Consider the following 57,671-nt stretch of genomic DNA (forward strand, 5'->3'; position numbering starts at 1 on the left):
CACCATTAATTTCTATAGATCTAAAAAGATTAGGTTCTACAAATGCGACCCAAGATACACACGTTTGCACGTTGTCAATTAGTTGCAATGTTTCACAAACGTATGCCATTACTTAAATTCCTATTTCATAAAGTCAAAAATCAAAGCCAAAATAAGAAAACCAAGACATAACACCAAAAGAAAGAGAGGGAAAATAGTTATGATAAAACGAGTTATATTCATGTATTAAAACGCCTAATCATTAATTAAATTACTAATTTTTAGCTTGTACCTGTGGTTTTAAATCAACAATGACTAAAGTAGAGGTACGACCATTTGTGACTTGTTCTAATGTGACATCGGCAACAAATGGAAATTTAATTCCTGTCACTTTTAAATGATCAAAATTAGATGAATTCCCCCATTTAATTTCTTCACTGGCTGCACCAAGATAATCTTCACCTTGTTTCATACTAACTTCTTGGTACAAAACAGTATTGTCATAAGGCTTACCGTTAAAATCTCCCTTGGATTTTTTTGCACCTAATACTTTAATGGTTGCGTTCATTAACATTTGGATATACTCCGTTCATAAATGGATTGATTAATAGCAGTGACGTGCTGAAATAAAGGCAAGTCATCAATTTTTTGAGTTGCAAGAGATATATTTTGCTTTGCAAGCATAATTGCACTTGTCATTGCAAATTTAAGGCGAGAAGGTACTTCATCTTTTTCAGATGAAAGCATTTCAACAATTTGTTCATCTGAAAAAATTTTTCGATAAAAACGTATATATTTACCAAATTGATGTTTAGTTATTTCAATTGATTTTTCTAAATTTATTTCGCCTTGTTTTTTTATAATTTCTGTTTTTTCAGCATTAATAAATTGACCTTTTAATGTTTTGGCCAGCCATTGAAAACAAGGATATGCACCTACAAAATAAGGAGAAGGGCAAAGTAATATGTCTAGCGGAATATATCGATCTGTTGCTTTAAATTCAACTTCAGCACGTGTCCAAAGACTAAGAGCATCGCCTTCTTTTTTACCTTTTTCGTATATTCTGCAATATTTTCCAGATTCACGATGACCAATATTTAATGTTCGTCCGCGACCATTTATACGTTTCCATGAACCTTTATGTTCAATGTTAGGCATTTTTCCACCGCAGTAGAAACCACCATTAGAATCCCATTCATCGGCTAGATCGACACTTAGATAGTCACCCTGTAAATCATCATGTGCTAAATCAATTCGTCGTAATTCTGCACGTTGGAAATCATTAAGTATGTATTGATATAAAGTTTTTTCCCAACCACGAACTGCTAAGGCACAGCCAGTGCCATTAATTTGTACTGTAATTTTCTTTGAGTTGTGGCCGTACAAAACCATACCAAGACTTGAGCCATCATGTTCTTGTAATTCATAGGCAAATTTATGATGTATCATGCCGTTTTTGCGGCGTTTACCCAGCCCAAAGCCAAAAATTTCATATAACCAAGGTTCAAGTAAGTGTTCTATAGCCCAAGTTAAACCGTCTTCTTCATATTCTGAAGAGATATGGAGATATTGCGTACCTAATGTTTCTACGCCAAAGCTAAAAGTTACCCAATCAATAGATGCAATTTTTAATTCGTCACATGGCACTGAATGCAATATTGGGAAAGTACCTTTTTCAGTTTTAATTAATTGTACGTTGTCCAGATTTCTTGGAAACTTGTACATATCAGATGTCTGATACTCATCCGTTACCCCCATCTTATAAAAAGGGGGATTTTCGCAATCCCATGGTTTTTTCAATGTTTTGCTCATTTTTTAATCCAACCCAATTTGTGCCAATTCAGTGTTGCTTTGATCAAAGTTTTGGACGTGAATATCAATTTTTGAAAAATCGTAGCTATATTCATTTGCAACGACAGAAAGTTGCTCAAGACAAATTTGTGTTTTATGAGCAGGGCAAAAACATTGCAGAATTTGTGAACCATGTTGAGCTACAATATCCGCTACTTGATTAAAGGCAGCTTGTATAAAGTCTTGTCTTGTTTTGAATTTGATTTCTTTTTCTGATGAAGACATAAGATCATCTCAACACTATTTGAATAGTGCCAAGATACAAGCACTTTGGGCTAGCAAATTGTTATGGGATGATCTGTTATGGTGATTTAACTCAGCATGTATTTAGAATATTGTCAAAAAAGCGTAGAATAACCGACTTTCATTTTGTAAATAGGAAGATCGTTTGAGTAGTCGTGGCAGCATGCAAAATAATGAAATGGTCATGGCAAAAGACCGTTATCGTTTATCTCGTCTAAAGCATGGTAAGCATCAGGATTTACACCAATATGAACAGTTGCTGGCGCATTCGCAGCGACAAGTTGCTGCACGTAAACAACGTCTTCCCGAAATTCATCTCAATCAGGATTTACCAGTTAGTCAATATGCCGATAAACTGATACAGGCAATTCAAAAACATCAAGTCATTATTGTAGCAGGCGAAACTGGTTCTGGTAAAACAACCCAGTTGCCCCAGATTGCCATGCTGGCTGGGCGAGGATTGACCGGATTAATTGGCCATACCCAGCCTCGCCGTCTTGCTGCCCGAAGCGTTTCGCAACGTATTGCCGAAGAACTTGGGCAACCATTGGGACATACGGTATCCTTTAAAGTGCGCTTTAATGAACAAGGTAATCAGGATTCCTTGATTCGTTTAATGACGGATGGGATTTTACTGGCAGAATTGGGACATGACCGCTTTCTGAGCAAATATGACACCATTATTATTGATGAAGCGCATGAACGCTCACTGAATATTGATTTTATTTTAGGATATATCAAGAATATTTTACCTAAACGTCCTGATTTAAAAGTCATTGTCACCTCTGCCACACTAGATGTAAATCGCTTTAGTCAATATTTTCACAATGCGCCAATTTTCGAAGTGGAAGGTCGTAGCTTTCCTGTAGAAGTCCGCTATCGTCCCATTTCTGAGCTTACCATTGCTGGCAGTGATGATGACGATTTTGATGATTTTGAGGAAAATTTACCTCTTGCAGTTGTGCAGGCTGTAGAGGAATGTTTTGCTGATGCCGATGAAAAAGGCCATCCAGAACATGCAGATATTTTGATTTTTTCCAGTACTGAGCAGGAAATTCGGGAGCTACAGGAAACCTTACAAAAACATGGACCCAGACATACCGAAATTTTGCCATTATTTGCAAGATTAGGTTTGTCTGAGCAACAAAAAATTTTTAGTCCAACAGGAAAAGGGCGAAGAATTATTATTGCAACCAATGTAGCAGAAACAGCATTAACCGTACCAAATATTCGCTATGTCATTGATAGTGGATTTGCCAGAATTTCACGTTATAGCTATCGTTCACGGGTACAACGCTTGCCGATTGAAGCTATTTCTCAGGCAGCAGCTAATCAGCGTAAAGGACGTTGTGGTCGTATTGCGCCAGGGGTATGTATTCGTTTATATAGCGAAGATGATTTTCTGGGCCGCCCAGAATTTACCGAACCTGAAATTAAACGTACTAATCTGGCATCTGTGATTTTACAAATGCAAAGTCTGGGTTTAGGTCAGTTAGAAGATTTTGATTTTATTGAGCCGCCTGATCATCGTCTGGTTAATGATGGTCGAAAATTATTGATTGAACTGGGTGCATATCAGGAACATTCGGTGCAGTCTTTTGCTTCTGCTAAAGCGAAGAATAAAGGTGGTTTAACTAAAGTCGGTCAAATAATGGCAAAAATGCCAATTGATCCAAGATTGGCTCGAATGTTAGTTGGCGGCGCTCACTTTGGTGTATTGGCAGAAACCTTGATTATTGTATCTGCACTGGCAGTACAAGATCCTAGGGAAAGACCTGCTGATAAACAAATGCAGGCAGATCAAAAACATGCTTTGTTTCGGGAAGGCGAATCTGATTTTTTGTTTTATTTAAAACTCTGGCAAACCCTGATGTCATTAAAAACAGAACATCAATTGTCAGAGAATAAAAGACGTCAATTTGCCCGACAGCATTTTTTAAGCTGGTTACGTTTACGAGAATGGCGACAAACTTATCAACAGCTTAAAGACATGACCCTGCAATTGGGCATGACACTAAATGAAAAACAAGCCAGTTATGAAAATCTACATCGCGCATTACTCACAGGCTTATTGTCTTTTATTGCGCAGAAAACAGATGAGCGCAATATTTATCAGGCTGTGCGGCAGCAAAAAGCCAAAGTTTTTCCGGCAAGTACTCTACATAAATCCAATACGCCTTGGGTAATGGCTTTTGAAATGGTAGAAACCTCACAGGTATATTTGCGAACATTAGCAAAAATTGAACCCGAATGGATTTTACTGGCTGCACGTGATTTATTGAAATATCATTATTTTGAACCACATTGGTCAAAAAAATCAGGTATTGTCAATGCTTATGCGCAAATCTCGTTATTTGGTCTGATTATTCAACCCAAACAATTGGTTAATTTTGAAAAAGTTGATCAGGATGCAGCACATGAGATTTTTGTGCGAGATGCACTGGTTAGCGGAAATTTGGGGATTAATCCGGCATTTCTACAACATAATTTATTAAAATTACAGGAAATTGAGCGGGTTGAGGATAAATTGCGTCGTCGTGATCTGGTCGTAGATGAAGAAACCTTATATCAATTTTATGTGGAAAAAATTCCTAAAGAAATTGCATCACGCCGTAGCTTTGAGGATTGGTGCGCTACTGTAGAATCACAAAATCCTCGATTTCTATATTTTAATGAAGAGGATTTATGGTTAACCGATCGTCCAACCACAGCACAATTTCCTGATCAGTTAAAAAATGGTCAGTTAAAATTAGCAGTAAGTTATCATTTTGATCCAAGCCATGATGAAGATGGTGCAACAGTAACCATTCCTTTGCAGGCTTTGTCACAGGTTGACCCTGCACAATGGTCATGGGGGATTGCTGGTTGGCGGCAGGACTTAATTGAAGCCTTGCTAAAAAGTTTGTCAAAAGATAAACGCCGTTTATTTGTTCCTATTCCTGATACAGCTTGTCGTTTAATGCAGCAAATTCAGCCGTCAGACTTGCAAAAACATATTCGTGACGTGTTGGCTTTTTTGTTGCGTGGGGAAGGCATTCAAGCTCAAGATTTTAATTTTGATCATTTACCTACATATTTATTGCCATTCATTAAAGTCATTGATGAGCGTAAACGTATCATCGAAAAAGGACGAAATCTTGAGGAATTACAGGCACGTTGTCGCGTACAAACCATTCAACCTGTAAAGCAGCTTAAAGGGGAATTTTTTGAATTTCCTGTGGATTTTCATTTTGAATCAGAGCAAAAAGTATCGGGTGTTGTGGTGCAGAATTTTCAGGCATTGGTGCCAGTTAAAGCATTTGCAGATTTGGATAACAACGCTAAAACCGGTGTGGTGATCCAGCAATTCCATGATTTGCTTCAGGCACAAAAACAGCATCGTGAAGGGATTTTGCAGTTGGTATATTTGCAGTTAGGTGATGCGGTTCGTCAACTTAAAAAGCAGATTTCTAAACCTTTGGCAATGGCATTTTCCCCGTTGGGAGAAAAAGCAAAGCTGGAAAAATTACTGATTTATGCCACTTTGCAAATGACTATTACCGATAATGCTACAACTCAGGTCGAATTTAACCGATTGCTGGAAAAGAGCAAACAAACTTTTTTACAACAGGGACAAAAAGTTTTATCAATTCTGACCGATATCTTTACCTTATGGCAGAAAATTCGTCAGTCACTTTTAACTGTTGATTTTCAAGTGTTTGAGCGTAGTATCAATGATATTGAAGATCAATTGGATTTAATGCGACTAGGAGAATTTGTTTATCAGATCGCACCAGAAATCTGGCTGGAATATCCACGTTATCTAAAAGCTCTAGATATTCGTCTGGAACGTTTACCCAATAATTTGGCACGCGATGAAGATGCAATTGTTATTGTTGATCCATGGATGGATAAATTATTTAATGTTTCTGCTGCAAAGGATACGCAAATATATGTCATGGTTGAGGAGTTACGCATTTCGTTATTCGCTCAACCCATGAAAACCAAAATTCCCATATCTGAGTCACGCCTGCAAAAAGCATGGGTAAAACTTGATCTGGCTAAAAAGTAACATATTAAAGGAGTCTGCATGAGCATTCGTATTACAGGCACAGGCGTATACACACCACCACAAAGCATTAGTAATGAAGAGCTGGTACAAAGTTTAAATGCTTATGTTGCACGTTATAACCATCAACATGCCGAAGAAATTGCCCGTGGTGAAATTGAAGCATTAAGGGATTCAACAGCAGATTTTATCGAAAAAGCATCAGGGATTAAATCTCGTTATGTTGTAGAAAAAACCGGTATTTTAGACATTGACCGTATGCGTCCATATTTGCGTGAAAGAAGTAATGATGAACTTTCTTTGCAAGCAGAAATGGGCCTTGCCGCGGCAAAAATTGCCATGCAAAATGCCGCAGTCAGTGCTGAAGATATTGATGTTGTGATTTTATCCTGTTCCAACATGCAGCGTGCTTATCCGGCTGTCGCAATTGAAATTCAAAGTGCATTGGGTATTCAAGGCTATGCCTATGACATGAATGTAGCATGTTCGGCAGCAACTTTTGGCTTAAAACAGGCACATGATGCAATTAAATGTGGTGCCAAACGTGTTCTATTGATTAATTCAGAAATTACTTCCGGTCACAATGACTATACTTCAAGGGATAGTCACTTTATTTTTGGTGATGTTGCAACAGCCTCAATCATTGAAAATACCACAGCCAAAGCAGGATTTGAGATTGTAGACTGTGTGTTGCATACACAATTTTCCAATAGCATTCGTAATAATTTTGGCTTTTTGAATGCCAGTGAGCAGGCCACACATGGCTTATTATTTAGACAAGATGGACGTAAGGTTTTTAAGGAAGTTTCTCCTTTGGTGGCTAAAACCATTAAAGATCAGTTACAACGTTTGAATATTGATATACAGCAAACCAAACGATTCTGGTTACATCAAGCCAATGCCAATATGAATGCCTTAATCCTAAAATTAATTGCAGGAAAAGATATCGAATCGGAGCGTATGCCGATCGTTTTGGATGAGTTTGCCAACACGTCATCCGCTGGGGTCATTATCGTACTTAATCGTACTGCTGATGAGGTAAACGAAGGAGAATATGGCGTACTATGTTCTTTTGGTGCGGGTTATTCCATCGGTTCTATCGTATTAAAAAAAGTAGCAGCGACAGTATAATTTTTTAGAAATCCTGAAAAACTGTCTCAAAATTTGGGGCAGTTATTTATTAAATTTAAAAAATAGATTGATTTGCGTGAAATTTGAGCGTTTGTGGTGTTTTAATACATAAGTTATTACATCATCACTACGCTTGGTACTTGCAAGATGCTTGTGAACCCACTAAAACTAAAGAGAGTTAATAACAAGGAAACACAATGAAACTGTATTATTCACCAGGTGCCTGCTCATTGGCAGCACATATTATTTTAAATGAAATTAATGTAGATTTTGATCTGGAGCGTGTTGATTTAAGTTCTCATACTACCGAAAAAGGCAGAGATTATTACGAAATTAACTCGAAAGGTTATGTGCCAGCCCTTGAAATTAATCCAGGTTTAATTTTAACCGAAAATGTGGCTGTACTTCCATTTTTAGCACAGCATGATCCAAAACAAGATCTTATTCCACCTTCAGGTTTGGGACGGGCTAAAGTTCTGGAATGGCTGGGTTATCTGAACTCTGAAGTACATGATGCCTATGCTGTATTTTTTAGTCAAAAACTTGAGGGCGAAGCAAAACAACGTGCCTATGCTGAAATTGATCGTTTGTTACAGTATGTTGAAGATTATCTGGCAGAAGTAGATACAGATTATCTTGTGGATGATAATTTCGGTCCAGCAGATGCATATTTGTTTGTGTTAACCAATTGGTCTGCTGGAATAGGTCATGATCTTAGTAAATTTAAAGAAATTAATGAATTAAGAGAGGTTGTGGCAAAACGGCAATCCGTACAATTGGCAATGAAAGATGAAGGATTGGTGGATTAATTTAATTTTGAATATATTTGGAATTTGTATACTATCTAGATATACAAATTCCAGAATTAAATATAAATATCGTCTATCTTATACATCAATGATGGCAAATTTGATTTGATACGTATTAAAAATTTATCCGCCACCCACAGCATGAATAATTTCAATACGATCATCAGATTGAATAGCGGTATTGCTCAAACGACTTTTGGGAATAATCATTTCATTTACTTCAACAGCAAAGCGTTTTCCTTCCAGTCCTAATTCCTGAATTAATGCAAATAACGTAGTGTGTGTTGTCTGCTGTTGTTCGCCATTCAAAAAAATGGTTGTCATGTTATAAACTCCTTAAATTTGTTTAAATGCTTTCCATGCGAGTGTAAGCCAGCCTAAAATCATGAATAACCCTCCTAAAGGTGTGATTGCACCTAAACCCCGAGGCAAGCCAAGTGCCATGATATAAAGTGAACCACAAAACAATAAAATCCCGATTTGAATCAGCCAGAAAGGTACTTTAATCGAAATTTGTGTATAAACTTTTGCAATGATTGCTAGGGCAAGTAACCCTAATGCATGGTAAAAGAAATAATCTGTAGCAGTATGCCACCATGCTAATTGTTGTTCTGAAGCAATTTTTTTTAAGCCATGTGCACCAAACGCACCAAGCATTACAGCAAATGCCAGATTAATGGCAGCAATTCCCATCCACATTATTTTTCACCTTTTCATATTGAAAATGCAATAAAAGCATCAAAAATGATGCTTTTATTGTACGCAAAATAATTTGTGAATAAATACTTTTATATTATTTTAGAGGTATTACAAGCACAAAAACAGGTTTTCATGATGCAAATAACAGTAAAAATCTGTGAATTTTAACCTGCTGACATAGCCACTTTAATTTTTTCCATAGCGTTTTTTTCAAGCTGACGAATACGTTCAGCCGATACGTTGTACTCTGCGGCTAATTCGTGCAAGGTCGATTTATTATCATCTAACCAGCGGCGTTGTAAGATATTACGGGAGCGATCGTCTAGTTTTTCCATTGCTTGATGTAATGCATTGGCATTTTGATCTTCCCAGTCTTCCTCTTCAATTAGACGGGCTGGATCATAACGGTTATCTTCTAGATACAAAGCCGGTGCTGTGTAATGGCTATCCTCATCATCATCGCCTTGTGCTTCAAATGCTGCATCATAGGCAGTCAGACGACCTTCCATTTCCAGAACTTGTTCTGGAGTAACATTTAAGTCATTGGCAATCGCCTGAGCTTCTTCAAGTGTTAATTTTTTGCTAGACTTCTTGAGGCTGCGTAAATTAAAAAATAACTTACGTTGGGCTTTGGTTGTTGCAACCTTTACGATTCGCCAATTGCGAATCACATATTCGTGAATTTCTGCTTTAATCCAGTGAACGGCAAACGAAACCAGACGTACACCCATATTAGGGTCAAAACGTTTAACTGCTTTCATTAAACCCAGATTACCTTCCTGAATTAAATCCCCTTGTGGCAAACCATAGCCTGCGTAACTACGTGCGATATGCACAACAAATCGCAAGTGCGACATGACCAGCATTTTTGCTGCATCAAGATCCTGATCATAATAATATCGTTCAGCGAGTTCTTTTTCTTGCTCTGCGGTAAGAATTGGAATTTGATTAACTGTGCTGATATAGGCGCCAAGATTGACGCCAGGCGCAGACAATGACAGGGGCATTAATTGGTTGCTACTGTCAGTAGTCATGTAAACTCCTTGATAGGGATGGGATTCCCAAAGCTTTATCTTAAAGAGAAGCCCATGGATATGTAAGTAAGATTGCGTTTCAATATGTAAATAAATATACCAAAGGTATTCAATTCTAATGAAAAATTAAGATTTTTCAATATAGTAATGAAACTCATTGGTTTGTTGAGTCATCTGTAAAATATTTAAATTCTGAATTTTACAAAAATGAATTAAATCCTGCTGGCTATTGGGATCAGTTGCCTTTACCAACAGGATTTGCCCTTGTAATGCGATTTTTAAGGTACGTTTCAGCATAAGAATCGGCATTGGACAAGGTTGTTGACGAGCATCAATTTCGTGATCTACGGAAAAATTCGATTCTGACATGATCAGGTGCGGATATAAAGTCAAATGATAATCTTGGCAAGTTACATGCAAAAACACAATATGAATTGTTGTTAAAAACGCCAATCAAAAAAATTAATTTGGCCATTATTCTCAAGTAAAACAATTTTTGCACAACCTGTATCTTCTCGCCAATCTCCTAGAACAATTCTTTGTTGTGCCTCGTTGAGATGATGAATTGCAGGCCGGTGCGTATGTCCATGAATCAGGATATTGATCTGCTGCATTTGCCGATCGACTTCTTGAAAATTAACATCAATTGGCTGGTAATGGGTTTGTGTCTGACGCTGCTGACTTTTCCTTCTAAAATAATCAGCAAGTTTACGTTTGAGGTAAAAGGGTAAAATTTTCAGAAAATTTAAAATGATCGGATTGCGAATCACGCTTTTAAATTTTTGATAGGCAATATCATCGGTACACAAAGCATCGCCATGTTCAATGCGAATATGTTGTTGTTGCCAATCCAAAAAATAAGGCTCTTGAAGTAAAATGCCATCAAAGCGATTTAAAAATCCTTGTCCAAGAACAAAATCCCGATTGCCACACAGAAAATAAATACGATTACCGGATGCAGTAAACTCACGAAGTTGTTTAACAATAGGTAAAAGCCATGCACTTGGATCACCATCAGCAAGCCAGACATTAAACCAGTCACCTAAAATGTATAATTCAGTTGGTTGATGTTGATAGTGCTTCAATAATGACAAAAATCCCTGAATCAGACGGGGATGATCTTCTGATAAATGCAGGTCGGAAATAAATAATTTTTGCATTGTCATTGAGTACAATAAAGAGGAATGAAGTATTATCTAATTTGTTTGTTGATCCTCTACATTGTAGAAGATTTTCTAAAAAGCAATATGGCTGTCAAACCCTATTTTTAAACCTTCCTAAGCAAATCAAACATTTTAACATTTCAAGATGTGATCTGAACTTGTGCTTAATCTTTTGGGAAATAGTTAAATTTGACAGCCTTGCTTGATAAAAGCAATTTGAAGTAATGATATTATTCGGCAATAATTTTTGCAGATTCAATTACCACATTTTCAACTGGCACATCTTGATGATAGCCACGAGAACCTGTGCGTACTCCTTTAATTGCATTGACAATGTCCATACCCTCAACAACTTTACCAAACACAGCATAGCCCCAACCCTGAGTGGTTTTACCTGTATGATTAAGGAAAGTATTGTTGGCAACGTTGATAAAAAATTGTGCAGATGCAGAATGTGGTGCTTGAGTACGTGCCATGGCAACACTACCAATTTCATTGACTAAACCATTGTCAGCCTCATTTTCAATTGAATCACGAGTAGTTTTTTCACGGAAATTTTCATCCATACCACCGCCTTGAATCATGAAATTATCAATAACACGGTGGAAGATTACACCATCATAGAAACCATCACGAACATACTGTAAAAAATTTTCAGCAGTTTTCGGTGCTTTTTCGGTGTTTAATTCAAGGACAATACGACCCTTATTGGTGTTTAATTCAACTTGAGGAAAACTCATTTATGCATCTCCTGAGCATGGACTTCAAAAAGCCATGTGTTTTTAGTTGAGAGAAGGATAAGCAAACTGTAAACTTCATAGCAAGTAAAAAATAAATTTTCCTGTTTCAAAATTGCTATTTTTGAGCATTTTAGCGAAAATTTACGATTAGCTTTTAACTTTAACCTTTTTTTAATAGTGATGTAAGACGATGAACTCAAATGAAGTTGTAAACAAGGTGCCGAATATTCCTCCAGCAAATACCGATGTTGCCGGCGAACAGCAAGCACAACAACCGGGTTTGGACTTCATTCGTCAGGTTATTAGCGAGGATTTGGCTACAGGTAAAACCAACGAGGTGGTTACACGTTTTCCACCGGAACCAAACGGTTATCTGCATATCGGGCATGTTAAGGCAATTTGTCTAAATTTTGGTGTTGCCAAAGAATATGGTGGTTATTGTAATTTACGTTTTGATGATACCAATCCGGATGCAGAGGAACAGGAATATGTTGATGGTATTGCCAATGATGTAAAATGGCTAGGTTTTGATTGGAAAGGCGAGCCTTGCTACGCTTCAAGTTATTTTGACCAGCTATACACCTGGGCAGTACAATTAATCCAACAGGGCGATGCCTATGTTGATTTGCAAAGCCCTGAACAAATCCGTCTAAACCGCGGTAATTTTAATGAAGCTGGAAAAAATTCACCATATCGTGACGCCAGTGTAGAAGAAAATTTGGCTCGTTTTGAACACATGCGAGATGGTACTTTTAAAGAAGGCGAAGCAGTTTTACGTGCCAAAATTGATATGGCCAGTGCTAATGTGCATATGCGTGACCCGATTCTTTATCGTGTGTTACATAGTGAACATCATCAAACTGGTGATAAATGGAAAATTTATCCAATGTATGATTATGCTCATCCACTTTCTGATGCCATTGAAGGTGTTACACATTCATTGTGTACGTTAGAATTTCAGGATCACCGCGCATTCTATGACTGGGTAATTGAAAAAGTCCATTCTGAAAGTATTCCTCGACAATACGAATCTTCCCGATTAAATATTGATTACACCATTACCTCTAAACGTAAATTACGCCGTTTGGTTGAAGGTGAGTTTGTGCATGGCTGGGATGATCCACGTATGCCAACAGTGGTAGGAATGCGCCGCCGTGGTTTTACAGCAGAAGGTCTGCGTGATTTTTGTAAACGTGTAGGCGTGTCTAAAACAGATGGTGTGGTTGATGTGGCTATGCTGGAGTTCTGTATTCGTCAATCGTTGGAAAATAGTGCTGCACGTGGGATGGCGGTACTTAATCCATTAAAAGTTACCTTAACAAATTTACCTGAAGATATGGATCTTACCCATGCACGTCATCCAAATGTAGATATGGGTGATCGTGTTATTCCTTTAACCAAAGAAATTTATATTGATCGTAAGGACTTTGAAGAGGTTCCACCAAAAGGCTTTAAACGATTAGTTCCTAATGGGGAAGTCCGTTTACGTCATGCCTATGTGATTAAATGTGATGAAATTATTAAAGATGCACAGGGCGAAGTGATTGAACTTAAATGTTCAATAGATCCGGAAACTTTAGGAAAAAATCCGGAAGGACGTAAAGTTAAAGGTGTAATTCATTGGGTTTCTGCAAATAAAGGCGTTACTGCGGAAGTGCGGGTTTATGATAGGTTATTCAGTGTATCAAATCCGGAAGAAGGCGATGATTTTCTTGCTAATTTAAACCCGGATTCGTTAAAGGTCATTCAAGCAGTAATTGAACCGGCCTTGGCACAGGCACAGCCAGAAGATCGTTTCCAGTTTGAAAGAGAAGGTTATTTTGTTGCAGATCGTTATGATCATTCCGCACAAAAGCCTGTATTTAACCGTATTCTGGATTTAAGGGATAGCTTTAAACCTGAGAAAAAATAATACCTGTGTAATCCCTTCATTGATCAGTTCAGTGAGGGGATATATTACTTTAAGACCAAGTATTTACTTCTTCTTGAGATAATAAAAGAATCTCCCGAATGGTTTTGATGAGTACAAACGTATTGACTTGTTCAGGATCAATACCGTCACTGATATGGTCTGTCAGATTTAATGCCAATAATATCGTAGGATCTGTTTTTGACAGAATTTTCTCCTGCAAACATGCATGAATGTAATATTCATAATAATTAATTCTGTGTTTTATGGCTGCTATTGTGATGTGATAACTATATTTTTCACATAATTGAATTAAGATTTGGTTGAGATCATAATACGATACCGAACGCTTTAAATATAGAACAGCGAATAAAGAAAAACAAAAGAAATCAAATTCATCCATGTGTTTAATCTGAATACCAATACTCTCCAGTTTCCTTCTAATTTTATTATTTAACTGATTGAATTTAATAGTAATGCTAATTATATCATCTTGATTTTCAGACATAAAATTACTCTCTTTTTTTAAATAATGAATTAATGCCGTAAAAAAACAACAAAGTTTTGTCTAACAAAACATAAGTATTGCATAAAAATACATATATAGCAAAATATGTTGTAACACTGTACTTAACTAGTGTGATTTAAATTTTGAGTCAATGAATATAGGTAATGCAGTACGTTTTTTGAGAAAGAAAAAAGGTTGGACTCAGCAACAATTGGCAGATTTTTCTCATACATCAAAAGGCAATATTTCCAATCTGGAGAATGGGAATCAAGGTTATAGCCCTGCAATATTGGAATATCTGGCTCAATCTCTGGATTGTTCAGTTGCTCAGATTTTTTTATTGGCGGAACATCTCAATGAAAAAGGAGAAACTCCCATTGAGTGGGAATATATGCCGATAGATGCTTTATTTATACAATTACCTAAAGAGGTACAAGATAGTTTGAGAAATCATATTTGTACTTTGCTAAAACAAAATACATCGTAAAACGTTTAATTTTTTGTGGTGTAAATAGAGCAATAGAAAAGTGAGTAAGTATTGCCATACTTTAAAAAGGTATGGCAATCATGAAGTCATTGTTAATCCAGTTGTTCAAGGACGTCATCACTAAATTCAACATTGGTGTATACGTTCTGAACATCATCCAGATCTTCAAGCATATCAATCATTTTCACGATTTGTTTGGCTTGTTCGATGTCAGTGATCTCTGCTTTGGTTGATGGGCTCATAGTGACTTCCGCATTATCAGATTTTAATCCAGCAGCGGTAAGTGCATCCTGAACTGTACCAAAATTTTCTGGTGAAGTAATAACAATGATTTCGTCTTCATCAACTTCAATGTCTTCCGCACCAGCTTCGAGTGCGATATCCATGATTTTGTCTTCTAGACTAGTATCTTCAAAGGTAATCTCACCACGTTTGGTGAATAAATAAGAAACTGAACCATTGGTACCCAGATTACCATTGGTTTTCGTAAAGCAATGGCGTACATCAGGTACAGTACGATTTAAGTTATCTGTCATGGTTTCTACCAAAACGGCAACACCACCGACACCATAACCTTCATAAGTTACTTCATTCAAATCGTCATTATCTTCACCACCTGCACCACGCTGAATTGCACGGTTAATTGCATCACGAGTCATATTAACAGCTAATGCTTTTTCAACAACTGCACGCAAACGGGGGTTGCTAGTTGCATCACTACCACCAAGTTTTGCGGCAGTAACAATTTCCCGAATATATTTGGTAAAAACTTTGGCACGGCTGGCATCTTGTTTTGCTTTACGATGCTTTGTGTTCGCCCATTTAGAATGACCTGCCATTTAAAAAATGCTCCAATAATCTAAAACTGAATCAGTAAAATGTGCCGTGCATCTTATCACAAGCCACATTTTCAGAAAATATTTGCTTTCAAAGAAATCCTGAACTTTCATTCATATAAATTATGAAAAGATTTATAAAAATAGGGCAGTGATCGAATTAAAAATAGATATATTTATTCAGGAATTTTCACATCAATGCCTAACTCAGCATATTTGGCTTTGATGATTTTTAAATCTTCCTCCAGATTATCTGGATAGATTTTTGCAAATACACCACCCCGTTTGGTTGGTGCATGTGCATACATGAGTACGATTGGTACACCAGCTGCTTTGGCAATATGCCAAAAGCCTGTACGGATCGGTCTGCGTTCATCACCATTTTTAGCTCTGGTTCCTTCAGGTGCGATCACCAGTGAAAACTTTTCATGTTGGTTGAATAATTGCACCATTTGTCCAACAATATCCTGTTTATTATGTCGATCAACGGGAATACCACCGATAGCTTGCATAAAAGGTTTAAGTGGGCCTTTGAATAATTCTTTTTTTATCAATGTGTGTATTTTAATATCTAATGTAGCAAATAAGGCTAGAGATAATACAGCATCCATATTGGAAGTGTGCTCAAAACCAATCAATACTTGTTTGTTTTCCAATAGTGTTGGATCAACATCGTATTGCCAGCCTGCAATTTTAAAAATCGATTGACCGATAAACTTCTTCATAATGTTCTGGTTGCAATGAAAAGCGTTAAAGCATGCCTGAAAAAACTGAAAAAGCAATGTCATGATTGCCTAATTTTTTATGAAACTAATCGTATTTGTTATTAAAGAAATTTAAAATATGATTTGCTAAAAATCTCCGGAAAAGTTAAGCGCAAAATTTGTTTTGGCGTTGATTCTTGTTTAGCCACTGTCATAATAGCCCGATAAAGGCATATCCACATCACAACTAAAAAGTGTGAATATAATCATGAGGGAGTAAATAGATGTTTAGAGGCATCGGTTTGTCGGTATTGGCATCTGTTACATTTGGTTTTTTATATCTTTATTCTAAATTATTAGCACCTTTAGACAGTGGGCAAACTTTTGGTTGGCGTTTAATCGCAACAATTCCTTTTTTAACTTTGATTATGTGGTGTTTTGGAGATATTAAGTTAATTGGAGAAATTTTTAAACGTATTATTGAAAAGCCAATATTTTTATTATTTCTTTTGTTGTCTTCTTTTTTGGCTTCTGTACAGTTATGGCTGTTTTTATGGGCACCCATGAATGATCGGGGCTTGGAAGTTTCTCTTGGCTATTTTTTATTGCCCTTGGTTTTAGTGTTTAGTGGTAGTTTGCTATATAAAGAAAAACTGTCTTTTTTACAAAAAATTGCGGTATTTTTCGCTTTAATTGGTGTTGGGCATGAATTTTGGCAGCATGGTATGATTGCATGGGAAACCGCTGTCGTTGCTTTTGGTTATACCGCATATTTTTTATTGCGTAAAAAAATACAAACCGATCATTTGGGTGGTTTTTGGTGGGACATTGCATTAAGTTTACCTGTCGCATTTTTCTTTGTTTTGTCTAGAGATGGGCTAGCAGTTTTTTCTCAATATCCAATCTTATGGTTAATTATTATCGGCCTTGGTGTTCTAAGTACTTTAGGGTTGGGAAGTTATATTTTATCTAGCCGTTATTTGCCTTTGGTATTATTTGGCCTGCTAAGTTATCTCGAACCTGTTTTGTTGGCAATAGCTTCTCTTTTCTTGGGAGAGAGTATTCAAACAGATGAATTGTTAACTTATATTCCAATTTGGTTGGCGGTTTTTGTATTAGTGATTGAGGGAGCTTTACATTTGATCAAACAACATAGACAAAAACTCGCTTTACGCAAAAAAACAAAGTATTTAAATAAAATGTAAGTTTCGTATCTTATCATTAGATTGCTGAAATTTTAATGATATTTATTTGTTTCACAAAAATAAAGCAAAGTAAATGTTATTGATATTTATTTTGTTTATAGTGACTATAAATTCTATTACTGAATTTATAGATTTTAATAACCATTATTTTCTATTAAAATGTTTGGTAATTTAAAACAGATTTTCCGCTTAATAATTATCTAGAGGATATGTTCCGTGAGTAAAGACACTATTATCGCCCTACATCAAGAACATCAAGGACGTTGGAAAAATCGTGAAGAAATTGCTGAGCGCATGATTGCGCTAATTGGTCAACTGTATCGCGAAAAAAATATTGTGACCACAATTTACGGACGTTCTTTGGTTAATCGTTCTGTAATTCAGATTTTAAAAGCGCATCGTTTAACTCGTATGATGGACGTAGAATTGTCTGTTGTGCATACTGTTCCATTACTTGAAGCTTTGGTTAATATTGATAATATTGGTTCAGCGGAAATTGATCTGGGTAAATTAGCGACTGAATATAAAGAACAAGGTGGAGATATTGATGCTTTTGTTAAAAAAGCAGTCCAGCCAATTCAAGGGCATGCAGCCACTTGTGAAACCAAAGATGTAGTGTTATACGGTTTTGGTCGTATTGGTCGTATTCTTGCTCGTTTAATTATTGGTCAATCTGGTTTAGGTCGTGGTTTAAGCTTAAAAGCCATTGTTGTACGAAAAACAGCGGATGGTGATTTGGCAAAACGTGCATCCTTGTTACGTCGTGACTCAATTCATGGTTCATTCTCAGGTACAATTTCCATTGATGAAGAAAATGAAGCAATCATTGCAAATGGTAACTTTATCAAAGTAATTTATGCATCTAGCCCAAGTGAAATTGATTATACTGATTATGGCATTGAAAATGCTTTACTAATTGATAATACTGGTAAATGGCGTGATAGCGAAGGTTTGGCACAACATTTACAATGTAAGGGTATTTCTCGTGTGGTTTTAACTGCACCAGGTAAAGGTGACATGAAAAATGTCGTTTATGGTGTGAATCAAAACGATATTCTGGATGAAGATACAATCATTTCTGCTGCAAGTTGTACAACCAATGCAATTACACCGGTATTAAAAGTTTTACATGACAAATATGGCGTATTAAATGGTCATGTTGAAACAGTGCATTCATTTACCAATGATCAAAATTTAATTGATAATTATCACAAAGCTGATCGCCGTGGTCGTGCTGCGACTTTAAACATGGTTATTACCGAAACTGGGGCAGCTAAGGCTGTGGCAAAAGCTTTACCAGCATTGAAAGGAAAACTGACAGGGAATTCGGTACGTGTACCAACACCAAATGTTTCTTTAGCGATTCTAAATTTGACTCTTGAAAAAGAAGCAGATCGTGAAGAGGTCAATGAATACATTCGTCAAATTTCTATTTATTCTAATTTACAGGGACAAATTGGCTATACCAACTCTCCAGAAGTGGTATCCAGTGACTTTATTGGTTCTCGTACAGCGGGTGTGTTTGATGCACAAGCAACGATTGCTTCAGGTACACATTTAACAGCTTATGTTTGGTACGATAATGAAGTTGGTTATAGCTGCCAAGTATTACGTATTGCCGAGCAAATGTGTGGTGTGAGCTATCCAAAAATTCCAGCAGAAAGTACAACATAATTAGAGTTCGTTGACGTTTCATCTGTGTTTGAAAAATGAGCATGTAGGATGCAAGATTTTTTGGCGATATATGGTTATGAAATGTCAACAAGCGTTTAAAAGAGCATAAAAATGGGCTATGCGCCCATTTTTAGTGCCTGAAATTCGAATAAATACAAAAATTGAATGTATAAAAAAACCATGCACATGGCATGGTTTTTAAACAAAATTTAGCTTAGTTAGATGCTGCATTTTTCACATCATTTGCTGTTTTCTCAACAGCACCTGCAACAGCAGCAGTGGCTTCTTTTGCAGATTCCTTCGCAGAATCAGCCGCTGCTTTAGCGGAAGCAGTTGCATCGTGTGCTGCATCATGTGCAGCATTGGACGTAGATGTAATAGCATCAGAGGCTGCTGCACCAGCATCATGTGCAGCCGCATTTGCAGAAGCAGCGGCTTGTTCAGCAGAGGTAGCAGCTTGCTCAGCAGAAGCTGCTGCTTGTTCGGCAGAAGCTGCATGCGCATTTGGCTCTTCTTTTTTGGCACAGCCAACAATAGCAAGTGTTGAAGCCAAACCTAAGCTAAGTAAAAGTTTGTTCATTATTAATTCCTCTTATGGCATCCATGGATGTAATAAATGTCAATTAAAAACACGATCATTTAAAACATCCATTTGTTTCAGTGTTTAATCGTATCATCACGAGTTTTATGGCAGACAATAGTATTATTGGATTTTTCACTGTTGTCTGTATTGAACTGTATCACACTTTATTTAAACATTGAAACGGAAGTGCATGACGTCACCATCCTGTACGACATAAGTTTTACCTTCCAGTCGCCATTTTCCTGCTTCTTTAGCGCCATTTTCACCCTGATATTGAATGAAGTCATTGTATGCAATCACTTCTGCGCGAATAAAGCCTTTTTCAAAATCAGTATGGATTACTCCAGCGGCTTGAGGGGCTGTTGCACCGACTTTGACAGTCCATGCACGAACTTCCTGCACACCAGCAGTAAAATAGGTTTGTAAACCAAGTAGAGCATAGCCTGCACGAATAACCAGATTCAAGCCGGGTTCTGCCATTCCCATGGCTTCCAGAAATTCTGCACGTTCATCATCTTCAAGTAAGGAAATTTCGGCTTCAATCTGATTACATAATGGAACAACAACAGCATTTTCTGTTGCTGCAAGTTCTTTGACAGCATCAAGATGTGGATTATTTTCAAAACCATCTTCGGCTACATTGGCAATATACATGGTTGGTTTTAATGTTAACAAACCAAATCCACGTAAGGCTTTTTTCTCATCATCAGAAAGATCTGCGGCACGAGCAGGACGACCTTCATCTAAAAAGGGTAATAATTTTTCTAATACTGCTTTTGTTGCAACAGCATCTTTATCTCCACTTTTGGCAACCTTGGTTAAACGGGTAACAGCCTTACCCACAGTTTCCAGATCAGCCAAAGCCAGTTCGGTATTAATGGTTGCAATGTCATCCAGTGGATCAATTTTACCATTAACATGGATAACATTTTCATCTTCAAAGCATCGTACAACGTGTGCAATTGCATCAGTTTCGCGGATGTTGGCTAAAAACTGGTTACCCAGACCTTCACCTTTTGATGCACCTGCAACCAAACCTGCAATGTCTACAAATTCCATAGTGGTAGGTAATATACGTTGTGGTTTAACAATTTCGGCAAGGCGATCCAGACGTTCATCAGGAACAGGCACAATGCCTGTATTGGGCTCAATTGTACAGAATGGAAAATTTTCTGCAGCAATGGCTGCTTTTGTTAATGCATTAAATAAAGTAGATTTACCAACATTGGGTAAGCCGACAATTCCGCAATTAAAACCCATGAAAAAACCTTTAAAACTTGGTTATAAAATTGCGCTTATCTTACAGCAAATAGACCTTAAAGTCAGGTGAAAACATCGGACGAGCTGGTTGTTGAGTAGTATTTTGTCAGTTAATTTGATCAATATGCAGATTGGCATAAAAACTACTGCTAAATCCTTTAAAAGATCACTACAATGACAAGTTAAATATCTTGATGTAATTTTAAAAATAACAGTAAATGGAGTCAGAATGCGCATTTTATATCAATTTCCTTTATCTCATTTTTGTGAAAAAGCTCGCTGGTTACTTGATCATAAAGAGTTGGATTATGTTGCACAAAACTTAACTCCGGGACTGCATCGTATAAAAATGCTTTTACATACTAATCAACATGCTTTGCCTGTGCTTAAAGATGGTGAGCAATGGATTACAGATTCAACAAAAATTGCGCTTTATCTGGATCAAAATTATCCTGAACATACTTTGATTCGTAAGGAGGCAGAATTACGCGATCAAATTTTGAGTATCGATGCAAAAACTCAGGAATTAGGAAATCATGTTAGGCGCTGGTTATTTTTTTATATCTTAAAACAGGAAAACAGTAATACGCTTGATGTTATTTTGGGAGAAAAAGGCATCTTGCGAAACTGGCAAAAATTGTCTGTACCTGCGATGAGATTAGCTCTAAAAAGAATGCTGAATATTAATGAACAAAGTGTGGGGGAGTCCAAGATTCGTATGGATGAGTTGATTGAGGAATTTAATCAGACTCTAATCGAAAATGGAGGGCGGTATTTAGTTGGACAGAGATTGACACTTGCAGATATTGCCGTTTGTAGTATGTTTGCACCATTATTGATGATTGAAGGTACACCATGGGAGCTAGATTTATCACAGCATTATGAGTCAGAAGTGTTACAGAGTCGGGCACAATTAATGCAGTTGCCCTTGGGGCAATACATACAACGTGTTTACGATACTGAACGTAATGCAAGAATTGATTGGCGAGGAATTTAATAAGATATCGTTTTGTAAAAAGTGGGTGTAATAAAAACTTATATCAAAAATTATAATAAATTTATAAAAGAGCAATTTTGGTGCAAATAATTTGTGGTTTTGCATCAAAATTATTCATAAAAAAGAAAAATATTGACTAAAAATTTTAACTTGCACCAATCTAATAGGGTATTAGAAAAACTTATTCTCTACTTAAAAATTATTCTCTTGTGAATGCTTTTTGTTTTATCTTATTTTAAAAAACGTAATCACGAAATGAGTTTTTAGCAAACACATTAAATAAAGATTTAATCTGATTTTGATGTAAAGCCAAATTCTCCTACACCTCACAAATTAAGGGTGATCATTATGGAAAAAGATCAATCAAAACGTGCTGCCGCAGCAGCATTTATGGGAACTACTATTGAGTTTTATGATTTTTATGTGTATGCAACAGCTGCAGCATTGGTTTTAGGACATGTATTTTTTCCGACTACTGATCCAGTTACTGGTACTTTGGCTGCATTTGCAACGTTTGCAGTCGGATTTATTGCCAGACCATTGGCTGGATTAATTTTTGGTCATCTAGGTGATAAGCTGGGTCGCAAAAATATGTTGCTGTTTACAATGATATTGATGGGAATAGCAACGACAGGAATTGGTTTAATTCCAAGCTATGCCAGTATTGGTATCTGGGCACCAATTTTACTGATCGTATTGAGGTTTTTACAGGGCATATCTGTAGGCGGGGAATGGGGTGGTGCAGTATTAATGGCAAGTGAACATGCGCCAAGCCACAAAAAAACATTTTTTGCTTCATTTGCACAACTTGGTAGTCCGGCTGGTCTAATTCTATGCTTATTGGTATTTAAAGCAGTCACTTCATTAGATGAGGCTGATTTTTTATCTTGGGGATGGCGTATTCCATTCTTATTAAGTTTTGTCTTAATGGCTGTGGGATTCATTATTCGCTTTGGTGTCAAAGAATCACCAGAGTTTGCACAGGCAAAAGCACAAGCTGAAACAGTTAAATATCCTTTAAAGAATTTGTTTAAATATTATTGGCCTCATGTGATATTTGCAGGTTTGGCAATTACCATTGGTTCAGCAGGTTTTTTCTTTACTAATACATTTATGATCACATACGTGACGCAGTATTTGGGTATTGAGCGTCAAACTATTTTAAGTGCTTTATTCTGGGTAACAGTTTTGCAATTTCTTACTATGCCATTGTTTGCATTATGGGCAGAAAAGATAGGAGCAGCTCGCTTTTTGGTCGGAATTGCTGTGGTATGTTTGATTGTTCCATATCCGATGTTTATGTTAGTTGAAACAAAAAATATTTTATTAATCACGTTGGGAATTACTTTAGCTGTAGTGTCTTTATCTGCTTTGTATGCTGTTGTTGCAGGTTTTATGGCAAATGCATTTCCAACTGAGGTTCGCTATTCCGGAATTTCTGTTTCATATCAATTTATCGCAGCTTTAGCTGGCGGTACAACTCCTATTATTGGCACACTTTTAGCCAAAAATTATGCGGGAGAATGGTTGCCGTTAGCTTATCTATTTACTTTCCTTTCAGCAATGTCGTTGGTTGGTATTTTGGGTGTGAATTACCTACAACGCAAAAACAAAGTTGCAGAGAATACAGCCGCTTTATCTAATGAAGAAATTACCCAGTAACATAAAAGGAAATTCAGCTATGACTAACCATCCAAGTATTCAGGCAGAAGAATGGTCTGCACGTTGTCAACTTGCTGCTTTATATCGATTAATTGCATTTTATCGTATGACAGATTTGATTGATACCCATATTAGTTTTCGTGTACCTAGCGAACCAGAACATTTTTTAATTAATCGTTATGGTGTTCCGTTTGATCGAATGAAAGCATCTGATTTAGTAAAAATTGATCATGATGGAAAAATTGTTGAAGATTATGATCAGGGAAAACGAGTAAATGTGGCTGGTTTTGTTATTCATGGCGCAATTCATCAAGCTCGTGCAGACATTAATTGCGTGATTCATACACATACCGCAGATGGTATTGCTGTTTCAGCACAACAAGAAGGTTTACTGCCATTATCTCAACATGCCATGAAGTTTTATCAAAGATTGGGTTATCACGAATATGAAGGCATTGCTTTATCTATGGAGGAGAGAGAACGCTTAGTTGCTGATCTAAGTCAGCATCGCTGCATGATTTTACGTAACCATGGTTTATTATCTACTGGCGAATCAATACCTCGTGCATTTCATGAAATTTATTTTCTGGAAAGAGCATGTCAGGCACAAATTAAAGCGATGGTTAGTTCCAAGTTGCATTTACCTAGTTCAGAGGTTTGTGAGCGTACGGCACGTCAATTCGATCGTGATGGTGTAGAGCAAATTATTGAAGATGCTTGGCAGGCAGCATTGACTTTGATTGAAAATCAAAAAGAGGACTATTGTTCATGATTGTTATCGCGTCAACTGTCCCTAAAGTTGAAAAGATTTTATATGATGCTTTTTTGCAATATGCACCTGAAGATTCCTTTTGTTTACCTGATGATATTCGTGCTACACAGGCAACAACAGCAGCATGTTGGTTTCCGGATATTGAGAAAATCAAGCAGTTACCTAATTTGCAATTAATTCATTCTATGGCCGCAGGTGTTGAGCACCTTAATTTGGAAAAAATTGATGTAAATTATCAAGTATGCCGAATTGTGGACGATAAGCATAAACAGGGCATGTTGAATTATCTGCAATGGGGAATCTTATATTATCAGCGTGACTTTGATTTATATCTTTCTCAGCATAAACAACAGCTCTGGCAACAATGGCCACAACATAATCCGCAAGATATCTCTATTGGTATTATGGGACTAGGAGAACTAGGAGCTTATGTTGCAGAACATCTTGCTCAGCAAGATTATCAAGTGGTTGGATGGTCCAAATCACCAAAAAATTTAAATAATATAACATGTTATACGGACTGGAATGATTTTGATGCTTTTTTATCAAAAAGTCAGATTCTGATTAATTTATTGCCATTAACTCCAGAAACAAAAGGTATTTTATCTGAGGCTACATTTGCAAAGTTACCTCAGGGAGCTGCATTAATTAATAGTGGTCGGGGTGATCATTTGGTAGTTGAGGATTTACAGGAATATTTGAATTCAGGACATTTAAGAGGTGCGATTCTGGATGTATTTCCAAATGAGCCGTTAGATCAACATAGTGTGCTTTGGTCTGAACCAAAGGTTTTAATTACACCACATATTGCCTCACATACGTCCTTGAAAATTGTTGTAGAGCAAATTCTGGAAAATGATCAACGATTAAAAAATGCTGAATCCTTACTCAATCAAATAGATGTAAAAAGAGGTTATTAAACAAATGAAAATAAATTCGCAACGACTATGGAAAAGTCTGATGGACATGGCAAAAATTGGTGCAACGGAAAAAGGTGGCAATACTCGTTTGGCACTAACTGACCTAGATGTTCAGGGACGTCAATTATTGATCCAATGGGCTAATGAAATTGGGTTAAGCGTTCGTTATGATGCCATTGGAAATTTATTTTTACGTAAAAGTGGTATTGCTGATTTTGCTGCACCAGTAGTGATGGGGAGTCATCTTGATACTCAACCTAAAGGTGGACGTTTTGATGGTATTTATGGTGTATTGGCTGGATTAGAAGTTTTACGCAGTTTACATGACCACCAAGTTCAAAATTATTATCCGATTGAACTGGCGGTATGGATGAATGAAGAAGGAGCAAGATTTACACCAGCAATGATGGGATCTGCGGTTTTTACAGGCATTTTTGATTTACAACAAGTATTAGAAACCACAGATAAATCTGGACTATCAGTTCAAAGTGAATTGAATAGAACACAGCAGCAAGGTGATCTGGAATTAGGGCGTAAATTTACAGCGTATTATGAAGCACATATTGAACAAGGACCTGTACTTGAACAACAACAAAACCAAATCGGTGTTGTAACAGGCGGGCAGGGAATTTTATGGCTGGATGTGCAAACCACAGGTAAAGCAGCACATGCAGGTACTACACCAATGAAAATGCGTAAAGATAGCATGGTTGGTACAGCAAAAATGATTGTTGCCCTAGAAAAAATGGTTTGGGAAAAATTTCCAGACGGTTTAATTACTTTTGGCGAGATGTCAATTGCTAACTCATCCCGTAATACTATTCCTGCACAAATAAAATGGACAATTGATTTAAGGCATCCAAATGACCAGAAATTGTTAGCAATGAAAGAGCAAACACATGAAATTCTAGTTTTTTTTGCTAAACAAAATGATTTATCTGTAGATATTGTAGAACATTGGCATAGCCCTGCCACCTATTTTGACTCCGTATTGATTAATACGGTGCGTGAATCTGTACAAGAATTAGGATTGAGTCATCAAGATATTGTCAGTGGTGCCGGTCATGATGCCATTAATTTGGCAAAACATTGCCCAACAACCATGATCTTTATCCCTTGTGAAGGCGGCCTAAGTCATAATGAAGCTGAAAATATTACAACAGAACAAGCACAACACGGTGCGGATGTTCTACTGAATGCCATATTGAAATTTGATCAGCAACGATTAGCGGAGGCGAGTTAAAATGCAAATATTTTTTCATGAAGAGCAATTAAGACATCGCCCACAAAGTTATTATTCTCGTGGAAAAATGCGACAGCCGCAGGAAAAGCCAGAAAGAATGCTTGAGCTGCTCAAAATATTACAATCTTTGCAATTACCTGTACAGACTGCAAAAGATTTTGGCACACGTCCATTATTGGAGGTGCATACGCCTGGATATATTGAATTTTTAAAAACTGCTTATACCCAATGGCAACAATTGCCAGAAGATTGGGGTGAGGAGGTTTTATCCAATATTTTTATTCGCGAAAATAATCGTGAAATTGGTATCTTGGCCAAAGCTGCAAAATATCTGGCCGATGGCAGTGCACCAATTGGAAAAGATACATGGACATCTGTGTATTGGTCTGCACAAACAGCCTTGTCCTGCGCAGATGTAATTTTAAAGCAACAGGATGATTTGGTGATAGGACTAACTCGTCCAGCAGGTCATCATGCACGTAAAGATGGTGCAGGGGGATTCTGTTATATTAATAACGCAGCAGTTATTGCAGCGTATTTACGGCAAAAATATTCACGTATTGCCATTATTGATACAGATATGCATCATGGTCAGGGGATACAGGAAATATTTTATGATCGTAAGGATGTGTTGTATACCTCAATTCATGGTGATCCAACCAACTTTTATCCTGTCGTGAGCGGTTTTGCTGATGAATATGGCTGTGGAGAAGGTTATGGTTATAATCGTAATTTCCCTATGCCACATGGAAGTAGTGAACAACAATTTTTTGGTTACGTTGATCAGGCCGTTGAATTTGTAAAATTATACCAACCTGATGTCGTCATTCACGTCATGGGTTTTGATGTATATGTGGATGATCCTCAAGCTAAATGTGCAGTGAGTACTGCTGGTTTTGAGAAAGTTTCAGAAAAAATTCGCAATCTGAATATTCCAACTATTAGTTTGATTGAAGGTGGTTATTGTGTAGAAAAACTTGCAGAAAATATGCATAGTTTTTTGAAAGGATTTAAGATTGCCTAATTTTTTTAAAAGTAATAATGCTTGCGATAAGAAGTTATCGCAATCTCAAACACAGACAACAGAAAGGTGAATATATGCGAGCGAATACCTTACTGGATCGCTGTAACTGGTCATTATTGCGGATATTTCGAGTGATTGTACAAGAAGGTAGCTTAAATAAAGCTGCATTTAGATTGTGTTTGACGCAATCTGCAATTAGTCAAAATTTAAAACGTCTGGAAGAGCAAATTGGGGAAATTCTAATTATTCGTACTGGGGGGAAATTTTATTTAACAAAAACTGGTGAAGTTGTATTTGAAGCCAGTTTAATGATTTATAACCAATTAATGGAATATGAGCAACGGTTAAATTATGAGAAAAATAGTTTATCCGGAACAATGAAATTATTGGTATTAAGTCGTATACAATCATTACGTTATGACCAATTATTGTATAATTTTCATGAAAAATATCCTTTAGTAGATTTTCAGGTTGATGTCTTAAAAAGCTCAGAGATTCAACAACTGCTTTTACAAAAAGTTCCAGCTTTGGGAATATGTATTACTCGTGCCGAACATCCGAAACTAAATTATAGTTCAATTATTAATCAAAAATATGCTTTATTTTGTGGTCATCGCCATCCCTTATATCATATGCAAATTCGCCATGTTGAAGAAATTAGAGGACATGGTTTTATCTCATTTCAAAGTGAACAATTAAACGACCCATATTCGCCATTGAGTGAAGTCAGAGAGAATCTTTTACAACGTAATCGTTTACTTGTAACAACGAATAATCTGGATGAAGTGATTCGTTTTATTAAAAACGGAATAGGTATTGGAATGTTACCTAAGCATATTGTCAAAAATGAAGTGGAAGCGGGTGTGTTGAAACAGCTTCCACCGGATCCGTATGTTGGAATTATTCCTATCGTTTTGGCTTGGCACAAGGAACGGGAATTGAGTCTGGTTGAACAATATTTTATTCAGGATTTACGTAACGTATTTAATCGAGATATTTAAAATTAATTCGCTTTACATGACTACGAAAGAGTTTTAATTCCTTGCTCTCTTAAACACTGCAATAAATTACCAAAAGCCATCATCATATCTTTTTCATTAACACAAGCAAAGCCTAATAGTAATCCTCTAGGAGCTTGTGAATGATTAGTCATATAGTATTGCGATAGAGGTCGGACATAAATGCCACGTTCTAGTGCCCTAGATGCAATGGCGACATCATCACAGCCATCAGCAAGTTTAAGCACCAAATGTAATCCAGCTTCTTCATCAAACTCATGTAGGTACGCCTTACCCAAATAACGATAAATCAGTTCGATTAAAAATTTACGGCGTTTTCCATATAATAGGCGCATACGGCGAATATGGGCTTCATAATGACCTTCACGAATAAACTCTGCAACGGCTTTTTGTGTCAGCAAATGTCCACCACGATATAGCTCGGCTGAAGCAATACGTAAAGGAGAAAAAAGTGCCTTAGGTACCACCAGATAACCTAATCTCAATGCCGGAAAAATCGTTTTACTAAAGGTTCCCATATAAATAACTGGCGCATCAGCTTCCAGTCCTTGTAATGCAGGATACGGCTGCCCAGAAAAACGAAACTCGCTGTCATAATCATCTTCAATAATCCAGCTTCCATAACGTCGTGCCAGATCAAGTAGTTGCTTGCGTCGATCAGGACTTAAGTGTGAGCCTAAAGGATATTGGTGAGAGGGCGTAACAAAAATTAATTTAGGTGGTTTTTTGGGATGAAGGTCAGGAATAATACCTTCAATATCCACAGGCATTGGGTCAACAATAGCACCATTTACCCTTAGGGTATTTCGTACACCCCAATATCCTGGATCTTCGATCCAGACATGATCTCCATGATCGCTTAATGTTCTGGAAACCAAATCTGTTGCTTGATGAATACCTTCAGTAATAATAACCTGATCAACATCACAGCGGATTGAACGTGCCACGCGTAAATAGTCTGCCAAAGCACTACGAAGTTCAAAGCAACCACCGGCATTACTATAAATAAGGCGGTCTACATCCGGTTCACGGTTTAATTTTGATAAAATTCGATTAAAAATATGATGTGGAAATTCAGTTACATCAGGTGTACCCGGTACAAATGCTCCCCATTGATTAGGAGAAGCGGCAGCATAACCCACCAGTAAAGAGCCACGTTTGGATAATTTTAATACCCGTTTATTGCGTATTTCGCTAATATTCTGTTGTGACTGATGTGGGGTGAGATAGTTTTCTGGAATTTTTTCGGCAACCCAAGTACCACGTCCTGTACGTGCTTCAAGATAACCTTCAGCTTGTAATTGTTCGTACGCACTTAAAACAGTATTTCTTGAAACATGAATTTCCTGAGCAAGGTCACGTGAAGCAGGTAGCCGTGTTTGTGGTCTGAGTATACCATTTACAATGGCTATGCGCAGGCAACGAAACAGTCGTTGGTGTAATGTACCATCAACATCTTCCTGTAGGCGTTGCAAAAGATAATCGCCAAGTAAACTACGCAATTGGTACTCTCCTACAATTCACAAATGGCTCTCGTCACTCGACTGAAAATGCGAGAAATTAACGATATATTACAGCGAGGCTGTGCATATTAAATGACATTGTTCAGTTGCACAACTCATCAGGTAATGATCGATAAAATAACGAGGATTCAAATGGACACTAAACATTCTGCGCTAAATGAACGTAAACAACAAGCAACACCTCGTGGTGTGGGCGTCATGTGTCAGTGGTATGCTGAAAAAGCTGAAAATGCAACGATTTGGGACAAGGAAGGCAACGTATATATCGATTTTGCCGGGGGTATTGCTGTATTAAACACAGGTCATCGTCATCCGAAAGTCATTGCTGCGGTGACTGAACAGTTAACCAAATTTACGCATACAGCTTATCAGGTGACACCTTACGAAAGTTATGTTGCATTAGCAGAACGTATTAATGAACGTGCGCCAATTGAAGGTCCTGCAAAAACTACATTCTTTACAACTGGTGCAGAAGCTGTTGAAAATGCAGTAAAAATTGCACGTGCTGCTACAGGCCGTCATGGTATTATCACATTCGGTAACGGTTTTCATGGTCGTTCATTCATGACAATGGCAATGACTGGTAAAACAGCACCTTACAAACGTGATTTTGGTGTTATGCCTGCTGGCGTGTTCCATGCACGTTATCCGGTAGAATCAAAAGGCATCACTGTTGATGATGCAATTGAAAGTATTGAGAATATATTTGCTGAAGATGTTGCAGCACATGATGTTGCAGCAGTTGTTCTTGAACCAGTTCAAGGCGAAGGTGGTTTTAATGTTGTTCCTGCTGAGTTTTTAAAACGCCTACGTGCTTTAGCTGATCAACATGGGTTCTTGATTGTTGCTGATGAAGTGCAATCAGGTTTTGCACGTACTGGTAAGTTATTTGCTATGGATTATTACGATACTAAAGCAGACTTGATCACTATGGCAAAAAGTCTAGGTGGAGGCTTCCCAATTTCTGGTGTTGTTGGTCGTGCTGAAGTGATGGATGCACCTAATCCAGGTGGTTTGGGTGGTACGTATGCAGGTAGCCCAGTTGCAGTTGCAGCAGCACACGCTGTTATTGATGCAATTGAAGAAGAAAAACTATGTGATCGTGCCAACGAGTTAGGTGCAGAATTAGTTAGCGTGTTAAAAGACCTTGATCAGACACATGCTGGTGTTGTAAAAGAAATTCGTGCATTAGGTTCAATGGTTGCCGTAGAACTTGCTGATGCAGACCTTGCGAAAGCTGTACAAACTTATGCTATGCAAAATGGCTTGTTGCTTTTAACTTGTGGTAAGTATGGTAATGTGATCCGTTTCTTATATCCACTTACTATTCCTGCTGAACAATTTAAACAAGGTTTAGAGATTCTTAAACAGGGTTTTGCTTCTTTAGCAAAATAATCGGAGTGTCTGCATGATCAATCAAAATTTGCAGTATTTGTTACAACATGAAGACATCGTGTTTAGCAAACCTACTACAAACAATTATATTGAAGTTAATGATGCAGCAACTGGCGAAACATTGGCGTGGGTGAAAACCCACGACCGTCAGTCAGTTGAAGCAGCTATCGTGCGTTCCCAAAAAGCACAGGATGCATGGAAACGTAAAACAGCGTTGCAACGTGCAGATGTATTGTGGGCATGGTACAACCTGATGCTAAAACATCAGGAAGACTTAGCACAAATTTTAACTGCTGAACAAGGCAAACCACTGGCAGAAGCACGTGGGGAAATTGCTTACGCTGCATCCTTCCTACGCTGGTTTGCAGAACAAGCACGCCGCATTGATGGTGAAGTTTTAGCTCAAACTCAACCACAACAGCGTTTACTTGTGCTTAAACAGCCAATTGGTGTGACCGCAGCGATTACGCCGTGGAATTTTCCGGCTGCAATGATTACACGTAAAGCAGGCCCTGCAATTGCTGCTGGTTGTTCAATGTTGGTAAAACCAGCTGAATTAACACCTCTATCAGCTTATGCACTGGAAGTTTTGGCACTTGAAGCTGGTTTAGATAAAGATGTTTTGATCAATCTAAGCGGTGAACCGATTGATGTTGGTCAGGCATTATGTGAAAGTGACGTTGTTCGTAAATTAAGCTTCACTGGTTCGACTGAAGTTGGTCGTATTCTAATGAAACAGTGTGCATCAACAATCAAAAAATTATCACTTGAATTGGGTGGAAATGCTCCAGTGATTGTTTTTGATGATGCTAATCTTGAGCAAGCTGTTCAGGGCATTATGGCAAGTAAGTTCCGTAACAGTGGACAAACGTGTGTGTGTGCCAACCGTATTTATGTTCAAGCAGGTATTTATGATGCTTTGAGCGAAAAACTGGTTGAAACTGTTGCCAAACTTAAAGTGGGTGATGGTCGTGAAGAAGGTACTACACAAGGGCCGTTGATTGAGCCAGCAGCAGTTGAAAAAGTACTGTCTCATATTGAAGATGCGACCAGCAAAGGTGCAACAGTTGCTATTGGTGGTAAGATCGCAGCGCAGGGCGGTACGTTCTTTGAACCAACTGTATTAACTGGCGTTACACAGGACATGAAAGTATCTAAAGAAGAAACTTTCGGACCGCTTGCACCATTATTCCGTTTTAATACGGAAGAAGAAGTCATTGCTATGGCAAATGATACTGAGTTTGGTCTGGCTGCCTATTTGTTTACACAGAACACAGCACGTCAATGGCGTGTTGGCGAAGCGTTGGAATACGGTATGGTTGGTGTCAATACTGGCGCTATTTCCAATGAAGTTGCACCGTTTGGTGGTGTGAAACAATCTGGTTTAGGTCGTGAAGGCTCTAAATTTGGTGTGGATGAATACACAGAAATGAAATACCTCTGTGTAGATATTTCTCACTAAAATTTGTAAAAGTTAAAGCCAGTCCTGCCCATTCAGGACTGGCTTTTTTTGTTTTTGCTGTTAGCAAAATCAATTGTTGAATCAAAAGCTAACATTCAACTTTTAAATCAAAAATTAGTTTAAGTTTTTTCAATATTAAAAATTATCATATATTTGAAGTATGAATACACAATTGCATCATTGGCATTTATATCAGAATTTTATTTTTGCTACACTGTAGTCATTGATTTTAATTTGTGATCACAACATGCAATTACAAACGCTTCCAGGCTTATTTATTTCACATGGATCACCGATGTTGGCGCTTGAGCCAGGGCAGGTTGGTGCAGCACTGGAGCGTATTCGCCATAATCTACCTAAGCCACAGGCCATTGTTGTGATGTCGGCCCACTGGGAGGACTTATCACTTGAAGTCAGTACAGCAGTGCGACCAAAAACATGGCATGATTTTAATGGATTCCCAGAACCGTTATATCACTTATCTTATCCAGCTCCTGGTAATCCACAGCTTGCAGAAGAGATTATTCTAACACTACAAAATTCAGACGTAGAAGTTCATGCTAATGCGACTCGCCCACGTGATCATGGGGTGTGAATGCCACTTTGGCACATGTTTCCTGAGGCAGATATTCCTGTTGTACAAATTTCATTACCTAAATATTACAGTGCACGACAATTATTTCGGTTGGGTGAAATTCTAAGCTATTTAAGACATCAACAAATTCTGGTGTTTGGTTCCGGTAGCATTACTCATAATTTGGCTGAATTAAGCTGGCATGAAACCCAACATGTACCGGGTTGGGCGAGCGAATTTCGTAATAAAATATCTCAATTATTACAGACAGGTGATTATGAGGCGGTACTGGATTGGAAAAATTTACCTTTTATCCAGCGTAATCACCCGACACAAGAACATCTATCCCCATTATTTTTTAGTATGGGATTGGGAAAAAGAATGAGCCTGATACATTCCAGTTTTATGATGGGTGCTTTGGGAATGGATTTATATCGTTTTGATTAGTTAACAAATAGCACAAATAAAAGTGACATACTTCACAATAAAGTCATGGCAGCATAAAGATTGCTTAAAATCAGGGACGATATAAGTGATCTCCCTAAAAATGTTGAGAAATACAAATGAAAAACCAAATTTTTGCTGTATGTACTGTTTTATCAATGGCTTTATTGTCTGCCTGTCAGACACCTCTATCTTCATCTGATCATGTTGCACACAAGATGACATCACACTCTGATCTTGCCCAAACTTTACAACAATATACATGGTCGTATCAGCCAAAAAATACCAAACAACCAATTATTGTTCGTTTTAACCAAAAGCAGCTTGGGGTTTATGCAGGCTGTAACCACATGTCAACAGCATTTGAAATTTCAGATCAAAACCTCACCACACAAAATCTTGTGAGTACTATGATGGCATGTGATGCACAGTTGATGGCTCAGGAAAAGTTTGCAGCACAATTATTTGATCAGCAAAAAATTCAGTTGACATTGTTAAGTACAGCAACAACGCAACCTATATTACGTTTAACCACAGCCACAGGTCAGCACTATGATTTTATCGGAACGATGACTCCCGAAACTAAATACCAAAGTCAGGGAGAAACAGTGTTTCTGGAAATTGATCCGCAAACACAGTCATGTACTGGTGTTGCAGTACAACAATGTTTAAAAGTACGTGAAATTAAATATAATCAACAAGGTATTAAAACATTGGTAGGAGATTGGCAACTTTTTTATCAACCGATTGAAGGTTATCAGCATTCAAATCAAGTTCGAGTGGTTTTAAGAGTAAAACGTTACACGATTGCCAATCCGGCAGCAGACCAATCCAAATTTGCATACGTCAAAGATATGGTTGTTGAACAGCAAAGCATTAGATAAATCATGTTTAGCTGAATCTAAACATGATTTTTATGCTTCGGGTTTGCTGAATATCCGCTATACTGTTGAGAACACTTGTAAAATTTAGAAATTTTCGTATGGATACATTAATTGGCACTGAAGTTATTTCTCCTGCAACACGTTATGCACAGGCGCTCAGCTCAGGGCAATTTTCTCCTGATCCTGAACAGGCAAAAGCGGTAGAGGCGCTAGATCTGGTGTGGCAAGAACTGATTCAGCGTTATAAATCCTCAAAAAAAGTGTTTAGTCGATTTCGTCGTCAACAAACGCCAAAAGGGGTTTATATGTGGGGTGGTGTGGGACGTGGCAAAACATGGTTGATGGATCAGTTTTATGAAGCCATTCCTTTTCGGCGCAAAATGCGCATGCATTTTCATCATTTTATGCAACATGTACATCGTGAGCTAAATAAATTATCAGGACAACGTAATCCGTTGGATACGGTGGCAGATCAAATTTATCGTGATGCTGTGATCATCTGTTTTGATGAGTTTTTTGTGTCCAATGTGACGGATGCCATGATTTTGGGAGATTTATTCCAGAAACTATTTAATCGTGGCATTACATTGATTGCAACCTCGAACATTGAACCTGATGGTTTGTACAAAAATGGCATTCATCGTGATCGTTTTTTACCAACAATTGAATTGGTTAAACAAAACTGTAGCGTATTAAATGTAGATTCAGGTGTAGATTATCGCCTGCGTGTATTGAAACAATCCCAGTTGTTTAAGGCTCCATTAAATGATCAACATCGGGAGTGGATTGCAGAACGTTTTGCTTCTTTAACTTCCGCTCAAAAAGTGCTACATGAACCTATCCATATTAATAATCGTCAGATTGAAGTGATTGCCCAAAGCGATGATGTGCTTTGGTGTGAATTTTCTGAACTGTGTTTAAAGCCAAGAAGCCCTGCGGACTTTATTGAAATCGCCAACACATATAACACTGTGCTGGTGAGTAATGTGCCACATTTACATGATGTCATAAATGATGCAACTCGGCGTTTTATTTATCTGGTAGATGAATTTTATGATCGTAAAGTGAAGTTGATTTTAACCTCAGAAGATTCGATTATAGAAATTTATCAAGGAGAGCGTTTGGCATTTGAAATTGAACGTACTCGCTCAAGATTGTTGGAAATGCAATCGGAAGAATATTTAAATACGGCTCATCGTCTAGCAGATTCAGACAGTAACGAAAAACATCAATTGATCTAAAATCGATTTTTAGTAAAACTTTAGTCGTTAGACTAAAGTTCAAGCATATGATAATAAATAATATTTTTTATTTTCATGTTTAATATTTTTTGTGTAAATAAAGGTATGCAGATCAAACATGATATGTATACTAAAGGAATAGTGACAAACAACTTAACAAGTAGGGAAATCCAATGACTGAGCGTATTCAGCAAGGTAAACTAGCAATTGCCAAAGAACTTTACGATTTTATCGAAAATGAAGCATTACCAAACTCTGGTTTAGATAGTGCAACTTACTGGAAAAATTTTGAGCAAGTGGTGGTCGACCTTAGCCCTAAAAATAAAGCCTTGCTGGAAAAGCGTGATGTATTACAAAAACAAATAGATGAATGGCATCGAAATAATCCATTTGAATTGAATGCATATAAGGCATTTTTGACAGATATTGGTTATTTGTTACCAGAAGTTGAAGATTTTCAAATTACAACAGAAAATGTAGACGAAGAAATTGCAGTGCTTGCGGGTCCCCAGTTAGTTGTTCCTGTACGTAATGCTCGTTATAGTTTGAATGCTGCCAATGCTCGTTGGGGATCTTTATACGATGCACTTTATGGATTTGATGTCATTCCTGAACAAGATGGTGCAGAAAAAGGTAAGGGATATAATCCTGTACGCGGTGAAAAAGTTATTGCATTTGCCAAAAATTTTCTAGATCAAACTTTTGCATTGGCACAAGGTTCACATGCAGATGCAACTGCTTATGCAATTCTAGATCAACAATTGCAAGTTACTCTTGGTAATGGACAGCAAACGAGCTTGGTGAGTGCTGAACAATTGATTGGTTTTAATGGTGATCCAACTGCACCATTAGAAATTATTCTAAAAAATAATGGATTGCATGCCATCATTGAAATTGATGCAACCAGCCCAATTGGTAAAACTGATGCAGCAGGTGTAAAGGATGTGGTACTCGAAGCAGCCGTAACCACAATTCAGGATCTAGAGGATTCAGTTGCAGCAGTTGATGCTGAGGAAAAAGTAGAAGGCTACCGTAACTGGTTAGGTTTGATGAAGGGTGACCTACAGGAATCGGTTGAAAAAAATGGTAAAACGATTACTCGTAAATTAAATGCAGATCGTACCTGTCAAAATGTTCAAGGTGGTATAACCACTTTACATGGACGTTCATTGATGCTGTTACGTAATGTTGGTCATTTGATGACTAACCCTGCAATTTTAGTCAATGGCGAAGAAATTTATGAAGGCATCATGGATGCATTAATTACACCATTATTGTCTATTGCAGATTTACGTGGACACAATAACTTAAGAAACTCCCGTACGGGCTCAATGTACATCGTAAAGCCTAAAATGCATGGTCCGGAAGAAGTTGCATTTGCTGCCGAGTTATTTGGTCGAGTAGAGCAAGCATTAGGATTGACTGAGAAGTGTCTAAAAATAGGTATTATGGATGAAGAGCGCCGAACCTCCGTTAATCTAAAAAATTGTATTGCACAGGCTAAAGACCGTACGATCTTTATTAATACTGGTTTTATGGATCGTACCGGAGATGAAATTCATACCTTTATGGAAGCTGGACCATTTGTTCGTAAAGGCGAAATTAAGAATCAGAAATGGTTTGCGGCATATGAAAACCGTAACGTGATGATTGGTCTACAAACGGGTTTACGTGGTAAGGCGCAAATTGGTAAAGGTATGTGGCCAAAACCTGACATGCTGCTTGATATGTATAAAAGCAAAATTGAACATCCAGAAGCAGGTGCATCTTGCGCATGGGTACCATCACCATCAGGCGCAGTGATTCATGCGATTCATTATCATCAATGTAATGTAGCGAATCGTCAACAAGAGCTGCTAAATACGCAAGCATTACCATTAGATGATCTATTGACACCACCGCTTGCACCGAATACGGACTGGAGTGAAGAAGAAATCACCAAAGAATTGGAAAATAATTGCCAAGGTATTTTGGGGTATGTAGTGCGTTGGGTCGATTTAGGTGTTGGTTGTTCTAAAGTTCCGGATATTAATAATGTCGGTTTAATGGAAGATCGTGCAACATTACGTATTTCTTCACAACACGTAGCAAACTGGTTGCGTCACGGAGTGGTTACATCTGCACAGGTTGAAGACGTATTAAAACGTATGGCAAAAATTGTTGATCAACAAAATGCGAATGATCCAGAATATACTGCAATGGGACCGAACTTTGACGGTATTGCTTTTAATGCAGCAGCAGACTTGATCTTTAAAGGAGCCGCACAACCTTCAGGTTATACCGAGCCTTTATTACATGCAGCACGTTTAAAACTAAAAGGTTATTCTGGTGATTAATCTAGGATCTATTGTTATTTCAGCTATATATTGCGTTATTCATTAAAATGACGTAAATGAAGTATGAAATGAAAATAAAAGCTTCTCTAAAGAGAGGCTTTTGTTCTTTAATATATCTATACGTTTTTGATAGCATTTTTTGTGAAGTGTGTCGTATAATTAAAGACTATTTTAGGTTAAAAAATTACCAATGAAGTCGTATGTTATATTCTCTAGCTCGTCCTTTTTTATTTAAATTTGAACCCGAACGTGCGCATGAGATGACAATGTCATCACTGAAAGTCGCTTATCGTCTTGGAATTATTCAAAGTTTATATAAACAACATTTAAAACCTGTGACCTGCATGGGAATTACTTTTCCTAATCCTGTAGGGCTGGCTGCCGGACTGGACAAAAATGGAGATTATATCGATGCTCTATCTGCTTTGGGATTTGGTTTTATTGAAATAGGTACCATTACACCCCGACCTCAATCAGGTAATTCTCACCCAAGATTATTTCGCTTACCTCAGGCACAAGCTATTATTAATCGTATGGGGTTTAATAATGATGGTGTGGATAAATTAATTGAAAATGTTAAAGCTGCACAATATCAAGGGGTTCTTGGCATTAATATTGGTAAAAATGCAGATACACCTGTAGAACAAGCCACAGAAGATTATTTAATTTGTCTGGAAAAGGTCTACCCATTTGCTTCTTATATTACAGTAAATATTTCATCACCAAATACTAAAGGGTTACGAAGTTTACAAAATGGTCATGCGTTGACTGAACTATTATTCACCTTGAAACAGAAACAACTGGAATTGGCACAACAATACGGGTTTTATGTACCATTGGTATTGAAAGTTGCTCCTGATTTAACCAATGAAGATATTATTTTTATTGCTGGAGAATTACGTCAATTCAAAATTGATGGATTGATTGTCACGAATACAACTTTAAGTCGAGAAGGTGTTGAAGGATTATTGCATGGGAAAGAACAAGGCGGTTTATCTGGTGCACCTGTATTTAATAAAAGTACTCAATGTCTGACACAATTTTCGAAATATTTACAAGGTGAAGTTCCATTGATTGGCGTTGGTGGGATTTTATCAGGAGAGCAAGCAGCATTGAAACAGGCAGCAGGTGCAAACTTGATTCAGGTTTATAGCGGTTTAATTTATCAGGGTCCGGATTTAATTGCGGACTGTGTAAAATCCATGCATAAGCCATGAATACACTTGACCTGATTCTGATTGTATTGTTTATCTTGAATAGTTTTAATGGTTTTCGACAGGGTTTGATCAAGGCACTGGCCAATTTGATTGGCTGGTTTCTGGCATTAATTCTGGCTATTCGCTGGACTGATCAGGTTCAGCCGTCGATGCGAATATTTACTCAGGATCCGGTACTACAAAAAATCGCAGCATTTATTGCCATCGTGATGGTGATTATCATATTGACTTGGTGTGTGGGAGCAATATTACAACATATCCTTAAACATCTTAAATTATCATGGTTGAATCGCATCACAGGCAGTGCATTTGGTTTAGGTAAAAGCCTGATTATTGTTCTTATATTAATTCACGGTGCAAGTCCGTGGTTTTCAGAAACATCTGTTTGGAAAAACTCTAGATTAATACATCTATTAATGCCGTACTCTTCTGATTCAGCAGCGTTTTCCAAGCAAATTGTACAAAAAACCGCTCAGGAGTTAGAGCATTTTCAAAGAAATGAAAATAATCTGCCTCAAGATGCTATAATCTCCAAATCTTCTGCTGATGATACAAAACGTCAAACAGAAAATCCTTTTTTATAACTCCCAAGCTTGTCTGTGAGGTCATTATGTGTGGTGTGGTTGGTATCGCTGGTAAATCACCTGTAAACCAATTGTTATATGATGCTTTAACGATGTTACAACATCGCGGGCAAGATGCGGCAGGGATTATCACTTGTCATCAGGGACGTCTTTATCTTCGTAAAGATAACGGTATGGTACGTGATGTGTTTCATACACGTCACATGCGTGCATTAGTGGGTAATTATGGCATTGGTCATGTTCGTTATCCAACAGCTGGTTCATCTAGCAGTGCTGAAGCTCAGCCTTTTTATGTAAACTCACCTTACGGTATTTCATTGGCGCACAATGGTAATTTGACCAACGCTGATGAAATTCACGAAGAATTATTTCATACGGATTTGCGTCATATCAATACCGATTCGGATTCAGAAGTTTTATTAAATGTTTTTGCACATGAAATGGCAAAAAGCGGTAAGGTTGATCCTTCTGAAGAAGATGTTTTTAATGCAGTAAGTCGTGTTCATGAACGGTGTAAAGGTGCATACGGTGTAGTTGCCTTGATTACCGGACATGGTTTGGTCGGTTTTCGTGATCCAAATGGTATTCGTCCATTAATTTATGGTTCACGTATTACTGATACTGGCGAAAAAGAATACATTATTGCTTCAGAATCTGTAGCGATCACATCTTTGGGCTTTAAAGTTGAGCGTGATATAGAGCCAGGCGAAGCAATTTATATTGATGCTAACGGAAATATGTTTAGTAAACAATGTGCTAGCCACTCACGTTACCGTCCATGTATATTTGAATATGTTTATTTTGCTCGTCCAGATGCTACCATTGATGGAATCTCTGTTTATAAAGCAAGACTTAAAATGGGAGAAAAACTGGCACACCATATTTTGAAGGATTGGGGAACTGATCATGATATTGATGTGGTCATTCCAATTCCAGATACCAGCCGTACTTCAGCTTTGGAACTGGCAAATATTCTTGGGGTGAAATTCCGTGAAGGGTTTATGAAAAACCGTTACATTGGACGTACCTTTATTATGCCGGGTCAGCAACAACGTAAAAAATCTGTACGCCAGAAGCTTAACCCAGTTGAGCTGGAGTTTAAAGGTAAAAATGTTTTGTTGGTTGATGATTCCATTGTGCGTGGCACAACTTGTGAAGAAATTATTCAGATGGCACGTGATGCAGGAGCAAAAAAAGTATTTTTTGCATCAGCAGCACCGATGGTAAAGTATCCGAATGTTTATGGTATTGACATGCCAGCTAAAGCAGAACTTATTGCATCAGGGCATACTGTAGAGGAAGTTCGTAAAATTATTGGTGCAGATCGATTGATCTTTCAGGATTTGGAAGATTTAAAAGAAGCTGTTCGTACACATAAAGTCCCTAAAATTACAGAATTTGATTGTGCTGTATTTGACGGTATTTATGTGGCAGGCGGTATTGATGAAAAATATCTTGCTGATTTAGAACAAAGCCGTAGTGATACTGCAAAAAAGAAAAAGGATAATTATATTGATGTTAATGTTGATGCTGCATCAGTAGATTTAACCGGTATCCGTGAGGATGCTTAAAATCATAATTTGAATTAAAGCGGTGGGATGAGTATATTCTCCCACCATTTTAACTAACGGAGGAGATCGTATTGCATTTAGATACTCAACCATTAGTTTATCATCGAAATATTATTCTTATAACTTCTGCTTTTTTACTGGCATTGCTATCCATGCTTTGGATTTTGAATATAAGTTTTGGCATGTTGGTACATTTTTTTGATCCACAACAACCGATTTGGTGGAATACATTAAGCCCATTTATTTTTATTATTATCACTGTTTTATTATTGATTAGCATGATCATAAAACACATAAAATATGCACAAAATGGGCAAAATATTGCAAAATCTTTAGGTGCGCAAAGGATTTATACTGACCAGATGGAACCTGAAGCATATACTGCTTATTACTTAAATTATAAAATTGCAAAAATTTATGCCATTCAACCAGTCCATTTATACTTATTACCAGAAGAACAGGGAATTAATGCCTTAACAGTAGGTTATACACCTGAGGATGTGTGTATTATATTAACTTGGGGAGCTGTTCAATCAATGGATCCTTATGAGCTAGAGGGTTTATTGGCACATCAATATCAAAAAATTTTAACGGGTGATTATATTCAACATACATATCTGGAAGTTATGTTTTCAGGATTATTGTTGATTAGCCAAGTTGGTAGTTTTTTTATTGTCAAAGGAACTAAACAAAAATATACAGGGATCATTAGTAAAGGATCTGCAATTTATGTGGTATTAGGTAGCCTAATTTGGTTATTGGGAAGTTTAGGTGTTCTTATCAGTCGGATTTTCAAATTTTTATTATTTTTAGGGCGTGAATTAGGAACCGACCTAAAAGTTTGTGGGCATATTGATCAACATCATTTATTGAATGCCTTAACACGAATTTATGTACATGAATATGGCTCTCAATTATATCGAATAGATAGTGAAGCGTTAACACAATATTGCTTTGCAAATGCCTTGACTGATCAAAGTTGGTTTAAAATAAATAATTCCTTGGTTAAACGTATTAATCGTCTACGCCCAGATTTTCAACGCCAAATTGTCTGGAAAAAAAACAGCCAGCAAAAAAACTTACAATCTATTATTGAAAAAATCTTATTACCAACCAAAGAGGAAGTTTTACTTAACCTTTATAATGCACCGACTTGGCAAGTACAATCTGAGTTACCAATCTTAAGATTATCTCCGATTAGTTTTATGGCAAAAGATGCCATCCGTCCTTTAAACCCTGAAATTCGCCAAAATATGGAACGTCCAGATGTATTAAGACGAGCTATGCAAACTGCAACAGGTAGTCGTGAACTCATTGTAGCAATCTTTATGATTCGACAATATCGTGAATTTGTCCCAGAAAATGCTTTGGTTAGTCAATCTATGGTAGATGCATTACTACAATTGGATGGGCGCGTCCATATACAGGTATTTTATGATGCTTTGAAATGTATTGATCCTATGCCTCGTATAGCAAGTCATGAGTTCATAGCACGTTTAATCAGTATCATGCAGGCAGATGGTGAAGTAGGCCTATTGGATTGTTTATTATTAGATCGAATTAAAGCCAGTCAAGGGTTATTAGAAGATACTTTTCCTGTATCACGTCGTGATTGTGGTTCAGCAGTTGTGCATATTGTAGATGCTTTATTGCATGTACAACAAATTAATAGTGTTATACAAATTGTTACACGACAAAATGTTCTTAAAAAATTACTCAACTCAAATGAGATGCAAAAATATAGGCATATTACGGATGAGCCTGTGGATCTTATACAGAATTTAGCCATGATGTCTGGTTTATTATTTCGTGAAAAGTTATTTTTCTTGAATATTGTTGAGCAATGTTTATGGTCTGAACGAGTCATTACTCAAGATGAATTGGATGTTTTGCAATTATTATACTGGCGTTTAGGCTTTGAATCGAGTGAAGTGGTTAATCGTGTATTAAAACAAAACAGCTTATTGATTGTATGATGTTTTTATAAACAGTTGTATTCAAAAAACTTGCAAGCCTAAATTGCCTATAGTATTATCCTTTCCGTCGTTAAGACAGTTAGCTTTCGCTACAGAGGATTGGTGTAATGGTAGCATGACGGTCTCCAAAACCGTTCGTCAAGGTTCGAGTCCTTGATCCTCTGCCAGAATTCGTTATATAAATCAGCCACTTATTAAAGTGGCTTTTTTATTTGCCACAAATTTGCCACATACATACTTTTAATCAGTATTGAGTTTGGCCATTTCAATTTTATTTTTATCGCCATTCATCCACTTAGCATATCGTTTCATCAGCATCTCTAAGCTATGACCCATTTGTGAAGCCACAAACACCGGATTAATACCATCCATCAACATCATAGTGGCATAAGTATGCCTGGTATTATAAGCAGGGCGGTGCCTTATAAAACAGCCATGCATTGCATCAACTAGCCGATCACGTGCAGGTTGTTCGCTATAAAATGGTTCATCAGTTTCAGGGCAATACATTACATAATTGCTGTGCAACTTCATATTCCTTATTTCATTCAATGCCTGTTTTGAACGATCATTCAAACAAATATCACGAATAGTGTGAGTCTTAGTAACAGATTTTTCTACTCCTCGGACACGGCTTTTGCTAATTCTCACGGTACCATTAAACCAGTCGATATCCGACCATTTCAATGCAAGCATCTCAGATGGTCTACACCCAGACCAAAATGCAAACTCGAAATACCAATAGTAAAAACGGTCAATTTCCTCAAGGTTTTTATTAAGCCAACCAAGAAGAGCATTCATTTCGTCACGGCTAGGCGAGATGAAGTTTTCTCGCCTTGGGTTGTGTAGTGAAGATTTGTGGTGAGGTGGTATGAGCTACGCAATAACTGACCAGATTCGCAAATTGAAAGTGGGTAATCCTACAGCAAAGGCGGTACTCCTCCGTCTTGCTGACTACGCCAATGATAATGGCGAGTGTTTCCCATCTATTTCATTGATTGCCGATGAAACTGAGTTTTCAGTACGTGCGATTAAAACGGCTATAGATTTACTTGAAGAAGTAAAAATTATTCAGGTTGATCGCTCAAATGGTCGCCATAATCGCTACAAAATAACGCCTGAAAACTTCACGCCAAAGACTAAAAAACAGTCTAAATCGAGTGGAGAGAAAAGCACAAACCAGTGCAACACATTCACCAGTGCAGCAGATGCACCAGTGCAGCAGATGCATGTGACCAGTGCAGCAGATGCACCTGAACCAGTGCAGGAGGTGCACACTAACCACCATATAACCACTAATAACCACCAATTAAGTAGTAGTAATACGCACGAGGAAAAAATTTCACAACCGCCAGCTCAGTTTGTGCAGTACCACAATTTTGATCTTGTAAAAATCTCAGTGATTGAACTTAGTCAAAAATATCAAACATTGAAATTTGATTTCATCGAGTTATCCAAACCTAGACACCCTGATCTTGATCAACACGATCTTGAAAACTTGTTTGATGAATTTGGAGATTGGTTTGCATCACCGAATGACTTTGGCAAGCAATCATCAAAGACTCCTCAAAAATGGGCTGTATCTTGGCTAACTTGGGTGAATAACAACAAACACAAAATCATTGCTCGTAAAGCGAAAGCAACTGCGAGTGAGCGATCAGCTTTAAAACCACAGGCAACAGCACAACCATCGGCATACCAAGCTAAACAGGAAAATGTAAATCGCTGGAGAAATTACGGTGAACGTTCCAATGAGGAACAGGACAAAATTATTGATGTGGTACCCCAATACCCAAAGAGTTTTCTGATTGAGGAGGTGGGTCATGCGTGAGTTCACCTTGGAACGGGCACGTAAGCTGATTAACAAAATGCGTGTACGTTTTGGAAAAAAATTTACAGACCAATGGGCAGCCGTTGGTGAGGATGAACTGGAATTGGCGATGATGGAAGATTTAAGTGGTTTAACGGATGAGCAGCTTTCCAATGGATATAACCGTATGCGTCACGAACCTTGGCCACCAACAATCCCAGAATTTCGTATCTGGTGTTTACAGGGATCACATTGGTTAACTGAAAATGAAGCTTGGCAACAGGCATTGGCATATGAAAAATCCAATCAGACTATTTCAATCAGTTTGCATGTACTCAAAACCCTTAAAGAATTTAAGAAAGGTTTTGATGAGATTAATCCACGTTCTGATTCTCAAGCTAAGGCATTCAAAGATATGTACATGCGGATTATTGCAAATGCGAAGTTGATTGGTGATGTCCAGTCGTTTACTCAACCAGTATTGGGGATACCCAATCAATTGGTGTTAAGCCTAACTCCAGCAGTGCTTCTAAAATTTCATTTGGCATTGCATCACCTCGATATAATTAATTTCTTAACTCGCCACGTTCTTTTTTGAGCAGTGCAACCACAGTGTCACGTGTTGTAGTCACAAATCTTTCAAAAGATTCAGTTGGTAATGTATCGGCAAGCATTGATGTGCTTAATCCAAAAATATGCATTGCAAATAATCGGGCTTGTTCCGGATCTTCTTTATCCATTGCTTCAACCATTGGACCAATGATTTGGTGATAAATCTGTTTTGCAATCTGATCCGGTGTACTGCTTTACGTTAAATGGTGCTTTGCGCTCCACAACTAAAAAAATAAAGTTCGGTTTGCCTTCTGTTTGATAAACTTGCTGAAAGCCCTCTTGATACATGGCTGCCGATAAGTCATAGCAAAATTTATCGCATGTATTTGAAAATGCGTGTGGTCGTGCATCATCAGTTGTTTTTAAATCAATGATCAAGCCGTTTGGATACTGATCACACGGCTTGATATGCCAGTCTGGACGTACACGTAATTGCAAGTCGTAAATCGGATCGGTAAAGAAAAAACTAGCTTCCGGCATACCTATATGATTTTGCATGTTGCTAAACATACTTAAGCTGCGTAGTTGTTCAGCCATTTTTGTTGCAGTCTGAAAATCATCAATTGAGATAATTTGTTTTTCCGCTGCCTGTTGTTCAAAAGCCTGCCACCATTCAATCTTGGCGATTGTTTCATCAGAAGGTTTTTTAGCATTTAATTGTGCTGAGGTAGGACGGCTGGGTGCATCTTCAGGCATCAAGATAAATTCAGCTTCAAAAGTATCGGGTTCTAAAAAGAGTGTGTGAGTTAATGTCCCTAGATCCATTGCCGCAGTTGCAGTTTTTTCAACTTCTTTGGAAATACTGTTTACATAGAAGTGAGCAGCAGAGCGTAGTAAATCTTTAAGCTGAGAGCTGCTAAACGCTGGGTGAGCGTGATAGTCAGCATTGCTCATTTTTTCGATGAGTTCTGATTTTGCAAGAAACTGGTCACGATCAACTTGTGTATTCATGACTTACCCTCCAAACACCAGTGCATAAGCACCAGTGACAGCAAGTACAGAAATAATAACGAAACCTGTAAATTCGGCAGCAGTACGTGCGACTGCTTTAAATTTTTCTTTTCGTGTGGGTGTGCTTGTAGGTGTTGGGTAACGAAGTTTACCTACTGCTTGATTTGGGATAGGGTGTTGTGACATAGTTATCTCCGCTACGTTGTTTAGCAAAAGCACACATGATTTGACGGTCTGGTGTGCTTTTTTGTTTTGTTGATAGGGTTAATTTAGTATTTACTAAACTTTAAGTCAATAGTGTTTACTAAATATTTACTAATTTATTTTTATTTTATGTTTTAATAGACAAAAGAAAACCCCGCACTGGGCGAGGTTTTAAATACATGATAAGAATATAGGATCTACCTTTGATACAGAATATGGAAGTGATCTTTAGTGACTTTGACAAAATTATAATAAAGTAATGTTTTAGAAGTGAAAAAACCACCGAAGTGTGTGTTTATATTTAATTCATTCCTGCAGTCTATATTTTTTTTAATAATTTAATAACAACTACTTATAATATTTTTAATGCTATTTACATAGTTTTTTTGTTATATTTAAACAAATTATCCTGCAGTAATAGTTCTCAATGAACCAATTGTACCAACACAATAATGATTTAAAAGACATTATCGAAAATGTTCATATAGAAGTGCTCAAAAGCGCTGTTGACTTAGATTCTATCGATTTAGTTCTAAGGGAATACCTTTCATTGGAGGAAATGAGGGAGGCAGGCAGTTTTTTTACAGGTCAAAATTTAGCAACTAAATTAATTAAGTCATTTAATGAAGCAATCACTTTAGATTCAGTGGTGTTAGATCCTACGTGTGGTGCTGGAAATTTATTAATTGAATGTTCTCGAATGTTAGGTGTACAGAAGAATCTAAGTAGTACTCTGCAATCATGGGGAAAAGTCTTACAAGGGTATGATTTACATTCTTCTTTTGTGGAGGCTACTAAACTGAGATTAGTTATTGAAGCGCTTAATAGAGGGGTAAAAAAAGACTGTAGTGTTGAGCAAGCATTATCATATTTTACCCATATTCAGGTAAAGGATACGCTGTTGGTGTGTGCTGATGAGTTAAAAGAAGTTACGCACGTCGTATTAAATCCACCTTTTTCAAGCTGGGCATCCCCTCAGGTACATTATTGGAAAAAAGGAAAAGTTAATGCAGCAGGTTTAATTATGGATCATTATCTAAGAAACCTACCTAAAGGCTGTTTAATTTCCGTTATTTTGCCTGATGTCCTTAGATCTGGTAGTCGTTATGAAAAATTTAGACAGTATTGTTCCTCTCAATATGAGGCACAGTGTAGTATTTGGGGGCGTTTTAATAAGAAGACAGATGTTGATGTTTTTCTGTTGGTAGGAAAGTTGAAGTCTCAGATAGATGATATTTCTATTCAGTGGCAAGAACATGAAAATGATCATAATGGAATACTATCAGACTATTTCGATGTATCAGTAGGTCCATTGGTTGCGTACAGAGATCCTTTAATTGGCAATGAGTATGCATACTTCCATTCGAAAAATACTATTGCATGGGCAGTATTAGATACTGCAGTGGAGAAGCGTAATTTTAAGGGGCGAGTCATTCAACCGCCGTGTGTATTGGTAAAAAGAACATCTAGTCCAAGTGATAAATATAGAGCGACAGCTACTATTATTGACTTACAAGAGCCTATTGCTGTAGAGAATCATTTAATGGTGGTTAAACCTAAAAGTAACTCTCTACAGGATTGCAAAAAGCTTATGAAAATACTGCAGTCAAAAGAGACCAATGAGTTTTTAAATAAGGCTATTCGACTTAGGCACTTAACTGTAAAAGTATTAAAGGATATTCCGTACCATTAAATTTTAGTCCTCTAAAAATTCTTCATCTAAATTAGCTGAAGACCGATAGAATCTTAGTAAAGCTTCCTTTACTTCTATATTTTTTTCATTTATATAAGCGGTTTTTTGTAAGGAATTGCAACTTTTATAAAACTCCTTGTGGCAAAAATCAGAAATATTTGCCACTAGAAGATCCATTAAATATAAGATCTTACCTTGCAAATCTTGATAAGCCTCTATATTTAAAGTTTCTGATGTAGCTCCGCTATGGGCAATAGAATGCCTATAATACAAAAGAGAGAAGTCTAAAATTTCTGACAGAATAGTCACATTTTGTTTTGTGCCATCAGGATTAATGACCTCTTGATAATGCTCATTAGCTGAAAAAAATGAAAAAAATGGAAGATCAATACTTTCAAGTAAATTTCGATAGTTCTTTGAAGATAAATTTGAGAAAGTTTTAATAAAATCATCATCAAAGTCAGTATTTGTTTTTACATCGACTTTGAATTTTTGAGATAATTTAGTTGCATGTAAATTAACAAACTCTAAGTAAGTTGAAATACTTAAACTATCTAAATTTTCTTTTGTATAACAGCTTGTTATGCTTTTTTTTAAAGCTAATGCAGTAAAAATATGAGTTAACTCTTTAGTTACAATTTTTTTATTATTAATATACTGCAAATAGAATTTACAAGATTTCTTAACAAATCCCTCCCAATGACTATACAGTAGTAAATATAAGGCTTTTAAAGTAGTTTTATGTAGATCTGAATCAACACCATTTTGTTGCTTCGATGTTTCAGCTATTGTAATAAGGCTGCTAAGCTCAAATTTTCTCCAGCTCAAATCATCTGCTAAAGATGTTTCTAAATCCTCCAATCTCATCGTGAAAAATACTCCACAGAGAATGAAATTAAATGTTCAAATCGATATACTACCTTGATCCCACGTCCTGAAATTCGCATGTATTCGGAGTCAGAATACATATCTTTTATTTTTTTAATAAATTGATCGTTTGGGAGTTGCTTTAGACTTTCGATATTCTGAGCAACACCAATTAAAATAGCTTCATATGCACTTAAATTAAATGATCCAGAGAATTTTTGTTTTTCAGGGTAATAGCGTCTAAATGCATTATTACCAAGATGGTTGTATAGGAAGTCTATTGTATTACCAAGTAGTTCAATGATTTCATTAATTTCTATTCTATTAGCATCAAGTATATTTATTGTTTCATCATCAATAAAATCTCCAATTTTTGTATCATATGAATAATTATTAAAATTAATATACTTGTGATTTAGAGCTAATATAAAGCGATTAATTAATTCCATATCATAAGCTTCTTGCATCTGCTTTTGACTAAGAGTGGTAATTTTTACGAAATTCTCATGTAATCTAAATTGATTCATAGCATTAAAAATTTCTACATTATTCATAATAATGATGCAATTTCTAACCTCTTGAGGAGTTAATGATGATCCTCCTGTGTTTAAACGCTGGAAAAGCTCATATTGAGCTTTAGTATTAGACTCCAAGTACATAATATTGATCTCAAAGAATGATCGTCGCACAGACCTGCGGTGATCTAGTGATAGATCTTTCCAAGTCAAACCATTGAGTTCAGTTAGTTTCTTTAAACCAGAGAAACGAAGTGTTGCGTTAGAGTCAACCTTGGTATCAAGTACTTCTTCCACTTCATTTTCAATATCATTAAATAAATTTTCCTCTTCATCTTCTTCAGTAGAAGAATCCTTAAGTAGTTGATGATGAATACTTAGTACATGTTGAATACTATCCTTATCATCAGACTGTAATAAACCTTCAATTTTAAATATTGTTGAAAGGCGCTGTAGACCATCAACTACAGTCCATTTACTATCCTTTTGTTGAGCTATGAAGATCGGAGGTAATGGAATACCCAATAAAATAGATTCAATTAGTCTAGATTGTTGTTCTTCATTCCATCTAAAAACGCGTTGAAAATTTGGATTAAGAATTAAATCTTGTTTTTTAAATAAAGAACATAACTCACCTATACTCATAGACATTTTTTGTGTTTTAAATGAACTGCGGGCACTTTCTAGCTCATTATTTATAGCTTCGAGTTTTTTTGGATTAGTCATTGATTTGTCCAAGTATAAAATGAAATGTTAAAAGTAAGTTGTGTATCGCATGCTAATTGAGGAGCTAAGGCTTAACCAAAGCCAACTCTAAATTCTACAAAATCAGTCTTAAGCGAATCAAAAAATTTATCACCCAGATTTATATCTTTAAATTTTTTAATTTCAAAACCCATTTTTCTCTCCACCCGATCTGTGTAATTACTGCGTCGGGTTCGCAGTATTGATTATTTAGATTTACTTCTGTATTTTAAAAATAAGAGTGAGGGGTGATTCGTCACCGCCCCTCGTTTTTACGCAAACCAAGTTAGGATTGCAATTATCAAGTAAAGGTTTATTTTTACTTTTAATTTCAGACCTTTCTTAGTCTGCAACGACAGAGAAAACATGGCATAAACCTTGTAATTTTCTGGCGAGCGCTCACCAAGTTAAATTGGTGTAACTTGTATAGCGCTTGCCCTGAGAGTGTGCGCACACCGTAGGGGCGGCAGCTTGTTGTGTTTGCTGAGCATCCGCTCCATTGCCTAAAAAGACATCCGTCAATTTTTAGCAATGCGCTAATAACAACGCACCTTTAGCGGTTTACTAGGCCGCAATTCGGGATTAGTGGTCCCGAATACTTAGAACCTCAAGTGTTAGGCACTTGAGGTTTTGTTTATTTCAAAAATCTTCATCCGATAGTATTTTTTGAGCGCGCAGTTATCTACCACTTATCCATCCTTTGCCATGACCAAACCCAACCAATAACCCTGAAATTTTGCTTTGTAATATCATCAATAGTAAGAATTTCTTCATTGTACTCATCTTTGTTATCACTAACGATTCGCACTCCACAGTTGGGCATTTGATATAATCGCTTACATCTAAAAAGACCACCATGTTCGATTGCAAAAATCTTTCCATCTTTTATTTGATTCCGACCCATGTGTACATACACAGTATCCCCATCCTCAATAGTTGGACTCATTGATCTATCAAAAGTAGTTGCAGCAAAAATTTGATCTTTAGTTGCACCTATTTTATCAAGTGTCTTTCTACTAATTCTTAGTCTACGCGTTTCATCATCTAAAGCTTCATTTTCAAAACCATTCCCACATGCAAACTTTAAGTCCTTGTAAAAAACAACATCAATTTCATCAGGATCAAGAGGCGTGTTTGAGTCCCAATCTTCCACTTGAGTCAATTTTAAGTCTCTGAAAGGCGTATCTTCGGGGCAATCTCTGTCTAAATACCATTTTTCTAGATTGATTTCACTCTCAAGCCTTCTAGCAACTTTATCTCCAAAACTACTATGTCCGTTTATCAATTGAGATACAAAGCTCGGCCCACCTTTAATCTCGTACTTGGTTGCAAATTCTGCATCATTAGAAACGACACCATTTCTTTTGGCATCATCAATTAGTTTGCGAAGGTTTTTGCGACGAGTCGCAACAATCGGGGTATCTTTTTCCATAAAAAAATTCTATCTATTTTTTAGTAAAAACTAAATTCATAAACACTAAATAATTGTTGACTATTTTCTTGATAAAAATTAGTATTTACTAAATATTATTTGGTGGAGGTTAATATGCCTAAGAAAGACACCACTCAGCTAAAACAGTTTTTAAAACCTATGACAAAGGGAGAGAGAGTTGCTTTTGCGGAGAAATGCGGAACAACACTGGGTAATTTATATCAAGTGATATATAGCACAACCTCATGTAGTGCTGATCTTGCAATTGCAATTGATAGAGAAAGCAATGGCGCTGTCCGTTGTGATGATTTACGTCCGTCCGCCGACTTCTCATATTTGAGAAACCAATGTGACCCTTTAACCGCATAAGGACAGTTTTATGAGTCTTGAAAAAGAAGATCTCAGGACAAAACACGATCCTGACATCATGAACAAACTTCGTGATATTTCCGCTTATTACGGAATGGAAATAACTAGACAAGCTGCAATCCTCTTTGAAAAAGCCGTTGTAGGTGAATGGCATATCGTCAATTTAGGGCTTGAGCGCATAAAAAGAAATGAGCGAATGAGGGATATTGTGGTCGGTGAAGGGAATGACAGGGATAACTTGGTCAAGTATCCAATTCAAATTTCAGACAAAGAAAAAGCCTGAGTAGTGATCAGGCTTTCATATTCAACAATCGGAACGATCTTATGAATGACAAAACTTTAACACAACGCCCATGCAGTAACAATAGTTCAGACAGAATTGAAGCCTGGTATGGGTACGTATGTATTCCAGCGTGTGCACGATATGTTTAAGTTTTTCAGAAATGAGGAAATTAACTTAGGGTAAACGAAATCGATTTTGATGATAAGTTGTCAAAAGCAAAAGGCACTATTCATAGCTATGGCATGCTTGACCGCAAACGAGAGAAGAAGATTAACAATATCCGCAGGAATGAATGGCTATCTAAACATTTACAACTTTTACCATTCATTGATCTATAGGGGATTTACATGTCTGATTATAAATACATTACCATGGCTTGTCGTATTGCAATCGATGAAGATGAAGAAGTGGATTTTATTGTAAATGGTGAATCACTGGTCATTGTAGCAATAGAGTCCTGTGGGAAAGATGGGATTGAAATTGCTCATGATAAATTAATGAATCATTTTCCCAACCATAAAGTCATAACCACTCACATGCCTTTATTTGGATATTTTGATACAGCTCTGGAAATAATGGATTTAGAAGCGGAGATCGCTAAATGTGGTCAGACTTTCCACCACGAGGATAAACCACATCGTTTAGATGATGCTTTCAATTGGGAGGAACTGCACAATCCGGTTGTGCAAAAGGGCAGTTGTTAATGAAAACTAAAAACAAAGCCAGATTTGCTCTGGCTTTATTGCTTTTACCAGCTTACTAATATATAAAATTGAAAAATATTTAGATAACTGGGGATAAAAATGATTGAATGGATAAGCAACAGAGTAACTAGGATTGAATACGCTTTTATGGAGTTTCCAAAACTTAAGTGGCTATCTTTGTTTTACTTTATGATATTTTGCTTATCTATAGTGCTATATCAACCGCTTTTGCTTGCCCTGTATAATTTAAATTTTCTAGGGCAATATGTTCTTCAAGACCTGATTTCGAAAAATGTCCATTGGCTAATTTGGGGTCAATTAGTAGTGCCGATCATAATAGCTTTCTTTTCCTATACAGATGTTTCAGAAAAACATGATGAAATGCACATGAAGAAATACGGCAATTATCCAAAATGGATTTAGAGCAAGAGCCACTTATAAAAGACTTCGTGAACACCGTAGCTATTCACAAGCTATTTCTGATTTTTCGGACTTTTTTAACGAGAATAGGCATTTGTTGGTATTGGATTACGAATACATACAGAACGGTATTAGGGCTTTTTATGTAGTGGTGAGTTAACTTAACTACAATACTTTAGATTTATATATAAGTCGTGGAACATTTTCAATAAGTTGCTGAATTATTTGATATATATTGCGATAAAGGATTTTTAAATAAAAGTCAATATTGACTTGCAAAAAACTTATTGCTTTTATCTAGCAGATGCTAAATAATACATTACCGTCAGATTTTGACGATGAATGCTCATCAACCCTTGCCTATGAAGTGAAAGTCATATGTGTTTAAGCTTAATTGAAGCAACTAGGAAATTAAGAGAGTTTGCTCAAGATACCAGTAAGATTAAGCTAACAAGCCACGCAAGGGAAAGAATGAAGGAGCGATGCATCTCTCTCAAGCAGATTGTTTGCTGCTTTGAGCATGGAGATATTACCGAAGGGCCGTACATGAATACTCGCGGTAATTGTCAACTTAATGTTTCGGTTCGAACAGCAGGCGAATACATTACAGCCACAGTTGCGATTAAGATTAGTGAGAACGGTGAATCTTCGATAGTAGTTACTACATTTAAAGAGTAGGCAGTATTATGTATCATTATGAAGAATGCGGTTTAAGCAATGTTTGGCTGCTAGATGGTTACACAATTGAAAATGATGATGATTATGGAGAAACTGTCTCCATTGCATCAGTGTACGACCTTCATAAAACAATTGGATTGTTTCTAATCACTCAAAGTCCTGAACTTTATGGTGAACAGATCCGATTTTTGCGAAAAGAGCTTAATCTCTCTCAAAAAAATCTAGCAGGACTATTGGGTGTTGGTGAGACTAGTGTTAGGTCATGGGAAGCCGATAGAGGGAGGATAGGTAGCCCAACTGATAGGCTTTTACGTGCTCTCTATAAGGAGCATGTTCAAGGAGATGGGGAGCTTCGCAACATGATTGAAAAATTAAATCACCAAGAAAGAACTTTGGTGCCAAAAAGTGTAAGTTTTAAATATGGCAATAATCATTCATGGCATCAAAGTTTGTAAGAATTAATAACGCTTATATAAAAGCACCTCAACATTGAGGTGCTTTTTTAACGCAGAAACTAAGGGTGATAGGTACAAAGTTCAATAGTCTGTGTTGCTGTTTACTTGAGTTAATTTGAAATTTACAAATCTTCATGCACTCGGTAGAATAAAGAAACCTATTAAACTTGCTAGAGGAGTACCTTATGCAAACGTTTTTGGGATTGCTGCGAGATTTACAGCCCGAGTGATCAGGTCAATATACCGATGAGCCTGTACAGTAGTTCTCTAATCAATTCCTGTCTTAATCCCAAAAGGCTAATTCTTGTCTGAATTGTTTACTTCAGAAAGATGTGCCAGGGTACGGGCAGAGAAAATTAAAGGCAGCAGTGTTTCAGTTGGTTTCAAACGATGTACAGGTTGGGATTAAAGTTTGGATAAAACCTTCTGAAACACACTTTACTTATTTACCTAAAATTCTGGGCTTAAATGCAATATTAAGCCCAACGATTAAATTCACTATGATCCACATTACATGGCTTGCGCTCAACCAGATTTAGACATTCACCTCGAAAAACCACTGGTAATTGTTTCTGTAAATCTGTATTGAACTCAGATGTAGACGCTTTCATTTCTTCCAGTAATTCACTGAGTAGCGATTGTGCATCTTCACGATTACGCAGTAGTTGCTTGATTAGCCGTTCTTCACACTCATGACGAGCTTTTAGATAGGGCTCAATGATACCAAGTATGCTGATAGAACTAAATTTGTGAACAATTTTATTCTTGCAAGATTGACAGTTTTAGATATCTTGGTTAAGAACTCCATCACACAAGAACCAGAAAGTGACGATGATCAACTAAGCTTAGTAGGAGGTTGGAATGTTTGATTCTTTTGATTTTCCTGATGCGCCTACCTATAAGGCTCAGTGGAAACCGGTTTATTTCGAGCCAATTGTGAATAGCGGCGAGAGAATTACCATTCTTATAGTGGTAAAAACTGGTGACAATTATGCTTACTATGAAACTTTACATGAAAGTGTTATAGATAACTTGTATGGCTCCAAGTCATTACCATTCAAGAATTTAATTAAGTACATTAAATCACAAATAGACAAAAACAATGGTGAATTGAATAACTGCATTGAAGGTGTGCATGATGGTTCATGGTCTAATGCATCTTCATTAGATGCGGCAGGAATAGCAAGACAGGGGTTAAAAAGAACTGCTAGTCTTGGAACATTAGCAATGAAAGAGCTGTTTAATGAAGAGGAAAAAGAACAGGATGTAGCTGAGCTAAATTGGGGTAATAAAATTAAACAGGAGTTTTTAAAGACTCATCCAGCTTATGAGAAATCATTTAATCATTCCGTAGCTGTCTCAAAAAATGTAAAAATAAAATGTGGATTCCATTCGGCAAGATATGCAGCTAAATTTAACGTGTGTACGGTTAAAACTATCTCAAGAGTTAAAACTAGTCTAATGGATTTGCAGATTTTGGAAGATCATGGGCAATCTAATAAGTTAGACCTAATTTTATTTGTGCCGAATGCTGATGGGCTTTTGGTGACAAAAAAAATGCGAGATAAAATGAATGAACATATTTTGCTTTTAAAGGAACAATGCAAAGATTCAACTATTGAGATTGTTTCATGTGCAAGTGAAAAACAAGGGTCCGACAGACTTTCCACAATGTTGAATGTGGCTTAATACCCTTAACAATCACCAACCACACAGTATTGAGTGGCACTTAAAGGCTTAGGTAGTAAAACCATTCTTCGGAATGGTTTTTTAACCCCTTAGTCATATAGCTTTTGTCTTTATCAAGTGTTAAATTCTGTAAACGAATATATTATATAAGTTTTAAACTGGGGATTTTTTTGTGAAGAGAATATTAATTTTATCCGTAATGATGATTGTGAGTGTATCTGGGTATGCTAACTCAAATGTAGATACATCCTTAGCAATTCAGCCTGGATATCCTGCGGACATGGAGCCACAAGCTGTTAAAACAGAAACTGGTTATCAATACCAGCAGAAACCATCCTACCCAGTGCAGAAACAGATTCAAAATCGAAATAAATCATTGTCCATAGAATATACTGCACAAAAAGGTAAGTTTGAGAATGATATAGATGCAGATTTGAATGGTGTGGCAATTGGTCTGTCAAGTTCCCCAGATCATCATGGGTTTTGGTCAAAGTTTGAATATTTGAAAAATAACGATTATGACGCTGATTATTATGAA

The 57,671-nt window shown here is 37.0% G+C and carries 55 protein-coding genes, 1 tRNA gene and 2 pseudogenes (1 of these 58 running past the window's edge); 35 read left to right on the forward strand and 23 right to left on the reverse strand.

Annotated features, from left to right (window positions below):
* Positions 1–253 precede the first annotated feature (253 nt).
* Genes F4V57_RS13975 through F4V57_RS13985 form a run of 3 tightly spaced genes read right to left on the reverse strand, consistent with a single transcriptional unit; the run spans position 254 to position 2,055 of the window.
* The gene (locus tag F4V57_RS13975) at positions 254–553 is read right to left on the reverse strand and encodes a hypothetical protein (protein ID WP_070070855.1); all 300 of its coding nucleotides are present in this window, start codon (positions 551–553) and stop codon (positions 254–256) included.
* A complete protein-coding gene (locus tag F4V57_RS13980) occupies positions 547–1,791 on the reverse strand; it encodes a replication initiation factor domain-containing protein (RefSeq protein ID WP_081409281.1) in 1,245 nt (414 codons plus the stop codon). The genes F4V57_RS13975 and F4V57_RS13980 overlap by 7 nt, the downstream gene beginning before the upstream one ends.
* 3 nt (positions 1,792–1,794) lie before the next feature.
* A complete protein-coding gene (locus tag F4V57_RS13985; protein ID WP_070070854.1) occupies positions 1,795–2,055 on the reverse strand; it encodes a hypothetical protein in 261 nt (86 codons plus the stop codon).
* 181 nt (positions 2,056–2,236) lie between these two features.
* Here F4V57_RS13985 and hrpA point away from each other — a divergent pair, with 181 nt between their 5' ends.
* The 3 genes from hrpA (at position 2,237) to F4V57_RS14000 (ending at position 8,061) form a co-directional block, all read left to right on the forward strand.
* Positions 2,237–6,124: an ATP-dependent RNA helicase HrpA gene (hrpA, locus tag F4V57_RS13990; protein WP_070070853.1), complete on the forward strand. Its 3,888-nt coding sequence runs from the start codon at positions 2,237–2,239 to the stop codon at positions 6,122–6,124.
* An 18-nt stretch (positions 6,125–6,142) separates the two neighbouring features.
* Entirely contained in the window at positions 6,143–7,252 is a 1,110-nt protein-coding gene (locus F4V57_RS13995) for a beta-ketoacyl-ACP synthase III (protein ID WP_070070852.1), read from the forward strand.
* A gap of 197 nt (positions 7,253–7,449) precedes the next feature.
* Positions 7,450–8,061: a glutathione binding-like protein gene (locus tag F4V57_RS14000; RefSeq protein WP_070070851.1), complete on the forward strand. Its 612-nt coding sequence runs from the start codon at positions 7,450–7,452 to the stop codon at positions 8,059–8,061.
* A 123-nt stretch (positions 8,062–8,184) separates the two neighbouring features.
* Here F4V57_RS14000 and thiS read toward each other — a convergent pair whose 3' ends face one another.
* From thiS to F4V57_RS14030, 6 genes are all read right to left on the reverse strand, one after another.
* Positions 8,185–8,385, reverse strand: a complete 201-nt coding sequence (gene thiS / locus F4V57_RS14005; protein WP_070070850.1) for a sulfur carrier protein ThiS — start codon at positions 8,383–8,385, stop codon at positions 8,185–8,187.
* A 12-nt stretch (positions 8,386–8,397) separates the two neighbouring features.
* Positions 8,398–8,760, reverse strand: coding sequence for a DUF423 domain-containing protein (locus tag F4V57_RS14010; protein WP_070070849.1), 363 nt, complete (start codon positions 8,758–8,760; stop codon positions 8,398–8,400).
* Positions 8,761–8,924: 164 nt separating this feature from the next.
* Entirely contained in the window at positions 8,925–9,794 is an 870-nt protein-coding gene (rpoH, locus tag F4V57_RS14015; protein ID WP_070070848.1) for an RNA polymerase sigma factor RpoH, read from the reverse strand.
* Positions 9,795–9,920: 126 nt separating this feature from the next.
* On the reverse strand, positions 9,921–10,163 hold the full coding sequence (locus tag F4V57_RS14020) for a sulfurtransferase TusA family protein (RefSeq protein WP_070070910.1): 243 nt from the start codon (positions 10,161–10,163) through the stop codon (positions 9,921–9,923).
* A 71-nt stretch (positions 10,164–10,234) separates the two neighbouring features.
* Positions 10,235–10,954 (reverse strand): UDP-2,3-diacylglucosamine diphosphatase, encoded by a 720-nt coding sequence (locus F4V57_RS14025; RefSeq protein WP_070070847.1) that lies wholly within the window; start codon positions 10,952–10,954, stop codon positions 10,235–10,237.
* Between the two features lie 233 nt (positions 10,955–11,187).
* A complete protein-coding gene (locus tag F4V57_RS14030; RefSeq protein WP_070070846.1) occupies positions 11,188–11,697 on the reverse strand; it encodes a peptidylprolyl isomerase in 510 nt (169 codons plus the stop codon).
* Positions 11,698–11,887: 190 nt separating this feature from the next.
* Here F4V57_RS14030 and F4V57_RS14035 point away from each other — a divergent pair, with 190 nt between their 5' ends.
* Positions 11,888–13,609, forward strand: a complete 1,722-nt coding sequence (locus F4V57_RS14035) for a glutamine--tRNA ligase/YqeY domain fusion protein (RefSeq protein WP_070070845.1) — start codon at positions 11,888–11,890, stop codon at positions 13,607–13,609.
* A gap of 49 nt (positions 13,610–13,658) precedes the next feature.
* On the opposite strand, the gene F4V57_RS14040 is transcribed toward F4V57_RS14035, so the two are convergent.
* Positions 13,659–14,114 carry a hypothetical protein gene (locus F4V57_RS14040; RefSeq protein WP_070070844.1) on the reverse strand — a complete coding sequence of 152 codons (456 nt, stop codon included), beginning with the start codon at positions 14,112–14,114 and terminating at the stop codon, positions 13,659–13,661.
* A gap of 151 nt (positions 14,115–14,265) precedes the next feature.
* Between F4V57_RS14040 and F4V57_RS14045 the strand changes: the two genes are divergently transcribed.
* Positions 14,266–14,601 carry a helix-turn-helix domain-containing protein gene (locus F4V57_RS14045; protein WP_070070843.1) on the forward strand — a complete coding sequence of 112 codons (336 nt, stop codon included), beginning with the start codon at positions 14,266–14,268 and terminating at the stop codon, positions 14,599–14,601.
* A gap of 92 nt (positions 14,602–14,693) precedes the next feature.
* Here F4V57_RS14045 and F4V57_RS14050 read toward each other — a convergent pair whose 3' ends face one another.
* Positions 14,694–15,440 carry a YebC/PmpR family DNA-binding transcriptional regulator gene (locus F4V57_RS14050; protein ID WP_070070842.1) on the reverse strand — a complete coding sequence of 249 codons (747 nt, stop codon included), beginning with the start codon at positions 15,438–15,440 and terminating at the stop codon, positions 14,694–14,696.
* Positions 15,441–15,613: 173 nt separating this feature from the next.
* Positions 15,614–16,162: a 1-acyl-sn-glycerol-3-phosphate acyltransferase gene (locus tag F4V57_RS14055; RefSeq protein ID WP_070070841.1), complete on the reverse strand. Its 549-nt coding sequence runs from the start codon at positions 16,160–16,162 to the stop codon at positions 15,614–15,616.
* A gap of 263 nt (positions 16,163–16,425) precedes the next feature.
* On the opposite strand from F4V57_RS14055, the gene rarD reads away from it, so the two are divergent.
* Positions 16,426–17,346, forward strand: coding sequence for an EamA family transporter RarD (gene rarD / locus F4V57_RS14060; protein ID WP_070070840.1), 921 nt, complete (start codon positions 16,426–16,428; stop codon positions 17,344–17,346).
* Between the two features lie 216 nt (positions 17,347–17,562).
* Positions 17,563–19,020 carry a glyceraldehyde-3-phosphate dehydrogenase gene (locus F4V57_RS14065; protein WP_070070839.1) on the forward strand — a complete coding sequence of 486 codons (1,458 nt, stop codon included), beginning with the start codon at positions 17,563–17,565 and terminating at the stop codon, positions 19,018–19,020.
* A 214-nt stretch (positions 19,021–19,234) separates the two neighbouring features.
* Here the strand turns inward: F4V57_RS14065 and F4V57_RS14070 are convergent, their stop codons facing one another.
* Together F4V57_RS14070 and ychF are read right to left on the reverse strand one after the other, a co-directional pair.
* The gene (locus F4V57_RS14070; RefSeq protein WP_070070838.1) at positions 19,235–19,600 is read right to left on the reverse strand and encodes a hypothetical protein; all 366 of its coding nucleotides are present in this window, start codon (positions 19,598–19,600) and stop codon (positions 19,235–19,237) included.
* Positions 19,601–19,771: 171 nt separating this feature from the next.
* Positions 19,772–20,863: a redox-regulated ATPase YchF gene (gene ychF / locus F4V57_RS14075; RefSeq protein WP_070070837.1), complete on the reverse strand. Its 1,092-nt coding sequence runs from the start codon at positions 20,861–20,863 to the stop codon at positions 19,772–19,774.
* Between the two features lie 229 nt (positions 20,864–21,092).
* On the opposite strand from ychF, the gene F4V57_RS14080 reads away from it, so the two are divergent.
* The 7 genes from F4V57_RS14080 (at position 21,093) to F4V57_RS14110 (ending at position 28,482) form a co-directional block, all read left to right on the forward strand.
* Entirely contained in the window at positions 21,093–21,860 is a 768-nt protein-coding gene (locus tag F4V57_RS14080; RefSeq protein ID WP_070070836.1) for a glutathione S-transferase family protein, read from the forward strand.
* 348 nt (positions 21,861–22,208) lie between these two features.
* Positions 22,209–23,522 carry an MFS transporter gene (locus F4V57_RS14085; protein WP_070070835.1) on the forward strand — a complete coding sequence of 438 codons (1,314 nt, stop codon included), beginning with the start codon at positions 22,209–22,211 and terminating at the stop codon, positions 23,520–23,522.
* Between the two features lie 19 nt (positions 23,523–23,541).
* Complete coding sequence (locus tag F4V57_RS14090) at positions 23,542–24,294, forward strand: class II aldolase/adducin family protein (RefSeq protein WP_070070834.1); 753 nt, start codon at positions 23,542–23,544, stop codon at positions 24,292–24,294.
* Positions 24,291–25,214, forward strand: coding sequence for a 2-hydroxyacid dehydrogenase (locus F4V57_RS14095; protein ID WP_070070833.1), 924 nt, complete (start codon positions 24,291–24,293; stop codon positions 25,212–25,214). The genes F4V57_RS14090 and F4V57_RS14095 overlap by 4 nt, the downstream gene beginning before the upstream one ends.
* A gap of 4 nt (positions 25,215–25,218) precedes the next feature.
* Complete coding sequence (locus F4V57_RS14100) at positions 25,219–26,457, forward strand: Zn-dependent hydrolase (protein WP_070070832.1); 1,239 nt, start codon at positions 25,219–25,221, stop codon at positions 26,455–26,457.
* A gap of 1 nt (position 26,458) precedes the next feature.
* The gene (locus F4V57_RS14105) at positions 26,459–27,481 is read left to right on the forward strand and encodes a histone deacetylase family protein (protein WP_070070831.1); all 1,023 of its coding nucleotides are present in this window, start codon (positions 26,459–26,461) and stop codon (positions 27,479–27,481) included.
* Between the two features lie 74 nt (positions 27,482–27,555).
* Positions 27,556–28,482, forward strand: coding sequence for a LysR family transcriptional regulator (locus tag F4V57_RS14110; protein ID WP_070070830.1), 927 nt, complete (start codon positions 27,556–27,558; stop codon positions 28,480–28,482).
* Between the two features lie 20 nt (positions 28,483–28,502).
* Here F4V57_RS14110 and pdxR read toward each other — a convergent pair whose 3' ends face one another.
* Entirely contained in the window at positions 28,503–30,002 is a 1,500-nt protein-coding gene (gene pdxR, locus F4V57_RS14115) for a MocR-like pyridoxine biosynthesis transcription factor PdxR (protein ID WP_070070829.1), read from the reverse strand.
* A 153-nt stretch (positions 30,003–30,155) separates the two neighbouring features.
* On the opposite strand from pdxR, the gene gabT reads away from it, so the two are divergent.
* From gabT to F4V57_RS14170, 11 genes and pseudogenes are all read left to right on the forward strand, one after another.
* On the forward strand, positions 30,156–31,418 hold the full coding sequence (gene gabT, locus F4V57_RS14120; protein ID WP_070070828.1) for a 4-aminobutyrate--2-oxoglutarate transaminase: 1,263 nt from the start codon (positions 30,156–30,158) through the stop codon (positions 31,416–31,418).
* Positions 31,419–31,431: 13 nt separating this feature from the next.
* Positions 31,432–32,880: an NAD-dependent succinate-semialdehyde dehydrogenase gene (locus F4V57_RS14125; protein WP_070070827.1), complete on the forward strand. Its 1,449-nt coding sequence runs from the start codon at positions 31,432–31,434 to the stop codon at positions 32,878–32,880.
* A gap of 247 nt (positions 32,881–33,127) precedes the next feature.
* Positions 33,128–33,901: pseudogene (locus F4V57_RS14130) on the forward strand (dioxygenase family protein).
* Positions 33,902–34,017: 116 nt separating this feature from the next.
* Positions 34,018–34,782 carry an META and DUF4377 domain-containing protein gene (locus F4V57_RS14135; RefSeq protein WP_070070826.1) on the forward strand — a complete coding sequence of 255 codons (765 nt, stop codon included), beginning with the start codon at positions 34,018–34,020 and terminating at the stop codon, positions 34,780–34,782.
* A 98-nt stretch (positions 34,783–34,880) separates the two neighbouring features.
* Positions 34,881–36,023: a cell division protein ZapE gene (gene zapE, locus F4V57_RS14140; RefSeq protein ID WP_070070825.1), complete on the forward strand. Its 1,143-nt coding sequence runs from the start codon at positions 34,881–34,883 to the stop codon at positions 36,021–36,023.
* A 173-nt stretch (positions 36,024–36,196) separates the two neighbouring features.
* Positions 36,197–38,359 carry a malate synthase G gene (locus tag F4V57_RS14145; RefSeq protein ID WP_070070824.1) on the forward strand — a complete coding sequence of 721 codons (2,163 nt, stop codon included), beginning with the start codon at positions 36,197–36,199 and terminating at the stop codon, positions 38,357–38,359.
* Positions 38,360–38,559: 200 nt separating this feature from the next.
* Positions 38,560–39,576 carry a quinone-dependent dihydroorotate dehydrogenase gene (locus tag F4V57_RS14150; RefSeq protein WP_070070823.1) on the forward strand — a complete coding sequence of 339 codons (1,017 nt, stop codon included), beginning with the start codon at positions 38,560–38,562 and terminating at the stop codon, positions 39,574–39,576.
* Entirely contained in the window at positions 39,573–40,160 is a 588-nt protein-coding gene (locus F4V57_RS14155) for a CvpA family protein (protein ID WP_070070822.1), read from the forward strand. Before F4V57_RS14150 ends, F4V57_RS14155 begins: the two co-directional genes overlap by 4 nt.
* Before the next feature lie 26 nt (positions 40,161–40,186).
* Positions 40,187–41,731, forward strand: coding sequence for an amidophosphoribosyltransferase (purF, locus tag F4V57_RS14160; RefSeq protein ID WP_070070821.1), 1,545 nt, complete (start codon positions 40,187–40,189; stop codon positions 41,729–41,731).
* 71 nt (positions 41,732–41,802) lie between these two features.
* Positions 41,803–43,707 (forward strand): M48 family metalloprotease, encoded by a 1,905-nt coding sequence (locus F4V57_RS14165; RefSeq protein WP_070070820.1) that lies wholly within the window; start codon positions 41,803–41,805, stop codon positions 43,705–43,707.
* A gap of 93 nt (positions 43,708–43,800) precedes the next feature.
* Positions 43,801–43,874 (forward strand) — tRNA-Trp (locus F4V57_RS14170).
* A 73-nt stretch (positions 43,875–43,947) separates the two neighbouring features.
* Here the strand turns inward: F4V57_RS14170 and F4V57_RS14175 are convergent.
* Positions 43,948–44,520, reverse strand: a pseudogene (locus F4V57_RS14175) (site-specific integrase); the annotation flags it as partial.
* Positions 44,521–44,578: 58 nt separating this feature from the next.
* Here F4V57_RS14175 and F4V57_RS14180 point away from each other — a divergent pair.
* Both F4V57_RS14180 and F4V57_RS14185 read left to right on the forward strand, forming a co-directional pair.
* On the forward strand, positions 44,579–45,538 hold the full coding sequence (locus F4V57_RS14180; protein WP_070070819.1) for a helix-turn-helix domain-containing protein: 960 nt from the start codon (positions 44,579–44,581) through the stop codon (positions 45,536–45,538).
* Complete coding sequence (locus F4V57_RS14185) at positions 45,531–46,115, forward strand: hypothetical protein (protein WP_227515719.1); 585 nt, start codon at positions 45,531–45,533, stop codon at positions 46,113–46,115. The genes F4V57_RS14180 and F4V57_RS14185 overlap by 8 nt, the downstream gene beginning before the upstream one ends.
* Here the strand turns inward: F4V57_RS14185 and F4V57_RS14815 are convergent.
* Genes F4V57_RS14815 through F4V57_RS14195 form a run of 3 tightly spaced genes read right to left on the reverse strand, consistent with a single transcriptional unit; the run spans position 46,084 to position 47,266 of the window.
* Complete coding sequence (locus F4V57_RS14815) at positions 46,084–46,257, reverse strand: hypothetical protein (RefSeq protein WP_171257568.1); 174 nt, start codon at positions 46,255–46,257, stop codon at positions 46,084–46,086. The genes F4V57_RS14185 and F4V57_RS14815 overlap by 32 nt on opposite strands.
* A gap of 4 nt (positions 46,258–46,261) precedes the next feature.
* Positions 46,262–47,080 (reverse strand): PD-(D/E)XK nuclease-like domain-containing protein, encoded by an 819-nt coding sequence (locus F4V57_RS14190; RefSeq protein WP_070070817.1) that lies wholly within the window; start codon positions 47,078–47,080, stop codon positions 46,262–46,264.
* 3 nt (positions 47,081–47,083) lie between these two features.
* Positions 47,084–47,266, reverse strand: coding sequence for a hypothetical protein (locus F4V57_RS14195; RefSeq protein ID WP_070070816.1), 183 nt, complete (start codon positions 47,264–47,266; stop codon positions 47,084–47,086).
* A 445-nt stretch (positions 47,267–47,711) separates the two neighbouring features.
* Between F4V57_RS14195 and F4V57_RS14200 the strand changes: the two genes are divergently transcribed.
* Positions 47,712–48,977: an N-6 DNA methylase gene (locus F4V57_RS14200; protein ID WP_070070815.1), complete on the forward strand. Its 1,266-nt coding sequence runs from the start codon at positions 47,712–47,714 to the stop codon at positions 48,975–48,977.
* A gap of 3 nt (positions 48,978–48,980) precedes the next feature.
* Here the strand turns inward: F4V57_RS14200 and F4V57_RS14205 are convergent, their stop codons facing one another.
* From F4V57_RS14205 to F4V57_RS14215, 3 genes are all read right to left on the reverse strand, one after another.
* On the reverse strand, positions 48,981–49,844 hold the full coding sequence (locus F4V57_RS14205) for an MAE_28990/MAE_18760 family HEPN-like nuclease (RefSeq protein ID WP_070070814.1): 864 nt from the start codon (positions 49,842–49,844) through the stop codon (positions 48,981–48,983).
* Positions 49,841–51,085: a GmrSD restriction endonuclease domain-containing protein gene (locus tag F4V57_RS14210; RefSeq protein ID WP_070070813.1), complete on the reverse strand. Its 1,245-nt coding sequence runs from the start codon at positions 51,083–51,085 to the stop codon at positions 49,841–49,843. The genes F4V57_RS14205 and F4V57_RS14210 overlap by 4 nt, the downstream gene beginning before the upstream one ends.
* 700 nt (positions 51,086–51,785) lie before the next feature.
* Positions 51,786–52,535: a S24 family peptidase gene (locus F4V57_RS14215; protein ID WP_070070812.1), complete on the reverse strand. Its 750-nt coding sequence runs from the start codon at positions 52,533–52,535 to the stop codon at positions 51,786–51,788.
* Between the two features lie 114 nt (positions 52,536–52,649).
* On the opposite strand from F4V57_RS14215, the gene F4V57_RS14220 reads away from it, so the two are divergent.
* The 5 genes from F4V57_RS14220 (at position 52,650) to F4V57_RS14245 (ending at position 55,444) form a co-directional block, all read left to right on the forward strand.
* Positions 52,650–52,904, forward strand: coding sequence for a transcriptional regulator (locus F4V57_RS14220; protein WP_070070811.1), 255 nt, complete (start codon positions 52,650–52,652; stop codon positions 52,902–52,904).
* A gap of 10 nt (positions 52,905–52,914) precedes the next feature.
* The gene (locus F4V57_RS14225) at positions 52,915–53,187 is read left to right on the forward strand and encodes a hypothetical protein (RefSeq protein WP_070070810.1); all 273 of its coding nucleotides are present in this window, start codon (positions 52,915–52,917) and stop codon (positions 53,185–53,187) included.
* A gap of 347 nt (positions 53,188–53,534) precedes the next feature.
* On the forward strand, positions 53,535–53,891 hold the full coding sequence (locus tag F4V57_RS14230) for a hypothetical protein (RefSeq protein WP_070070809.1): 357 nt from the start codon (positions 53,535–53,537) through the stop codon (positions 53,889–53,891).
* A 798-nt stretch (positions 53,892–54,689) separates the two neighbouring features.
* Positions 54,690–54,989 (forward strand): DUF4258 domain-containing protein, encoded by a 300-nt coding sequence (locus F4V57_RS14240; protein WP_070070807.1) that lies wholly within the window; start codon positions 54,690–54,692, stop codon positions 54,987–54,989.
* A gap of 8 nt (positions 54,990–54,997) precedes the next feature.
* Entirely contained in the window at positions 54,998–55,444 is a 447-nt protein-coding gene (locus tag F4V57_RS14245; RefSeq protein ID WP_070070806.1) for a helix-turn-helix domain-containing protein, read from the forward strand.
* A 476-nt stretch (positions 55,445–55,920) separates the two neighbouring features.
* On the opposite strand, the gene F4V57_RS15035 is transcribed toward F4V57_RS14245, so the two are convergent.
* Positions 55,921–56,055: a hypothetical protein gene (locus F4V57_RS15035; protein ID WP_264754225.1), complete on the reverse strand. Its 135-nt coding sequence runs from the start codon at positions 56,053–56,055 to the stop codon at positions 55,921–55,923.
* Between the two features lie 250 nt (positions 56,056–56,305).
* Here F4V57_RS15035 and F4V57_RS14255 point away from each other — a divergent pair, with 250 nt between their 5' ends.
* Together F4V57_RS14255 and F4V57_RS14260 are read left to right on the forward strand one after the other, a co-directional pair.
* The gene (locus tag F4V57_RS14255; protein ID WP_070070804.1) at positions 56,306–57,133 is read left to right on the forward strand and encodes a hypothetical protein; all 828 of its coding nucleotides are present in this window, start codon (positions 56,306–56,308) and stop codon (positions 57,131–57,133) included.
* A gap of 280 nt (positions 57,134–57,413) precedes the next feature.
* On the forward strand, positions 57,414–57,671 hold the 5' end (the start) of the coding sequence (locus F4V57_RS14260; protein ID WP_141729286.1) for an autotransporter domain-containing protein. It continues 357 nt past the right edge of the window; the window shows 258 of its 615 coding nt (coding positions 1–258); the start codon lies at positions 57,414–57,416; its stop codon lies off the right edge, out of view.

Source organism: Acinetobacter qingfengensis, from assembly GCF_008693185.1.
GTDB lineage: Bacteria > Pseudomonadota > Gammaproteobacteria > Pseudomonadales > Moraxellaceae > Acinetobacter > Acinetobacter qingfengensis.

Coding starts and splice junctions, on each gene's coding strand:
- F4V57_RS13975 (WP_070070855.1), bottom strand. CDS start 553: ATGTTAATGAACGCAACCATTAAAGTATTAGGTGCAAAAAAATCCAAG.
- F4V57_RS13980 (WP_081409281.1), bottom strand. CDS start 1,791: ATGAGCAAAACATTGAAAAAACCATGGGATTGCGAAAATCCCCCTTTT.
- F4V57_RS13985 (WP_070070854.1), bottom strand. CDS start 2,055: ATGTCTTCATCAGAAAAAGAAATCAAATTCAAAACAAGACAAGACTTT.
- hrpA (WP_070070853.1), top strand. CDS start 2,237: ATGCAAAATAATGAAATGGTCATGGCAAAAGACCGTTATCGTTTATCT.
- F4V57_RS13995 (WP_070070852.1), top strand. CDS start 6,143: ATGAGCATTCGTATTACAGGCACAGGCGTATACACACCACCACAAAGC.
- F4V57_RS14000 (WP_070070851.1), top strand. CDS start 7,450: ATGAAACTGTATTATTCACCAGGTGCCTGCTCATTGGCAGCACATATT.
- thiS (WP_070070850.1), bottom strand. CDS start 8,385: ATGACAACCATTTTTTTGAATGGCGAACAACAGCAGACAACACACACT.
- F4V57_RS14010 (WP_070070849.1), bottom strand. CDS start 8,760: ATGTGGATGGGAATTGCTGCCATTAATCTGGCATTTGCTGTAATGCTT.
- rpoH (WP_070070848.1), bottom strand. CDS start 9,794: ATGACTACTGACAGTAGCAACCAATTAATGCCCCTGTCATTGTCTGCG.
- F4V57_RS14020 (WP_070070910.1), bottom strand. CDS start 10,163: ATGTCAGAATCGAATTTTTCCGTAGATCACGAAATTGATGCTCGTCAA.
- F4V57_RS14025 (WP_070070847.1), bottom strand. CDS start 10,954: ATGCAAAAATTATTTATTTCCGACCTGCATTTATCAGAAGATCATCCC.
- F4V57_RS14030 (WP_070070846.1), bottom strand. CDS start 11,697: ATGAGTTTTCCTCAAGTTGAATTAAACACCAATAAGGGTCGTATTGTC.
- F4V57_RS14035 (WP_070070845.1), top strand. CDS start 11,888: ATGAACTCAAATGAAGTTGTAAACAAGGTGCCGAATATTCCTCCAGCA.
- F4V57_RS14040 (WP_070070844.1), bottom strand. CDS start 14,114: ATGTCTGAAAATCAAGATGATATAATTAGCATTACTATTAAATTCAAT.
- F4V57_RS14045 (WP_070070843.1), top strand. CDS start 14,266: ATGAATATAGGTAATGCAGTACGTTTTTTGAGAAAGAAAAAAGGTTGG.
- F4V57_RS14050 (WP_070070842.1), bottom strand. CDS start 15,440: ATGGCAGGTCATTCTAAATGGGCGAACACAAAGCATCGTAAAGCAAAA.
- F4V57_RS14055 (WP_070070841.1), bottom strand. CDS start 16,162: ATGAAGAAGTTTATCGGTCAATCGATTTTTAAAATTGCAGGCTGGCAA.
- rarD (WP_070070840.1), top strand. CDS start 16,426: ATGTTTAGAGGCATCGGTTTGTCGGTATTGGCATCTGTTACATTTGGT.
- F4V57_RS14070 (WP_070070838.1), bottom strand. CDS start 19,600: ATGAACAAACTTTTACTTAGCTTAGGTTTGGCTTCAACACTTGCTATT.
- ychF (WP_070070837.1), bottom strand. CDS start 20,863: ATGGGTTTTAATTGCGGAATTGTCGGCTTACCCAATGTTGGTAAATCT.
- F4V57_RS14080 (WP_070070836.1), top strand. CDS start 21,093: ATGCGCATTTTATATCAATTTCCTTTATCTCATTTTTGTGAAAAAGCT.
- F4V57_RS14085 (WP_070070835.1), top strand. CDS start 22,209: ATGGAAAAAGATCAATCAAAACGTGCTGCCGCAGCAGCATTTATGGGA.
- F4V57_RS14090 (WP_070070834.1), top strand. CDS start 23,542: ATGACTAACCATCCAAGTATTCAGGCAGAAGAATGGTCTGCACGTTGT.
- F4V57_RS14095 (WP_070070833.1), top strand. CDS start 24,291: ATGATTGTTATCGCGTCAACTGTCCCTAAAGTTGAAAAGATTTTATAT.
- F4V57_RS14100 (WP_070070832.1), top strand. CDS start 25,219: ATGAAAATAAATTCGCAACGACTATGGAAAAGTCTGATGGACATGGCA.
- F4V57_RS14105 (WP_070070831.1), top strand. CDS start 26,459: ATGCAAATATTTTTTCATGAAGAGCAATTAAGACATCGCCCACAAAGT.
- F4V57_RS14110 (WP_070070830.1), top strand. CDS start 27,556: ATGCGAGCGAATACCTTACTGGATCGCTGTAACTGGTCATTATTGCGG.
- gabT (WP_070070828.1), top strand. CDS start 30,156: ATGGACACTAAACATTCTGCGCTAAATGAACGTAAACAACAAGCAACA.
- F4V57_RS14125 (WP_070070827.1), top strand. CDS start 31,432: ATGATCAATCAAAATTTGCAGTATTTGTTACAACATGAAGACATCGTG.
- F4V57_RS14135 (WP_070070826.1), top strand. CDS start 34,018: ATGAAAAACCAAATTTTTGCTGTATGTACTGTTTTATCAATGGCTTTA.
- zapE (WP_070070825.1), top strand. CDS start 34,881: ATGGATACATTAATTGGCACTGAAGTTATTTCTCCTGCAACACGTTAT.
- F4V57_RS14145 (WP_070070824.1), top strand. CDS start 36,197: ATGACTGAGCGTATTCAGCAAGGTAAACTAGCAATTGCCAAAGAACTT.
- F4V57_RS14150 (WP_070070823.1), top strand. CDS start 38,560: ATGTTATATTCTCTAGCTCGTCCTTTTTTATTTAAATTTGAACCCGAA.
- F4V57_RS14155 (WP_070070822.1), top strand. CDS start 39,573: ATGAATACACTTGACCTGATTCTGATTGTATTGTTTATCTTGAATAGT.
- purF (WP_070070821.1), top strand. CDS start 40,187: ATGTGTGGTGTGGTTGGTATCGCTGGTAAATCACCTGTAAACCAATTG.
- F4V57_RS14180 (WP_070070819.1), top strand. CDS start 44,579: ATGAGCTACGCAATAACTGACCAGATTCGCAAATTGAAAGTGGGTAAT.
- F4V57_RS14185 (WP_227515719.1), top strand. CDS start 45,531: ATGCGTGAGTTCACCTTGGAACGGGCACGTAAGCTGATTAACAAAATG.
- F4V57_RS14815 (WP_171257568.1), bottom strand. CDS start 46,257: ATGGATAAAGAAGATCCGGAACAAGCCCGATTATTTGCAATGCATATT.
- F4V57_RS14190 (WP_070070817.1), bottom strand. CDS start 47,080: ATGAATACACAAGTTGATCGTGACCAGTTTCTTGCAAAATCAGAACTC.
- F4V57_RS14195 (WP_070070816.1), bottom strand. CDS start 47,266: ATGTCACAACACCCTATCCCAAATCAAGCAGTAGGTAAACTTCGTTAC.
- F4V57_RS14200 (WP_070070815.1), top strand. CDS start 47,712: ATGAACCAATTGTACCAACACAATAATGATTTAAAAGACATTATCGAA.
- F4V57_RS14205 (WP_070070814.1), bottom strand. CDS start 49,844: ATGAGATTGGAGGATTTAGAAACATCTTTAGCAGATGATTTGAGCTGG.
- F4V57_RS14210 (WP_070070813.1), bottom strand. CDS start 51,085: ATGACTAATCCAAAAAAACTCGAAGCTATAAATAATGAGCTAGAAAGT.
- F4V57_RS14215 (WP_070070812.1), bottom strand. CDS start 52,535: ATGGAAAAAGATACCCCGATTGTTGCGACTCGTCGCAAAAACCTTCGC.
- F4V57_RS14220 (WP_070070811.1), top strand. CDS start 52,650: ATGCCTAAGAAAGACACCACTCAGCTAAAACAGTTTTTAAAACCTATG.
- F4V57_RS14225 (WP_070070810.1), top strand. CDS start 52,915: ATGAGTCTTGAAAAAGAAGATCTCAGGACAAAACACGATCCTGACATC.
- F4V57_RS14230 (WP_070070809.1), top strand. CDS start 53,535: ATGTCTGATTATAAATACATTACCATGGCTTGTCGTATTGCAATCGAT.
- F4V57_RS14240 (WP_070070807.1), top strand. CDS start 54,690: ATGTGTTTAAGCTTAATTGAAGCAACTAGGAAATTAAGAGAGTTTGCT.
- F4V57_RS14245 (WP_070070806.1), top strand. CDS start 54,998: ATGTATCATTATGAAGAATGCGGTTTAAGCAATGTTTGGCTGCTAGAT.
- F4V57_RS15035 (WP_264754225.1), bottom strand. CDS start 56,055: ATGAAAGCGTCTACATCTGAGTTCAATACAGATTTACAGAAACAATTA.
- F4V57_RS14255 (WP_070070804.1), top strand. CDS start 56,306: ATGTTTGATTCTTTTGATTTTCCTGATGCGCCTACCTATAAGGCTCAG.